This is a genomic window from Pseudomonas asplenii, from assembly GCF_900105475.1.
GTDB classification, from domain to species: Bacteria; Pseudomonadota; Gammaproteobacteria; order Pseudomonadales; family Pseudomonadaceae; genus Aquipseudomonas; species Aquipseudomonas asplenii.
In genome coordinates this window covers 226696-283059 of record NZ_LT629777.1, presented here as the reverse complement: position 1 = coordinate 283059, position 56364 = coordinate 226696, and the positions used below count along the sequence as shown (strand labels likewise).

Annotated in this window: 53 protein-coding genes (2 of these 53 cut by a window edge); 26 read left to right on the top strand and 27 right to left on the bottom strand. The window is 61.3% G+C overall.

Annotation, left to right across the window (positions count from 1 at the left end; genetic code table 11):
- The 3 genes from BLU37_RS01325 to BLU37_RS01315 form a co-directional block, all read right to left on the bottom strand.
- On the bottom strand, window positions 1-457 hold the 5' portion of the coding sequence (locus BLU37_RS01325; RefSeq protein ID WP_090202002.1) for an OmpA family protein. It extends 335 nt beyond the left edge of the window; 457 of the gene's 792 nt are visible here — the first part of the coding sequence; it begins with the start codon at window positions 455-457; the stop codon falls past the left edge of the window.
- Between the two features lie 48 nt (window positions 458-505).
- On the bottom strand, window positions 506-931 hold the full coding sequence (locus tag BLU37_RS01320) for a DUF4398 domain-containing protein (protein ID WP_010448615.1): 426 nt from the start codon (window positions 929-931) through the stop codon (window positions 506-508).
- Between the two features lie 284 nt (window positions 932-1215).
- Window positions 1216-1560 carry a pilin assembly protein gene (locus BLU37_RS01315; RefSeq protein ID WP_090210884.1) on the bottom strand — a complete coding sequence of 115 codons (345 nt, stop codon included), beginning with the start codon at window positions 1558-1560 and terminating at the stop codon, window positions 1216-1218.
- Between the two features lie 237 nt (window positions 1561-1797).
- Between BLU37_RS01315 and ppc the strand changes: the two genes are divergently transcribed.
- The 6 genes from ppc to BLU37_RS01285 all read left to right on the top strand — a co-directional run bounded on the left by ppc (window position 1798) and on the right by BLU37_RS01285 (window position 8388).
- Complete coding sequence (gene ppc, locus BLU37_RS01310) at window positions 1798-4428, top strand: phosphoenolpyruvate carboxylase (protein ID WP_010448612.1); 2631 nt, start codon at window positions 1798-1800, stop codon at window positions 4426-4428.
- Window positions 4429-4715: 287 nt separating this feature from the next.
- Window positions 4716-5363: an adenylate kinase gene (gene adk / locus BLU37_RS01305; protein ID WP_010448610.1), complete on the top strand. Its 648-nt coding sequence runs from the start codon at window positions 4716-4718 to the stop codon at window positions 5361-5363.
- A gap of 91 nt (window positions 5364-5454) precedes the next feature.
- On the top strand, window positions 5455-6129 hold the full coding sequence (tsaB, locus tag BLU37_RS01300; protein WP_019362231.1) for a tRNA (adenosine(37)-N6)-threonylcarbamoyltransferase complex dimerization subunit type 1 TsaB: 675 nt from the start codon (window positions 5455-5457) through the stop codon (window positions 6127-6129).
- 215 nt (window positions 6130-6344) lie between these two features.
- A complete protein-coding gene (locus tag BLU37_RS01295; RefSeq protein WP_010444797.1) occupies window positions 6345-6644 on the top strand; it encodes a hypothetical protein in 300 nt (99 codons plus the stop codon).
- Window positions 6645-6657: 13 nt separating this feature from the next.
- Window positions 6658-7527, top strand: coding sequence for a DUF72 domain-containing protein (locus BLU37_RS01290; RefSeq protein WP_010444795.1), 870 nt, complete (start codon window positions 6658-6660; stop codon window positions 7525-7527).
- A 33-nt stretch (window positions 7528-7560) separates the two neighbouring features.
- Entirely contained in the window at window positions 7561-8388 is an 828-nt protein-coding gene (locus BLU37_RS01285) for an isocitrate lyase/PEP mutase family protein (protein ID WP_010444793.1), read from the top strand.
- A gap of 16 nt (window positions 8389-8404) precedes the next feature.
- Here BLU37_RS01285 and BLU37_RS01280 read toward each other — a convergent pair whose 3' ends face one another.
- Window positions 8405-9019 carry an energy transducer TonB gene (locus tag BLU37_RS01280; protein WP_090202001.1) on the bottom strand — a complete coding sequence of 205 codons (615 nt, stop codon included), beginning with the start codon at window positions 9017-9019 and terminating at the stop codon, window positions 8405-8407.
- Between the two features lie 93 nt (window positions 9020-9112).
- On the opposite strand from BLU37_RS01280, the gene BLU37_RS01275 reads away from it, so the two are divergent.
- Entirely contained in the window at window positions 9113-9895 is a 783-nt protein-coding gene (locus BLU37_RS01275; protein WP_010444789.1) for a class I SAM-dependent methyltransferase, read from the top strand.
- Between the two features lie 54 nt (window positions 9896-9949).
- Here the strand turns inward: BLU37_RS01275 and BLU37_RS01270 are convergent, their stop codons facing one another.
- Window positions 9950-10585 (bottom strand): TetR/AcrR family transcriptional regulator, encoded by a 636-nt coding sequence (locus BLU37_RS01270; RefSeq protein WP_010444787.1) that lies wholly within the window; start codon window positions 10583-10585, stop codon window positions 9950-9952.
- Between the two features lie 92 nt (window positions 10586-10677).
- Between BLU37_RS01270 and BLU37_RS01265 the strand changes: the two genes are divergently transcribed.
- Entirely contained in the window at window positions 10678-11778 is a 1101-nt protein-coding gene (locus BLU37_RS01265; protein ID WP_090202000.1) for an efflux RND transporter periplasmic adaptor subunit, read from the top strand.
- Between the two features lie 6 nt (window positions 11779-11784).
- A complete protein-coding gene (locus BLU37_RS01260; RefSeq protein WP_090201999.1) occupies window positions 11785-14856 on the top strand; it encodes an efflux RND transporter permease subunit in 3072 nt (1023 codons plus the stop codon).
- Between the two features lie 42 nt (window positions 14857-14898).
- Here BLU37_RS01260 and BLU37_RS01255 read toward each other — a convergent pair whose 3' ends face one another.
- The 7 genes from BLU37_RS01255 to BLU37_RS01225 all read right to left on the bottom strand — a co-directional run bounded on the left by BLU37_RS01255 (window position 14899) and on the right by BLU37_RS01225 (window position 24627).
- The gene (locus tag BLU37_RS01255) at window positions 14899-15588 is read right to left on the bottom strand and encodes a DUF4197 domain-containing protein (protein WP_010444782.1); all 690 of its coding nucleotides are present in this window, start codon (window positions 15586-15588) and stop codon (window positions 14899-14901) included.
- A 169-nt stretch (window positions 15589-15757) separates the two neighbouring features.
- A complete protein-coding gene (locus tag BLU37_RS01250) occupies window positions 15758-16378 on the bottom strand; it encodes a hypothetical protein (RefSeq protein ID WP_090201998.1) in 621 nt (206 codons plus the stop codon).
- A gap of 135 nt (window positions 16379-16513) precedes the next feature.
- Window positions 16514-19015 carry a glycerol-3-phosphate 1-O-acyltransferase PlsB gene (gene plsB / locus BLU37_RS01245; protein WP_090201997.1) on the bottom strand — a complete coding sequence of 834 codons (2502 nt, stop codon included), beginning with the start codon at window positions 19013-19015 and terminating at the stop codon, window positions 16514-16516.
- Window positions 19016-19352: 337 nt separating this feature from the next.
- Window positions 19353-19730 carry a hypothetical protein gene (locus tag BLU37_RS01240; RefSeq protein WP_029532336.1) on the bottom strand — a complete coding sequence of 126 codons (378 nt, stop codon included), beginning with the start codon at window positions 19728-19730 and terminating at the stop codon, window positions 19353-19355.
- A gap of 84 nt (window positions 19731-19814) precedes the next feature.
- Window positions 19815-20624, bottom strand: a complete 810-nt coding sequence (locus BLU37_RS01235; RefSeq protein WP_090201996.1) for a putative RNA methyltransferase — start codon at window positions 20622-20624, stop codon at window positions 19815-19817.
- The gene (gene dapE / locus BLU37_RS01230) at window positions 20624-21775 is read right to left on the bottom strand and encodes a succinyl-diaminopimelate desuccinylase (RefSeq protein ID WP_010444777.1); all 1152 of its coding nucleotides are present in this window, start codon (window positions 21773-21775) and stop codon (window positions 20624-20626) included. The genes BLU37_RS01235 and dapE overlap by 1 nt, the downstream gene beginning before the upstream one ends.
- A 260-nt stretch (window positions 21776-22035) precedes the next feature.
- The gene (locus BLU37_RS01225) at window positions 22036-24627 is read right to left on the bottom strand and encodes a glycosyltransferase (RefSeq protein WP_029379339.1); all 2592 of its coding nucleotides are present in this window, start codon (window positions 24625-24627) and stop codon (window positions 22036-22038) included.
- A gap of 244 nt (window positions 24628-24871) precedes the next feature.
- Here BLU37_RS01225 and tcdA point away from each other — a divergent pair, with 244 nt between their 5' ends.
- Window positions 24872-25681, top strand: coding sequence for a tRNA cyclic N6-threonylcarbamoyladenosine(37) synthase TcdA (tcdA, locus tag BLU37_RS01220; RefSeq protein WP_010444775.1), 810 nt, complete (start codon window positions 24872-24874; stop codon window positions 25679-25681).
- Window positions 25682-25703: 22 nt separating this feature from the next.
- Here the strand turns inward: tcdA and BLU37_RS01215 are convergent, their stop codons facing one another.
- The 4 genes from BLU37_RS01215 to BLU37_RS01195 all read right to left on the bottom strand — a co-directional run bounded on the left by BLU37_RS01215 (window position 25704) and on the right by BLU37_RS01195 (window position 28976).
- Window positions 25704-26114 carry a SufE family protein gene (locus BLU37_RS01215; protein WP_090201995.1) on the bottom strand — a complete coding sequence of 137 codons (411 nt, stop codon included), beginning with the start codon at window positions 26112-26114 and terminating at the stop codon, window positions 25704-25706.
- Window positions 26111-27316, bottom strand: a complete 1206-nt coding sequence (locus BLU37_RS01210; RefSeq protein WP_090210883.1) for an aminotransferase class V-fold PLP-dependent enzyme — start codon at window positions 27314-27316, stop codon at window positions 26111-26113. Before BLU37_RS01210 ends, BLU37_RS01215 begins: the two co-directional genes overlap by 4 nt.
- Before the next feature lie 217 nt (window positions 27317-27533).
- Entirely contained in the window at window positions 27534-28568 is a 1035-nt protein-coding gene (gene dapD, locus BLU37_RS01200) for a 2,3,4,5-tetrahydropyridine-2,6-dicarboxylate N-succinyltransferase (RefSeq protein WP_090201994.1), read from the bottom strand.
- Window positions 28569-28613: 45 nt separating this feature from the next.
- Window positions 28614-28976 (bottom strand): ArsC family reductase, encoded by a 363-nt coding sequence (locus BLU37_RS01195; protein ID WP_090201993.1) that lies wholly within the window; start codon window positions 28974-28976, stop codon window positions 28614-28616.
- Between the two features lie 216 nt (window positions 28977-29192).
- Between BLU37_RS01195 and BLU37_RS01190 the strand changes: the two genes are divergently transcribed.
- A complete protein-coding gene (locus tag BLU37_RS01190) occupies window positions 29193-30839 on the top strand; it encodes a Na+/H+ antiporter (protein ID WP_090201992.1) in 1647 nt (548 codons plus the stop codon).
- A 75-nt stretch (window positions 30840-30914) separates the two neighbouring features.
- Here BLU37_RS01190 and BLU37_RS01185 read toward each other — a convergent pair whose 3' ends face one another.
- The 7 genes from BLU37_RS01185 to BLU37_RS01155 all read right to left on the bottom strand — a co-directional run bounded on the left by BLU37_RS01185 (window position 30915) and on the right by BLU37_RS01155 (window position 36448).
- Window positions 30915-31334 carry a hypothetical protein gene (locus BLU37_RS01185; protein ID WP_090201991.1) on the bottom strand — a complete coding sequence of 140 codons (420 nt, stop codon included), beginning with the start codon at window positions 31332-31334 and terminating at the stop codon, window positions 30915-30917.
- Window positions 31335-31358: 24 nt separating this feature from the next.
- Window positions 31359-32351 carry a threo-3-hydroxy-L-aspartate ammonia-lyase gene (locus BLU37_RS01180; protein WP_090201990.1) on the bottom strand — a complete coding sequence of 331 codons (993 nt, stop codon included), beginning with the start codon at window positions 32349-32351 and terminating at the stop codon, window positions 31359-31361.
- Between the two features lie 75 nt (window positions 32352-32426).
- The gene (locus BLU37_RS01175; RefSeq protein ID WP_090201989.1) at window positions 32427-33692 is read right to left on the bottom strand and encodes an aminotransferase class I/II-fold pyridoxal phosphate-dependent enzyme; all 1266 of its coding nucleotides are present in this window, start codon (window positions 33690-33692) and stop codon (window positions 32427-32429) included.
- A 4-nt stretch (window positions 33693-33696) separates the two neighbouring features.
- Window positions 33697-34041 carry an AzlD domain-containing protein gene (locus tag BLU37_RS01170; RefSeq protein ID WP_010444762.1) on the bottom strand — a complete coding sequence of 115 codons (345 nt, stop codon included), beginning with the start codon at window positions 34039-34041 and terminating at the stop codon, window positions 33697-33699.
- Window positions 34038-34772 (bottom strand): AzlC family ABC transporter permease, encoded by a 735-nt coding sequence (locus tag BLU37_RS01165; protein WP_090201988.1) that lies wholly within the window; start codon window positions 34770-34772, stop codon window positions 34038-34040. Before BLU37_RS01165 ends, BLU37_RS01170 begins: the two co-directional genes overlap by 4 nt.
- Before the next feature lie 52 nt (window positions 34773-34824).
- Window positions 34825-35706, bottom strand: coding sequence for a sugar phosphate isomerase/epimerase family protein (locus tag BLU37_RS01160; RefSeq protein ID WP_010444757.1), 882 nt, complete (start codon window positions 35704-35706; stop codon window positions 34825-34827).
- A 133-nt stretch (window positions 35707-35839) separates the two neighbouring features.
- The gene (locus BLU37_RS01155; RefSeq protein ID WP_269457976.1) at window positions 35840-36448 is read right to left on the bottom strand and encodes an acyl-homoserine-lactone synthase; all 609 of its coding nucleotides are present in this window, start codon (window positions 36446-36448) and stop codon (window positions 35840-35842) included.
- A 117-nt stretch (window positions 36449-36565) separates the two neighbouring features.
- On the opposite strand from BLU37_RS01155, the gene BLU37_RS29770 reads away from it, so the two are divergent.
- Window positions 36566-36811 (top strand): hypothetical protein, encoded by a 246-nt coding sequence (locus tag BLU37_RS29770; protein WP_090201986.1) that lies wholly within the window; start codon window positions 36566-36568, stop codon window positions 36809-36811.
- Here the strand turns inward: BLU37_RS29770 and BLU37_RS01145 are convergent.
- A complete protein-coding gene (locus tag BLU37_RS01145; protein ID WP_090201985.1) occupies window positions 36791-37510 on the bottom strand; it encodes an autoinducer binding domain-containing protein in 720 nt (239 codons plus the stop codon). The genes BLU37_RS29770 and BLU37_RS01145 overlap by 21 nt on opposite strands.
- 101 nt (window positions 37511-37611) lie before the next feature.
- Here BLU37_RS01145 and BLU37_RS01140 point away from each other — a divergent pair, with 101 nt between their 5' ends.
- Window positions 37612-38559 carry a PDR/VanB family oxidoreductase gene (locus BLU37_RS01140; protein WP_090201984.1) on the top strand — a complete coding sequence of 316 codons (948 nt, stop codon included), beginning with the start codon at window positions 37612-37614 and terminating at the stop codon, window positions 38557-38559.
- Window positions 38560-38620: 61 nt separating this feature from the next.
- Here BLU37_RS01140 and dapC read toward each other — a convergent pair whose 3' ends face one another.
- From dapC to map, 3 genes are read right to left on the bottom strand one after another with little or no spacing between them, the layout of a single operon-like run.
- Complete coding sequence (dapC, locus tag BLU37_RS01135) at window positions 38621-39823, bottom strand: succinyldiaminopimelate transaminase (protein ID WP_090201983.1); 1203 nt, start codon at window positions 39821-39823, stop codon at window positions 38621-38623.
- Window positions 39824-39864: 41 nt separating this feature from the next.
- On the bottom strand, window positions 39865-42567 hold the full coding sequence (locus BLU37_RS01130; RefSeq protein ID WP_010444748.1) for a [protein-PII] uridylyltransferase: 2703 nt from the start codon (window positions 42565-42567) through the stop codon (window positions 39865-39867).
- Between the two features lie 21 nt (window positions 42568-42588).
- Window positions 42589-43371, bottom strand: a complete 783-nt coding sequence (gene map, locus BLU37_RS01125; RefSeq protein WP_010444747.1) for a type I methionyl aminopeptidase — start codon at window positions 43369-43371, stop codon at window positions 42589-42591.
- Window positions 43372-43768: 397 nt separating this feature from the next.
- On the opposite strand from map, the gene rpsB reads away from it, so the two are divergent.
- From rpsB to lpxA, 13 genes are all read left to right on the top strand, one after another.
- Window positions 43769-44509, top strand: coding sequence for a 30S ribosomal protein S2 (rpsB, locus tag BLU37_RS01120; RefSeq protein WP_010444746.1), 741 nt, complete (start codon window positions 43769-43771; stop codon window positions 44507-44509).
- Between the two features lie 192 nt (window positions 44510-44701).
- Window positions 44702-45565: a translation elongation factor Ts gene (gene tsf, locus BLU37_RS01115; RefSeq protein WP_010444745.1), complete on the top strand. Its 864-nt coding sequence runs from the start codon at window positions 44702-44704 to the stop codon at window positions 45563-45565.
- Window positions 45566-45767: 202 nt separating this feature from the next.
- Window positions 45768-46511 carry a UMP kinase gene (gene pyrH, locus BLU37_RS01110; RefSeq protein ID WP_010444744.1) on the top strand — a complete coding sequence of 248 codons (744 nt, stop codon included), beginning with the start codon at window positions 45768-45770 and terminating at the stop codon, window positions 46509-46511.
- Complete coding sequence (gene frr, locus BLU37_RS01105; RefSeq protein ID WP_090201982.1) at window positions 46508-47065, top strand: ribosome recycling factor; 558 nt, start codon at window positions 46508-46510, stop codon at window positions 47063-47065. Before pyrH ends, frr begins: the two co-directional genes overlap by 4 nt.
- 17 nt (window positions 47066-47082) lie before the next feature.
- Window positions 47083-47838 carry a polyprenyl diphosphate synthase gene (uppS, locus tag BLU37_RS01100; protein ID WP_010444742.1) on the top strand — a complete coding sequence of 252 codons (756 nt, stop codon included), beginning with the start codon at window positions 47083-47085 and terminating at the stop codon, window positions 47836-47838.
- A complete protein-coding gene (locus BLU37_RS01095; protein ID WP_010444741.1) occupies window positions 47838-48650 on the top strand; it encodes a phosphatidate cytidylyltransferase in 813 nt (270 codons plus the stop codon). Before uppS ends, BLU37_RS01095 begins: the two co-directional genes overlap by 1 nt.
- Window positions 48647-49837 carry a 1-deoxy-D-xylulose-5-phosphate reductoisomerase gene (gene ispC, locus BLU37_RS01090; RefSeq protein ID WP_090201981.1) on the top strand — a complete coding sequence of 397 codons (1191 nt, stop codon included), beginning with the start codon at window positions 48647-48649 and terminating at the stop codon, window positions 49835-49837. The genes BLU37_RS01095 and ispC overlap by 4 nt, the downstream gene beginning before the upstream one ends.
- Before the next feature lie 53 nt (window positions 49838-49890).
- A complete protein-coding gene (rseP, locus tag BLU37_RS01085) occupies window positions 49891-51243 on the top strand; it encodes a sigma E protease regulator RseP (protein WP_090201980.1) in 1353 nt (450 codons plus the stop codon).
- 75 nt (window positions 51244-51318) lie between these two features.
- Complete coding sequence (bamA, locus tag BLU37_RS01080; protein WP_010444738.1) at window positions 51319-53706, top strand: outer membrane protein assembly factor BamA; 2388 nt, start codon at window positions 51319-51321, stop codon at window positions 53704-53706.
- A gap of 45 nt (window positions 53707-53751) precedes the next feature.
- Window positions 53752-54255, top strand: a complete 504-nt coding sequence (locus BLU37_RS01075; protein ID WP_010444737.1) for an OmpH family outer membrane protein — start codon at window positions 53752-53754, stop codon at window positions 54253-54255.
- Between the two features lie 3 nt (window positions 54256-54258).
- On the top strand, window positions 54259-55314 hold the full coding sequence (gene lpxD, locus BLU37_RS01070) for a UDP-3-O-(3-hydroxymyristoyl)glucosamine N-acyltransferase (protein WP_010444736.1): 1056 nt from the start codon (window positions 54259-54261) through the stop codon (window positions 55312-55314).
- A 105-nt stretch (window positions 55315-55419) separates the two neighbouring features.
- On the top strand, window positions 55420-55860 hold the full coding sequence (gene fabZ / locus BLU37_RS01065) for a 3-hydroxyacyl-ACP dehydratase FabZ (RefSeq protein ID WP_090201979.1): 441 nt from the start codon (window positions 55420-55422) through the stop codon (window positions 55858-55860).
- A protein-coding gene (gene lpxA, locus BLU37_RS01060; protein WP_010444734.1) for an acyl-ACP--UDP-N-acetylglucosamine O-acyltransferase crosses the window boundary here: on the top strand, window positions 55857-56364 show its 5' portion. The gene runs 269 nt beyond the window's last position; 508 of the gene's 777 nt are visible here — the first part of the coding sequence; its start codon is at window positions 55857-55859; the stop codon falls past the right edge of the window. The genes fabZ and lpxA overlap by 4 nt, the downstream gene beginning before the upstream one ends.

Below are 56364 nucleotides of genomic sequence, written 5' to 3'. Positions count from 1 at the left end.
GGTCGGCCTTGTTGGTGGCGAACAGCACGTCACCGAAGGTCACCAGGGTGCCGCGCTCGGTCTGCTTGGCGTTGAGGCTGTCCTGCAACTGCTTGATCTGCGCGTCGCGGGCATCCAGGCGGGCCTGTGCCCGTTGCGCTGCGGCGTTCTTCAGGTTGGCCTCGGCGGTGCGCAGGGCAATGGTCTGCTTGGCGACTTCAACACGCTGGTTGGTCAGGTAGGCCAACTGGTCGACGGTCTTTTCATCTTCACGGTTCTGGTAGGCCTTGTCCGCCTTGTCCAGATAGTCACTGGCGTCCTTGGTTTCCAGGGCCGCGACCTTGCTCGCCTGCGGGTCGGCCTGCAGGCCAGAGAAGTTGGTGCGCGCCTGTTCCAGGTTGGCATTGGGCTGCGACGAGCAGGCCGCCAGGCCAACGCTCAGAGCCAGGAGGGCGGGGATCATCAGTTGATTGCGCATAATGTTCGTCCTTTATCTGTCCGTTGAAACTTCAGGCTGCGGGAGGGCTTATTGCGCCGGCTGCACCACGGGGCGCTGGCTTTCCTGACGCAGTTCCTGAACACCTTTCTGGGCATCCTTCACGGCAAGCTCGGCCTTGGCAGCCTGGGCCTTGCGCTCGGCGACGCGGGCATCCCACTCGGCCTGTTCGGCCAGGCGACGGGCGTCGTCGTATTTCTTGTCATGCATGGCCAGCTCAGCTTGTTTGAGCTTGTCCTGCGCCGATTTCATTTCCACGGCGGCGTATTCGGTACCGCCAGCGCTGACTGCGCTGTTCACGGCAGACTGTGTCACCGCGTACTGCTCGCTCGGCGGGTTCCCGGCGCAACCGGCCAGAATGAAGCTGGTGCCCAGGGCCAGCGCGGCCAGTTTCAGCCCGCGCAGATGGTTAAACGAGGATGTGGCAATGCTGGTTTTCATGGTCTTCAACTCCATTGGATAGCTCCTGAAAAACATCAATCCCCATCACGGGCCCGAGGGCCTTCAGCGCAGATCACGCCGCTTCGTTCAGGCGTGTTTCGCAGCAGCTGTGCCAGTGATGGCTACTGGCTGTGACCCGAGGCTTTTTTGAATAGTTCAGCGCAGATGGCTAATCGCCCGAAAAAAATACTGACTGATCGGTCAATGCAAAAAGTCTGAACTTTCGCGACCCGCAGCGGTATTCCCGACTCGCTCGGGAGCCAGGAATACCGGAGATTTTCGGGACGCTGGCGGCCCGTTCAGTGCTTGGACTTGTCGGTCCCGCCAGACAGGTTATGCAGATGGCGACGTGACAGGGTGAGGAAGCGTGGGGTTGCGCCGACATCCTCGTACAGTGGATCACCTTCCTCGTCGGTGGCGACCACCTGCTGACCCTGGACGTAGGGCAAACTCGCCTCAAGCTCCTCCAGAGCGGCGCCGATCAGTTCGCCGAGCAGTTCCTCGGGGCTGCGCTTGGGGTACATTTCGCTGATTGCGGCAAGGCGGGCGGCGGCCTCCACGTCCAGATGAACGGCGTAACCGGTGTCGGTCAGGCGACCCTTGGCATTCTCTTCCCAGTGCTGGGCCAGCTCTCGGATTTTCATGATGACCTCAATTCCTACCCGTCGATGACGGGGATTGATGAATGGCCGGATCGGCATCGCTGCCAGCCCGCCATCAGCCTTCATGGGGCTGCTCAATTATCAGACTAGCTTCTGCCGGTGAGGTTCGGCGGGGAATTTTCCCTCTGCGCCCGTCGCTTGCCCGGCTTGTAAGCACGCGGCGCAGTGGTGCACTCTTGGCTTATGGAAACGTTCCAGAGCCTGCCGGAGAGCCTGCCGATGTCCGATATCGATGTGCGTTTGCGTGAAGACGTTCACTTGCTGGGTGAGTTGCTGGGCAATACCATCCGCGACCAGCATGGTGACGAATTCCTCGACAAGATCGAGCGGATTCGCAAGAGCGCCAAGGCCGATCGCAGCGATTCGGCCAGTACCGAACTGAGCGCCAGCCTCGATGATCTCGGCGATGACGAGTTGCTGCCGGTGGTCCGCGCGTTCAACCAGTTTCTCAACCTGGCGAACATCGCCGAGCAATATCAACTGATCCACCGGCGTGACGATTCGCAGCCGGCACCTTTCGAGGCGCGGGCGTTGCCGGAGTTGCTGGCCCGGTTGCGGGCCGAGGGCCATGGCGACGACTCCCTGGCCCGGCAACTGGGGCGTCTGGACATCGAACTGGTGCTTACTGCGCACCCGACCGAGGTGGCCCGGCGCACGCTGATCCAGAAGTACGACGCGATTGCCGCGCAACTGGCGTTGCAGGATCACCGTGACCTCACCGCCGCCGAACGGGAGCAGATCCGCCAGCGCCTGCAACGGCTGATTGCCGAAGCCTGGCACACCGAGGAGATCCGCCGCACCCGGCCGACCCCGGTGGACGAGGCCAAGTGGGGCTTCGCGGTGATCGAGCACTCGCTCTGGCAGGCCATTCCGAATTATCTGCGCAAGGCCGATGAAGCCCTGCATGCTGCCACCGGCCTGCACTTGCCGCTTGAGGCGGCGCCGATTCGCTTTGCTTCGTGGATGGGCGGCGACCGTGATGGCAACCCCAATGTGACGGCCAGGGTGACTCGCGAAGTGCTGCTGTTGGCACGCTGGATGGCGGCTGACCTGTACCTGCGCGATGTCGATCACCTGGCCGCCGAACTGTCGATGCAGCATGCCAGCGAAGCCTTGCGGGCCCGCGCCGGTAACAGCGCCGAGCCTTATCGGGCGGTGCTCAAGCAACTGCGCGAGCGGCTGCGGGCAACCCGCCAGTGGGCCCATGATTCGCTGGAGTCCACCCAACCGGCCACGGACCAGGTCCTGCGCGACAACCACGAGCTGCTGGAGCCCTTGCAGTTGTGTTATCAGTCCCTGCACGAATGCGGCATGGGCGTGATTGCCGACGGGCCGTTGCTCGATTGTCTGCGGCGGGCGGTGACCTTCGGGCTGTTTCTGGTGCGTCTGGATGTACGTCAGGATTCATCGCGCCATGCCTCGGCGATGAACGAGATCACCGACTATCTTGGGCTGGGCCGCTACGAGGACTGGGATGAAGATGCTCGGCTGACGTTCCTGATTCGCGAGTTGGGCAATCGTCGGCCACTGCTGCCGCCATATTTCAAGCCATCGGCAGATACCGCCGAGGTGTTGGCTACCTGTCGGGAAATCGCCGCGGCCCCGGCAGCGTCCCTGGGCTCGTATGTGATTTCCATGGCTGGAGCGGCTTCCGATGTGCTCGCTGTACAGCTGTTGCTCAAGGAATCCGGGGTGTTGCGGCCGATGCGCGTGGTGCCGCTGTTTGAAACCCTGGCCGACCTGGACAATGCCGGGCCGGTAATGGAGCGCCTGTTGCAGTTACCCGGTTATCGCTCGCGTTTGCAGGGCCCGCAAGAGGTGATGATCGGTTACTCCGACTCGGCCAAGGATGCCGGCACCACGGCTGCGGCCTGGGCCCAGTACCGCGCCCAGGAACGGCTGGTGGACATCTGTCGGGAGCAGCAGGTCGAGTTGCTGTTGTTCCATGGCCGTGGCGGCACCGTCGGTCGTGGCGGCGGCCCGGCCCATGCGGCGATTCTGTCGCAGCCGCCGGGGTCGGTGGCGGGGCGTTTCCGCACGACCGAGCAGGGCGAGATGATCCGTTTCAAGTTCGGCCTGCCGGACATCGCCGAACAGAACCTCAACCTGTACCTGGCGGCGGTGCTCGAGGCCACCTTGTTGCCGCCACCACCGCCACAACCGGCCTGGCGCAAGCTGATGGACGAGTTGGCGGCGGACGGCGTGCGCGCCTATCGCGCCGAGGTGCGCGACAATCCGCAGTTCGTCGAGTATTTCCGCCAGTCGACGCCGGAACAGGAACTCGGGCGCCTGCCGCTGGGCAGTCGTCCGGCCAAGCGTCGGGCTGGCGGTATAGAAAGCCTGCGGGCGATTCCCTGGATCTTCGGCTGGACCCAGACCCGCCTGATGCTGCCGGCCTGGCTCGGTTGGGAGACGGCCCTGCGGCATGCGCTGGAGCGTGGTCAGGGCCCACTGCTGGAGCAGATGCGCGAGCAATGGCCATTTTTCCGGACCCGTATCGACATGCTGGAAATGGTTCTGGCCAAGGCCGACAACGATATCGCCCGTTCCTACGACGAACGTCTGGTGGAAGCCGAACTGCTGCCGCTGGGTGTGCACTTACGCGACCTATTGTCGCAGGCGTGCGAGGTGGTACTGGGATTGACCGGCCAGTCGCAACTGTTGGCCCACAGCCCCGAAACCCTGGAATTCATTCGCCTGCGCAATACCTACCTCGATCCGCTGCACCTGCTGCAGGCCGAGTTGCTGGCGCGTACGCGGCGTCAGGAAAGCAACCAGAACAGCCCTCTGGAACAGGCTTTGCTGGTGTCCGTGGCCGGGATCGCCGCCGGCTTGCGCAATACCGGCTGAGGTCATGAAAAGCACGAGGCACGGGTAGCGGGGCAGGTACGAGCACAGGGTCAGATGCGGTCGTGCCTGTGTACGTGACACGGGGTGGTCGGGTTACGACCCGTGGTAGCAGGTTTGGGGTGTCGTGGCGGCTCGGGTCGATGCGACTTTGGGCGGCTTGTGTGGGGTCGGTCGGCTGTGTATCTTGATCAGCCCTTGGCCGTTTGGGCGGCTGTCACCCTATTGTTGAGATTGGCCCCACGAGGCGAATCCGAGCGTTTCTAAATAAAAAATTGAGGAGCACATCGATGCGCGTCATTCTGCTGGGAGCTCCCGGGGCCGGTAAAGGTACTCAGGCTAAGTTCATCACCGAGAAATTCGGCATCCCGCAAATCTCCACCGGCGACATGTTGCGTGCCGCGGTCAAGGCTGGCACCGAGCTGGGCGTCAAGGCCAAGGGCATCATGGATGCCGGTGGCCTGGTGTCCGATGACCTGATCATCGCACTGGTCAAGGACCGGATTGCCCAGGCCGATTGCGCCAACGGCTTCCTGTTCGACGGCTTCCCGCGCACTATTCCCCAGGCTGAAGCCCTGGTGCAGGCCGGTGTCGAGCTGGACCACGTGGTCGAGATCGCCGTCGACGACGAAGAGATCGTCCAGCGTATCGCCGGCCGCCGCGTTCACGAGGCCTCCGGTCGCGTTTACCACGTCGTCTACAACCCGCCGAAAGTCGAAGGCAAGGACGATGCGACGGGCGACGAGCTGGTTCAGCGCAAGGACGACACCGAAGAAACCGTTCGTCATCGCCTGTCGGTCTACCATTCCCAGACCAAGCCGCTGGTGGACTTCTACCAGAAGCTGTCGGCTGCCCAGGGCAAGCCGAAGTACAGCTACATCGCCGGCGTCGGCTCGGTCGAAGCGATCACCGGCAAGGTGCTTGAAGCACTGAACTGATCGTCGCGATTGCGTCTCTACAACAGCCCGCTTGCGGGCTGTTGTTGTTTATACTGTTGCACTTTTTCATTCTGACCTGACGGAAACATCGATGAGCACCTTGCTGGCCCTGGACACCGCGACTGAAGCTTGCTCCGTCGCCTTGCTGCATGACGGCAAGGTGACGAGCCACTATGAGGTGATCCCGCGCCTGCACGCGCAGAAGCTGCTGCCGATGATCCAGCAATTGCTGGCGGATGCCGGGATTGGCCTGTCTGCGGTCGATGCGATTGCCTTTGGCCGTGGGCCAGGTGCCTTTACTGGCGTGCGGATCGCGATTGGCGTGGTCCAGGGCCTGGCCTTTGCCCTGGAGCGCCCGGTATTGCCGGTGTCGAACCTGGCGGTGCTGGCTCAGCGAGCGTTGCGCGAGCATGGCGCCAGCCAGGTCGCGGCGGCCATCGATGCACGGATGGATGAGGTATATTGGGGCTGTTATCGCGAGGAGGCCGGGGAGATGCGTCTGGCTGGCAGCGAAGCGGTGCTGGCACCGGAAGTCGCGGCGCTGCCGGCAGCGGCCACCGGCGCCTGGTTTGGCGCGGGCACGGGCTGGGGGTATGGTGAGCGGATCAAGGTTGCGCTGAGCGGCCAGGATGCTGGCATGCTGCCCCACGCCGAGGACCTGCTGAGCCTGGCGCGATTCGCCTGGGCGCGTGGCGAAGCCATCGTTGCCGACGAAGCGCAGCCGGTCTACCTGCGTGACAAGGTCGCCACGCCCAAGGCTCGCTGAACCCCGGGTGAATTTCGAAGCTCCACTGAGGGTTAAGCCGAACGCTTAGAATGTCGTCTGAAGCAGTCAAAAATGTGCCGTCCGTCATGTTTTTCCCACGCTGGCAGCGCTATGTGAAAACCTTTTTCCAGTTCTGTGGTCTGGTTATCACTTGGGCAATAGCCAAGTACGGCGCGTACTGCTAAATTGCCATCATCGACACCGAGCATGCCCCAATGCGTATAGACGGCGTTTCATCACAGTCTTATTCCATCAAGCGCAAGCCCCGCAAGGGCGGCGTTGTGCTGGACGCTGATGGTGAACTGCTGAGCAACGATAGTGAGGATCTCTCCGAAGTCGCTGCCCGTGCCGAAGCCGCAGGTGAACGCCTGGCCAACCTGCCGGCCCGTCCGCAAGACATGATCTTCCATCGCTCCATGAGCAAAAGTGTCGCCACGGCCCTTGCCAGCTACCTGACCACTGCCGGTTTCGTCGAGTGGGACATGGAAGTGTTGGGGCTCGACCTGCATATCTGATCTAATCGGTACCATGACCGATTCAGTGCTCCCTTATTACCTGGGTTGTCCGTCCTGGAGTGAAAACGCCTGGCGCGAATTCCTGTACCCGGAAAACGCTCGTCCAGCGGATTTTCTCGACCTCTACAGCCAGGTCTTCAACGCCGTCGAAGGCAACACCACGTTCTACGCGCGACCCGCCGCGAGCACCGTCGAGCGTTGGGCGCAGACCATGCCCGAGCATTTTCGCTTCACCGCCAAGTTCCCCCGCGATATCAGTCACGGTGGAGACCTGCGTGATCAGGTGCTGGCGGCCGAGGCGTTCCTGCAACTGCTAAAACCGCTGGGCGCGCGGGTGTCGCCATTGTGGCTGCAACTGCCGGCGAGTTTCGCGCCGCATCGCTTGGGCGAACTGGCTGGATTCATCGACAGCCTACAGCAGCCGCTGGCTATCGAGGTCCGGCATCCCGAATTCTTCGCCAAGGGCGATGCCGAGCGGATGCTCAATCGATTGCTGCTCGATCGGGGCGTTGAGCGCATCTGTCTCGATCCACGGGCGTTGTTCAGTTGTACCTCGACCACCCCTGCGGTGCTGCATGCCCAGTCGAAAAAGCCCAAGGTGCCGCCGCGACCGGCAGCCTTTACCCAGTTTCCGCAGGTTCGTTTCATCGGCCACCCGGAGTTGGCGGCGAATGAGTCATTCCTGACACCCTGGGTCGAGAAGGTGGCGGTGTGGATCGAAGAGGGGCGCACGCCGTATATCTTCCTGCATACCTCGGACAATCTGCTGGCACCAAAGCTGGCGCAACGCTTTCACCAGCGGCTGATGGCACGTTTGCCTGGCCTGCCCGCGTTGCCTGAGCTATACAGAGAGCCCGCTGCGGAGCAACTCGGCTTGCTCTGACGGCGCCTGTTCTTACTGCCAGGAGTCGCTCATATGGATGCGCAAACCCTTCGAGCCCAAGCCTTCAAGGCCCTGCACGAACGTGCGGGGGCTTTTGTGATCCCCAATCCCTGGGATGCCGGCTCGGCGAAAATGCTCGCGGCGCTGGGCTTCGAAGCCCTGGCCACCACCAGCGCGGGGTTGGCGTTTTCCCTGGGGCGTCCGGATGCGGAAGGTGCGGTCAGCCGTGCCGATGCCTTGGAGAACGCTCATGTCATTGCCAGGGCCACGCCGCTGCCGGTGGCGGCGGACCTGGAAAACGGTTATGCCGACAGCCCTGAAGGGTGCGCCCAGACCATCCTGATGGCTGCCGAAGTCGGTTTGGTCGGAGGCTCCATCGAGGATGCCACGGGCAATCCCGAAGAACCGATCTATCCCTTTGCATTGGCTGTCGAACGGGTTGAAGCGGCGGTGGCAGCAGCACGTAGCCTGCCGTTCACGTTCACCCTGACGGCACGGGCGGAGAATTTTCTGGTCGGGCGACGGGATCTTGCTGACACCATCCGCCGCCTGCAGGCTTATGCCGAAGCCGGGGCCGATGTGCTCTACGCGCCGGACTTGAGCACCGCCGAGGAGATCAGTGCAATCGTCAAGGCGGTGGCCCCAAAGCCGGTGAACGTGCTGATGTCCGGTGGTGTGCCACTGTCGGTGGCTGACTTGAGCGCGCTGGGCGTCAAGCGCATCAGTGTCGGTTCGGCGCTGGCGCGTGCGGCGTATGGGGCTTTTTACCAGGCGGCGCAGGAGATCTGCGGGCCGGGCACCTTCGATTTCACCGAGCAGGCGATACCGTTCGGCAAGATCAACCAGATGTTCAAGGGGTGAAGCGGATGCTGGCGGCTCAGGCCGCCAGACGCAGGTTGTGCGCCACCAGCGGGCGTGCCCAATTCTGGTCGTAGTCCAGGGCCTGCTGTTGCTTGACCAGGGTCGGTTCGTCGTACGGAATGGCCGGTTTCGGTAGCAGGTCGAGTTCGAACTCGGCAATCGGCAGGTGCAATGGACGTGGTTGCGGTGCAGGGCCGGGCTGCGCTTGTGCTTGGCCGGCCGTCAGTACGATGGGACGAACCCATTCACTTTCGAAATCCTGTTGGCGCTGCTGGGCGATGATCTCGTCTTCCGGGTAAGGCGGTGCCGGTTTTTTCAGCAGGTCGAGTTCGAACTCGGCGATCGGCAGGAACAGCGGTTCTGGCGGGCGGACCGGATTGTCGGTGACTTCGCAGTGCAACTGGTCGACGATCTGGGCCAGGGTCTCGGCACCGGCGGTCGGTTCGACCGGGCCATCAATCGGCAGTTCGGCCACTGCCTGCTTCGGTGCATCACCCACCTGCTCGGCCATCGCCCGTGCGAAGAAATCCTGCCACAGGTGGCTGACGCCACTCAGTGCCTGGGAGTTTCGCAGGCCGTAATCGCCGACGGGCGATAGATAACCTATGGATGTGCGCTGAATGTCTGACATGGCTCTTGGCGGTGACCCAAGCTCTGGCAAAATGACGGATAATTCTTTTATCGGCCGTTTTTGCCGATCATTAAATTTTTGAGCGTTTTTTTCATGAGTGAGCAGCAAGCAGCCGTACGCATCAGGGTCGAGGCGCTGGCCGAAGGGTTTCAATCCCAGGCGCAGGAGTGGGCCCGACGGCTGGCGCTACCCTTGCAGGAGCCCGAGGCCGAGTTTGCCCTGCAGGTGTCCGAACACGGATTGCAGTTGCAGCAACTGGGGCCGGATGCACCGGGGCCGGTACGGGTCGATTTCGTCGAGGGTGGTGCGGCGCATCGGCGCCTGTTCGGTGGCGGCAGCGGCCAGATGATCGCCAAGGCGGTCGGCATCCAGCAGGGCGTGCGTCCTCGGGTACTGGATGCCACCGCAGGGCTGGGCAAGGATGCCTTCGTGCTGGCGAGCCTGGGCTGTGAGATGAGCCTGATCGAGCGCCAGCCACTGATCGGTGCGTTGCTGGAGGATGGCCTGGCCCGGGGCCTGGAGGATCTGGAGGTGGCGCCGATCATTTCCCGCATGCGCCTGCTCAAGGGCAACTCCATCGAAGTAATGCGCAACTGGGAGGGTGAACCGCCGCAGGTCATCTACCTGGACCCGATGTTTCCCCATCGGGAGAAAACTGCGCTGGTGAAGAAGGAAATGCGCCTGTTCCGGCCGCTGGTGGGGGATGATCCGGATGCGCCGGCGCTGCTTGAGGCCGCCCTGGCCCTGGCGACCCACCGGGTGGTGGTCAAGCGCCCGCGCAAGGCACCCTGCATCGACGGCCCCAAGCCCAGTCATGGGCTGGAGGGCAAGTCGAGCCGCTACGATATCTATCCGAAAAAAGCGCTCAAGCCCTGAGCGCTTCCTGTGACGAGCCCGCTCGCCAGACTATGTGCACTGCGCGGGCTTGGCTCAGGGCCGATAGGCCCGCATGAACAGGCCCACCACCTCGCGCACATGGGCTTCACTGTCCTCGGCATTCAAGCGCTGGCCGCAGCCATACAGCAGGCGGAAGTTCGCCGCGCCCTTGAGCAGGCAGAAGAAGTGTTCGGCAGCGTTGTGCGGCTTGTCGATATTCAGCGCACCGCTCTGATGAATCCGGCTCAGCAGCCGTTCCATCTCGGTCAGCATCCGTTGCGGGCCAGCCTCGAAGAAAATCTGCGACAGCCTGGGGTCCTGGCTCCCCAGCGCCACAATCAGGCGATGCAGGTTCACCGACTCGTCACTGTTGATCAGCACGTGAAAGCCCCGAGCGATGTTGAGCAGCACCGTTTCGACCGGCACACCTTCGGGCAAGGCGAATAGCAGGTCGGGTAGCTGCGCCTCGCACTTGGACACCACCGCAGCGGAGAACAGCGTCTCCTTGTCGTTGAAATGGCTGTAGACCGTCAGCTTCGAAACACCTGCCGCTGCTGCTACCGCGTCCATGCTGGTGCTGGCGTATCCATTACTCAGGAACAGATCTTCCGCTGCTTCAAGAATGGCCTGGCGTTTTGCCGGGTCCTTGGGGCGGCCGGGGCCGCTGGGCACAGAAAGATTGTCGGACATTTTTCACTTTAATACTGGACTGGTCAGTTTGGTATAAATACCATACTGATCAGTATAATTATTTCAAGCACTCTTGGCGAAGGGTACACACCATGTTCCGCTATGTCCTGCCTCTGGCGTTGCCCGCCAGTCTAGCCTTTTTCCTCGTGGGCTGTGGTCACGAAGAGTCCGCCCAGGTCACTGTACGTCCGGCCATGGTGGTGCAGCCCCAGTTGGCGGCCCAGGGCATGGACAGTTATCCCGGTGAGGTGCGTGCCCGTTTCGAGCCTGAACTGGCGTTTCGCATTGCTGGCAAGGTCGCTCGACGCCTGGTCGAGGAGGGCCAGCGGGTCAAGGCCAACCAGCCACTGGCGGAGCTCGACCCGCAGGACGTGCGTCTTCAACTGGAGGCCACCCGGGCCCAGGTAGCGGCTGCGGAAGCGAACCTGAGTCTGGTGCGTTCCGAGCGCGACCGTTACAAGACCTTGCTGGATCGGCAGATGGTCAGCCGCTCACAGTACGACAACGCGGAAAATGCCTACCGCGCCGGTGAGGCCAGGCTGAAGCAGATCAAGGCTGAATTCGATGTCTCCAGCAACCAGGCGGGCTACGCGGTGTTGCGTGCGCCGCAGGACGGCGTGATCGCCAAGCGTCAGATCGAGGTCGGCCAGGTGGTGGCTGCCGGCCAGACGGTATTCACGCTGGCGGCCGATGGTGAGCGTGAAGTGCTGATCAGTTTCCCGGAACAGGCGTTCGGGCGCTTCAAGGTTGGCCAGGATGTCGCGGTCGAACTCTGGTCGCAGCCGGGCCAGCGCTTCAACGGGCATATCCGCGAGTTGTCGCCGGCAGCCGATCCGAAATCCCGGACCTTTGCCGCTCGCATCGCGTTCAGCGCCGGGAAGGTGCCTGCCGAACTGGGGCAGAGCGCCAGGGTCTTCGTCCAGGCTGCTGGAGACGTACCGTTGTCGGTGCCGTTATCGGCGCTGACCGCCGAAAATGGTGCCGCCTATGTCTGGAAAGTCCAGGCGGACAATACGCTCAAGCGCACCCCGGTGCGGGTCGGTGCCTTCGGCGAGAAAAGTGTGCCGGTGCTCGAAGGGCTCAACGCCAGCGATTGGGTGGTGGCGGCCGGTGTGCATGTGCTTCATGAGGGGGAACAGGTGCGTCCGGTGGACCGCTCCAACCGTGTCGTCAACCTGGCGGCCAAGGAGTAGTCCCCGATGGGTTTCAACCTTTCCGAATGGGCATTGCGTAATCGCCAGATCGTACTGTTTCTGATGCTTTTGCTGGCGATGGTTGGGGCTATGTCCTACACCAAGCTGGGGCAGAGCGAAGACCCGCCGTTCACCTTCAAGGCCATGGTGATCCAGACCAACTGGCCCGGGGCGACGGCCCAGGAAGTGTCGCGGCAGGTCACCGAACGTATTGAAAAGAAACTGATGGAAACCGGCGAGTACGAGCGGATCACCTCGTTCTCGCGGCCAGGCGAGTCTCAGGTGATCTTCATGGCCCGCGACTCGTTGCATTCGGCGCAGATCCCCGAACTCTGGTATCAGGTGCGCAAGAAGCTCAGCGACATCCGCCAGACTCTGCCGCCGGATATTCAGGGACCGTTCTTCAATGACGAGTTCGGTACCACCTTTGGCAATATCTATGCGCTGACCGGCGACGGTTTCGACTACGCGGTACTCAAGGACTACGCCGACCGCATCCAGATCCAACTGCAACGGGTCAAGGATGTCGGCAAGGTCGATCTGTTGGGGCTCCAGGACGAAAAGGTCTGGATCGAGTTGTCGAACGTCAAGCTGGCCACGCTCGGTGTACCGATGGCGGCCGTGCAGCAGGCGTTGCAGGAGCAGAACGCGGTTTCGACCTCGGGTTTCTTCGAAACCCCGACGGAGCGTGTGCAACTGCGCGTCAGCGGCAACTTCAAGAGCGTCGACGAGATTCGCAATTTCCCGATCCGGGTGGGCGACCGGACCTTGCGCATCGGTGATATCGCCGAGGTCCGTCGTGGTTTCAACGATCCACCGGCGCCGCGCATGCGTTTCATGGGCGAAGACGCCATCGGCCTGGCCGTGGCGATGAATGACGGTGGCGACATCCTGGTGCTGGGCAAGGCGCTGGAAACCGAGTTCGCCCGAATCCAGAAAAGCCTGCCGGCGGGCATGCGCCTGAGCAAGGTGTCCGACCAGCCGGCGGCGGTCAAGACTGGTGTCGGCGAGTTTGTCCAGGTCCTGGTGGAGGCGCTGGCGATCGTGCTGCTGGTGAGTTTCTTCTCCCTCGGTGTGCGCACCGGCATGGTGGTGGCGCTGGCGATCCCGCTGGTACTGGCGATGACCTTCGCCACCATGTATTACCTGGGTATCGGCCTGCACAAGATTTCCCTTGGCGCCCTGGTGTTGGCGCTGGGACTGCTGGTGGACGACGCGATCATTGCCGTGGAAATGATGGCGATCAAGATGGAGCAGGGCTTCGACCGATTCAAGGCGGCGAGTTATGCCTGGACCAGCACGGCGTTTCCGATGCTGACCGGCACGCTGATCACCGCCGCTGGCTTCTTGCCGATCGCCACCGCTCAATCGGCGACCGGCGAGTACACCCGTTCGATTTTCCAGGTGGTGACCATCGCCCTGTTGGCATCGTGGATCGCCGCCGTGATGTTCGTGCCGTATCTGGGGGAGAAGCTGCTTCCCGACCTGGCGAAGCTTCACGCCGCCAAGCATGGTGCCGATCAGCCGGATCCGTATGCCACCCCGTTCTATCAGCGGGTGCGGCGAGCTGTGGAGTGGTGCGTGCGGCGGCGCAAGACGGTGATCGTGTTGACCGTCCTGTTGTTCGTAGGGTCGGTGGCGCTGTTCCGCTTCGTGCCCCAGCAGTTTTTCCCAGCCTCTGGACGGCTGGAATTGATGGTCGACCTCAAGCTGGCCGAAGGCGCATCGCTGAATAACACCACCGAACAGGTCAAGCGCCTGGAAGCGCTGCTCAAGGGCCATGATGGCATCGACAACTATGTGGCCTATGTCGGTACCGGTTCACCGCGTTTCTACCTGCCGTTGGACCAGCAGTTGCCAGCGACCAGTTTTGCCCAGTTTGTGGTGCTGGCCAAATCCATCGAGGACCGCGAAAAATTGCGGACCTGGTTGATCGACACCCTCAATGAGCAGTTCCCGGAACTGCGGGCGCGGGTCACGCGTCTGGAGAACGGCCCGCCCGTGGGCTATCCGGTACAGTTCCGTGTCACCGGTGAGCATATCGAGGTGGTCCGGGCCCTGGCCCGCAAGGTGGCGGCCAAGGTGCGCGAGAACCCCCATGTGGCCAACGTGCATCTGGACTGGGAAGAGCCGAGCAAGGTGGTCTACCTGAATGTCGATCAGGATCGCGCCCGGGCGCTGGGGGTGAGCACGGCCAACTTGTCGCGCTTCCTGCAGAGTTCGCTGACCGGTTCGACCGTCAGCCAGTACCGCGAAGACAATGAGCTGATCGAGATTCTGCTGCGTGGCACCGTGCAGGAGCGCACCGAGTTGTCGGCGCTGTCGAGCCTGGCAGTGCCCACCGACAACGGCACCAGCGTGGCGCTGTCGCAAATCGCCACGCTGGAATACGGTTTCGAGGAGGGCGTTATCTGGCACCGCAATCGCCTGCCCAACGTGACCATCCGCGCCGATATCTACGGGCAGGAGCAGCCGTTGACTCTGGTCAAGCAGATCATGCCGACCCTGGATTCGATCCGGGCCGAATTGCCGGACGGTTATCTGCTGGAGGTGGGCGGTACCGTGGAGGACTCGGAGCGCGGCCAGGCTTCGGTGAACGCCGGCGTGCCGCTGTTCATCGTGGTAGTGCTGACCTTGCTGATGTTGCAGTTGCGCAGTTTCTCGCGGGTGGCGATGGTGTTCCTCACTGCACCGCTGGGGTTGATCGGTGTGACGCTGTTCCTGTTGGTGTTCCGTCAGCCGTTCGGTTTCGTGGCGATGCTCGGGACGATTGCGTTGTCGGGGATGATCATGCGCAACTCGGTGATACTGGTGGACCAGATCGAACAGGATATCCGCGCTGGCATGTCGCAGTGGCAGGCTATCATCGAGGCGACGGTGCGGCGCTTCCGGCCGATCGTATTGACCGCGCTGGCGGCGGTGTTGGCGATGATCCCACTGTCGCGCAGCGTGTTCTACGGACCGATGGCGGTGGCGATCATGGGCGGTCTGGTCGTGGCGACGGCCTTGACCCTGTTGTTCCTGCCGGCGCTGTATGCCGGTTGGTTCCGGGTGAAGAAAACCGTGGTCGAGGGATAAAACCTGATGGGGAGAGCCAGCTCGCTGGCTCTCCCTGGCACATTACAGTGCGCCAAACACCTTTTTCGCCAGGCTGGTGGCCGCTTCCGCCGGATTGGCGCGGATGCCTTCCTCCTTCTGGGCGATCATCTTGAACAGGCCGTCCAGGGCCTTTTCGGTCACGTAGCTTTCAATGTTGGCACTTTTGGCATCAAGCACGCCGAGGCTCGCGGCCTGCCCGGCGAACGAGTTGTACTGCTGGGCCAGGCCCACCTGATCGGTGGCCTGCTTGACGATCGGCAGGAACTTGGCGCGGATCTGCTCGCGGCTGGTCTTGTCCAGGTACTGGGTTGCCGAGTCCTTGCCGCCGGTGAGAATGCCCTTGGCGTCGCTCACGGTCATCTTTTTCACTGCATCCACCAGCAGCGCCTGAGCCTGCGGCACGGCCGCCTCGGCCGCCTTGTTCATACTCGTTTCCAACTGATCGACCTGGGCGCCCATGCCGAACTGCTTCATCTTGCTGGCGACCTTGCCCAGTTTGCCGGGCAGTTCGATCTTCACCTCTGGGTTGTTGCTGAAACCACCCGGCTTGCCGAGCGTGGTGACGGCCGCTACGGCACCCTGGGCCAGGGCGTCCTTGAGTCCACCCGAGGCTTCGCCCTGGGACAGGCTGCCCAGGGACAGGGCCAGCGCGTTGGCGGAGATCAGCAGGCCGGCACAAAGGCCGACCAGGCGTAGGGAGGGACGGAGCATGGAAAGCTTCCTTATTCGAAAAATGAAGAGATGACCGGGCGAAGCCGGCACGCCGGTGCAAGCGCTGTGGAACCAGCGGCTCCAATCGGTGGCGTGCGCTTCGCTGATGATAACAGTAGCTGGCCGGCGTGCTCGAAGCGAGCATTGATCGAATAGATTCAGGGCGCCACTAGGCCCTGAGGGTCAGGCTCTGGGGTTTCTCTTTCTGCAGCACGACGGTTCTGGGGATGGGTTTGAGGGTGAATTTGCGTCGGCTGCCGAAGGTGCCCTGGGTTTCGTAAATCTGTCCGGGTTTGACGCGATTGGTGTCATAGCGCAGGTAGCGGGGGATTGCGCCCTTGAGCAGGGTGATTTCCTCGCAGAGGATGTAGGGCGGCAGGCCCGAGTCGTTCAGGGCCACCAGTTTCAGGTTGGCCAGGGTGTTTTCCTCGGTGCCGATCATGGGCACCAGCGCGGCGCTCAGATACAGGTAGCCGGGGGGACTCAGGTGAAAGACTTCTTCCTGTTTGTCCTTGCGCCACCTGAAGCTGTAGCGGATGTCGGCCAGCAGCGAGACGTCATCGACGCTCATGTCGAACTCGATCTCGATCCTGCTGTTGTAGCGCAGGTCCAGCGGCAGTTCGAAGACGAAGCTCCAGGGGCTCCTGGGCGGCAGGTTGGTGCTGGTCCAGGTGCCAAGAGCGGCATGGGTATCGCGGTTGCGCAGGGTGATCCGGGTTTTTGCCCGGGCGGCAATGGCGTAGTCCGGGGGGAAGTGGAAAATAGCGGTCACGACGTTTTTCGCAGTCATCTCGATGTCCTTATCGAACGCGTCAAAGGCGACGCAATATCCAGTCTATACGAGTGTTTGCCGAGGAAATTCGACAGAGAAACATCCGTGTTTCTTTGCCGAATCGTCTGTCATGAGGCTGCCGGTTATCCGATATCAGTCGGCGCTGGGGCTGTCGTCGGTGTTCTGTTCCGGGCCGGTGTCGTGCAGCGCCACCTGGCGGATCGACAAGCGGATTTCCGCTGGCAGGACCCGCTTGGCCGCGCCCTCGGCCAGTTCGCCGAGCAGGTCGTGATAGCTCAGCTTGCCGGCTTCGTCGCGACGCAGGACGTCGAGGTCGAGCAGGGTCTGGATGAAGTGGCGGAACAGACTCTTGTCGAAGAATTCCGGCGCATTGAGCCCGTGCAGGATCGACAGGCGCTGGGCCATGATCGTGCACAGGTCTTCCAACTCCTCGGCGCTGATACTGTGCTGGCCGCTGTTGAGCAGCAGCGAGATCGCCATGTAGAAGCGTTGCAGGGTCTGGGCGATGCTTCTGGACAGCAGGGTAAGCAGCACGAAATGCCGCGAACTCGGCGCCGGGCGCAGGTAGACCTCATTCTCGAAGCGCAGCAGGCCCTGTTCGACGAAGGCCTCGAGCCATTGATCGACCACCGCGTCGAGTTCCTCCAGTGACCAGCGGATGAACAGTTCCGACTGCAGGTACGGGTACAACGCCCGGGTGTAGCGCAGCAGTTGTTCGCGGCTCATGCGGGACGAGCTCTGGAAGAAGCTGGCGAGCAACGCCGGCAGGGCGAAGATGTGCAGGACGTTGTTACGGTAGTAGGTCATCAGGACCGCGTTCTGCTCGTCCAGGTAGAGAATCTTGCCCAGCGCATCGCTTTGTTCGGCGAGCAGGTCCATGTCCTTGACGTGCTGGATCAGTGCCCGGCCATCGCCTTCGGGCAGGGTGGTGTGGGGCGAATAGGGGACGCGACGCAGCAGCACGAGGTACAGATCGAGTACCCGCGCCATGGCACGCTCGTCCAGGGCCAGTCGGCTGGTGGACAACAATGCCAGAGCCACCAGGTTGACCGGGTTGATCGCAGCGGCTTCGTTGAGGTGGCGTGCCACGCGTTCGCCGAGGCGGTTGGTGGTTGCGCTCAGCCAGTCCGGCTTGAATTGCGAGCCCAACTCCTGGGCACGCCAGTCCGGTTGTTCCTGGTCGAGGAATTCTGCCAGTTTGATCGGTTCGCCGAAGTTGACCGCAACCTGGCCGAAACGCTGCTTGAGGGCCCCGATGACCTTGAAAATGTCGAAGATCGACTCTTTTTTCTTGCTGGCGCCACGCAGTTCGCCGAGGTAGGTCCGGCCTTCCAGTACCCGCTCGTAGCCGATGTAGACCGGCACGAAGACGATCGGCATACGCGATGAGCGCAGGAAACTGCGCAGGGTAATGGCCAGCATGCCGGTCTTGGGTTGCAGCATGCGTCCGGTGCGCGAGCGCCCGCCTTCGACGAAGTACTCCACCGGAAAACCCTTGGTGAACAGTGTGTGCAGGTACTCGTTGAACACGGCGGTATACAGCGGGTTGCCCTTGAAGGTACGGCGCATGAAGAACGCGCCGCCACGGCGCAGCAGGCTGCCGATTACCGGCATGTTGAGGTTGATCCCGGCGGCGATGTGCGGTGGGGTCAGACCGTTGCGGAACAACAGGTAGGACAGCAGCAGGTAGTCGATGTGGCTGCGATGGCAGGGCACGTAGATCACCTCGTGTCCCTGAGCCACGGCTTGTACGCCTTCGATGTGATTGACCCGGATGCCGTTGTAGATCTTGTTCCAGAACCAGCTCAGCACCACTTCCAGGAAGCGGATGGCGGTGTAGGTGTAATCCGAAGCGATTTCGTTGCCGTAGCGCAGCGCCTGGGTCTTGGCTTTCTCCGCCGGGATGTTCTCGCGCTGGGCGTGTTCGAGGATTGCCTGGCGGACCTGTGGCTCGTTGACCAGGCCCTTGACCAGGTTGCGACGGTGGGACAGGTCGGGACCGATCACTGCGGTCTTCAGGTTGCGAAAGTGCACCCGCAGGATGCGTTGGGCCATGCGTACGGTGCGTTCGTGGCCCTTGTTGTGTTCCACCAGTTCGCGCAGGTTGATCGGCGCGGAGAACTGCACGCGGGTCTTGCGGCCCAGGATCAGGATGCTCAGCAGGCGCCGCAGCCGGCCGGTGACCGCCCAGCTGTCGGCGAACAGCAGTTTCCATGGGCTCGACTCGCTGTCCGGCGATTGTCCCCAGAACACGCTGACCGGGATCACTTGAGCATCTTCGGCGGCATTCTGGCTCAGGGCGTCGACCAGGCGGGTCAGGGTCGGCGGAGCGCCGCGCTTGTCCTGGCGGCCGAGCCAGTCGGGCTCCGGCGTCAGGTAGAAAAACGCCGCCGGCTCCAACAGCGGACCCACCGAGACCGGCAACACCGGACGCGGCAGGCCGGCCCGGGTACATTCGCGGTCGACCACCGCCAGATCGCTCAGCGACGGCGACTGGAGTACGTAGAACACCGGGCGGCTACGGTCCAGGTTGAGGGCCAGAGACGATTGGTTGATCGTCTCCGAGCGCACCCACAGGTACAGGAGGCGGCGCAGGGTGCCAAACACAAGACGGCGCAAAGGCGAACGGGTCATACGGTTTCTGCTTCAGATGGAATGAACCGAGCGTTTGCTCGGGCGGGCGTAGTGTGCCGTATCTGGCGAAAATCGGCAAAAATGCGACGAAGCAATATCGATCGCGCGTTTTGCGGGCTGTCCTGGGCTCCGAGATTCGCACTGAGTGCTATGACCTACGAATGTCATCCCAAGTTCTGGCGATCAGGCGGGAAGAATCCTCAGGCCGAGGATGGGGTTGGTGGTTTAGGGCTAGGGTGGGGCATGGCAGGGCCTCACAGCGCAGAGCTGGCCAGTGCAAGGCTGGCCATGGCAGGAGCGGCCCGTGCAAGTCCTGCCAGGTCAGGCTCGGATGGGATCAGGCCGTACGCCAGGTAATCTCTTCTTCGCCGTCGGCACTGATACGAATCCAGCGGTCGGCGCTTTCTTCGCCTTCCTCCTCGACCCAACTGCCAGGTGCGCAACGCACTTCCACCTGTAGCGCAGCGAAGGCGGCGCGGGCACAGGCAATGTCGTCGTCCCAAGGGGTCTGGTCGCTCTCCAGGTACAGGCTGTTCCACTTGCCCACGGCCTTGGGCAACCAGGTCACCGGCACGCCGGCGGCCTCGCATTTCCAGGTCTGGCCTTTCTGCGTCCACTCGGTGCAGGGGCCAAGCGCCGTATTCAACCAGGCGGTAATTGCCTTGTGGTCGACGTCGGCGTCTTTCAGGTAAATCTCTATGTCAGGCTGGCGCATGGATGTCCTCGCTGCGGCTGCTGAAAAATCCATTCGCGGATTCTGGCGGTCGCCAACCGGGGTTGGCGAGGTTTGTCATGGGGATCATTGCAGAACGAAGTAATCGTAGCGCATCGACACACTGACCTCGAACGGCTCGACCTGATCGATCACCCGGGCGCGACGCTCGGCGCTGGCGCGCCAGCCGTGCGGGGTCATGGCCAGCAGGTTGGCGCGATCGACGGGCTGTTCCAGGCGCAGCGTGAAGTCGAGGACTTCACTGTGCTCTAGCCGCATGCCGTCCGGCACCAGGGCCAGGTGCTTGTCGTCGGTATATTCACGCACTTCGTCATAGAGCCGTTCGCGCAGTTCCATCAGGTGGCCGCTGGTCGGGCCGACTTTCATCAGGCCGCCACCGGGGCTGAGCAGGCGCTTGGCCTCTTGCCAGTCCAGCGGGCTGAAGACGCTGGCGAGAAACTGGCAACTGGCGTCCTGCAGCGGAATACGCGCCATGCTGGCAATCAACCAGGTCAGTTGCGGGTTACGACGGCAGGCCCGCTTCACCGCTTCACGCGAGATGTCCAGGGCATAGCCGTCGGCTGCTGGCAGCGCCTGGGCGATCTGGGCGGTGTAGTAGCCCTCGCCACAGCCGATATCGACCCAGCGTTGCGGGGGCCGCTCGGCCGCCAGTTCGGCCAGGCGACGGGCGACCGGGGCATAGTGCCCGGCATTGAGGAAATCGCGCCGGGCTTCGACCATGGCCTGGTTGTCGCCCGGGTCTCGGCTGTTCTTGTGTTGCACCGGCAGCAGGTTCAGGTAGCCCTGGCGTGCGCGGTCGAAACGGTGCCCGGCCGGGCAGGCCACACCGTTGTCGACTGCGCTCAGCGCTGCGCTGCAGAGAGGGCAGGTGAGCATCAGGCGAGCAACTTGATCAGGGTCTGGTAGTAGATTTCGGTCAGCACATCGAGGTCGCTGGCCAGGACTCGCTCGTTGACCTGGTGAATGGTCGCGTTGACCGGGCCGAGTTCCACTACCTGGCTGCCTAGGGTGGCGATGAAGCGTCCGTCGGAGGTGCCGCCGCTGGTCGAGGCCTGGGTTTCGCGGCCGGTGATGTCCTTGATGCTGGACGATACCGCGTCGAGCAGCGCGCCCGGCTCGGTCAGGAACGGCAGGCCGGACAGCGCCCAGTCCACGTGCCAGTCCAGTTGGTGTTTGTCGAGGATTGCCGCGACCCGATGTTGCAGGCCTTCGACGGTCGATTCGGTGGAGAAGCGGAAGTTGATCAGGGCCACCAGGTCGCCGGGGATCACGTTGGTCGCGCCGGTGCCGGAGTTGAGGTTGGAGATCTGGAAGCTGGTCGGTGGGAAGAAGGCATTGCCGTCGTCCCAGTGCTCGGCGGCCAGCTCGGCGAGGGCAGGGGCGGCCAGGTGGATCGGGTTCTTCGCCAGGTGCGGGTAGGCCACATGACCTTGCACGCCGCGGATGGTCAGCTTGGCGCCGAGCGAGCCGCGCCGGCCGTTCTTCACCACGTCGCCGACCAGCGAGGTGCTCGACGGTTCGCCGACGATGCACCAGTCCAGGCGCTCCTTGCGCGCGGCCAGACGTTCGACCACCGCCTTGGTGCCGTGGTGGGCCGGGCCTTCTTCATCGCTGGTGATCAGGAACGCCACTTTGCCCTTGTGGTCCGGGTAGTCAGCGACAAATCGCTCGGTCGCGACCAGCATCGCCGCGAGGCTGCCCTTCATGTCGGCGGCACCGCGACCGCAGAGCATGCCGTGCTCGTCGATCAGCGCATCGAACGGATCGTTCTGCCAGGCCTGGAGCGGACCGGTCGGAACCACGTCGGTATGGCCGGCGAAGCACAGCACCGGGCCTTCATGGCGACCATGGGTGGCCCAGAAGTTATCCACATCCTCGATACGCATCGGCTCCAGGTTGAAGCCGGCATCGCCCAGACGCTGCATCATCAGTTTCTGGCAGTCGGCGTCGACCGGTGTCACCGATGGGCGGCGGATCAGATCGCAGGCAAGTTGCAGGGTCGGCGAAAGCTCGGCGTGGGCCGTCATGAAAAACTCCGGATGCAGGGGCAAGGTCGGGTAATACGTGTGGGCGCCAGGCTTGCCTGCCAAAGCGCCCTCAAGGGCGCCAGAGCTTCGCTGGCAAGCCAGGCTCCTACAGTCATCGGGTTTGGCCGTGGAAGCGTACTTGACCAAGGCGCGGAAAGTGGCGGATATCTTAAAGCAAAATGGCCAACAGAGGCTGTAGGAGCAGGATTTATCCGCGAAGCTTTCAGGGCTTCTGTCGGGTAAATCCTGCCCCCGTTCGTTTACGCCACGGGCACCTGTTCAGGTTCTTCGGCCGGCTTGGGCAGCGAAGAGACGAAGGCCATGATCAGGGCCGCCAAGTACGGCAGCGACTGCACCAGCAGCATGGTCACCCAGAAGCGCATGTCGTTGCTCGGCAGGCCCTGTACCAGGAAGATCCCCAGCGCCGCGCCCCACAACAGCAGCATGATGAACAGCTCTTCGCGGGCTTCCGAGATCGCCACCCAGAGGCCGTGTTTATCGGCGTTCTTCGGCGTGCGGAAGAACGGAATGCTGCTGGTGAAGAAACCGTACAGCACCGCCTTGGCGATCGTGTGCGAGAGTGCCAGGCCGGCCAGCGCGGCAGCGAAGGCATCCTTCATGTTCACACCGACTGCGCGCCGGTAGAGGAACAGGATCTTGCCGACCTTGAAGGCGAACAGCGCCAGTGGCGGGATCGCGAAAATCAGCAGCGGCGGGTCGACCCGTTGCGGCACGATGATCATCGCCGACGACCAGAGCAGGGCACCGACGGTGAAGAAAATATTCATGCCGTCCGCGACCCACGGCAGCCAGCCGGCGAGGAAGTGGTAGCGCTGGCCACGGGTCAGTTCGGTGTCCTTGCCGCGCAGCAGGCTCGCGGTGTGCCGCTTGATGATCTGAATCGCACCGTAGGCCCAGCGGAAACGCTGCTTCTTGAAGTCGATGAAGGTATCGGGCATCAACCCCTTGCCGTAGCTGTGGTGGTGATAGGCCGCCGACAGGCCTTTCTCGAACACCCGCAGGCCCAGCTCGGCGTCTTCGCAGATACACCAGTCGGCCCAGCCCAGTTCTTCCAGGACCGAACGACGGGTCATGGTCATGGTGCCGTGCTGGATGATCGCGTCACGGTCGTTGCGGGTGACCATGCCGATATGGAAGAAGCCCTTGTATTCGGAGTAGCAGAGCTTCTTGAAGGTGCTTTCGTTCTGGTCGCGATAGTCCTGTGGCGACTGCACGATGGCGATCTTCGGATCGGCGAAGTGCGGCACCATGTGCTTGAGCCAGTTGCGGTCGACGCAATAGTCCGAGTCGATCACCGCGATGACTTCGGCATCCTTGGCGGTATGCGGGATCAGGTAGTTCAGTGCCCCGCCCTTGAAGCCGGCCAGGGGCGCGACGTGGAAGAAGCGGAAGCGTGGGCCGAGGGTTTCGCAATAGGCCTGCACCGGCTCCCAGACTGCCGGGTCCTTGGTGTTGTTGTCGATGATCAGGACTTCGTAGTCCGGATAGTCGAGGGCGGCGAGGGCGTCGAGGGTCTGTTTGACCATTTCCGGCGGCTCGTTGTAGCACGGCACATGGATCGAGACTTTCGGTCGGTAGTCCGACTCACCTTCGACCGGCAGGAATTCACGTCGGCGCTTGTGGGTCCAGACTGCCTCGGCCAGTTCGTGGGCTTCGGTCAGCAGGACGATGAATACCCCCAATGCCCCGAGGGCGAGCAAAAAGCCCACGGTCAGGCTGAACCAGGTGCTGTATTGCTGGCTGTAGTCGTAGCCGATCCACACCAGCACCGAACCGCAGAGGAAGGCGATGAAGGTCAGGAACGTCCGGCCACGCTGGCGCAGCGCCGAGCCGTCGATCAGCAGGACCGCCAGGGACAGCATCGCCAGCACCACCGAGCCGATGGCCAGGACCCGCCATTGCGGAATGGCGACCACTGGGCCTTCGAAGTTGAATTTCTGCTGGCGCGCGGCGTTGTACACGCCCCAGTAGGCGCCCACGGAGCCTTCGTCGCTGGCTTTCCAAGGTTGGTCGAAGGCTTCGATCACGAAGTAGTTGAAGCCCTGGCGGTTCAGCTTGTTCACCAGCGTGCGCAGGTAGATCGCCTGGTCCGCCTGGGTAGCATCGGCACCGCCGCGCATGCGGCCGTTGCTCGGCCAGCCGACTTCCGACAGCAGCAGCGGCTTTTTCGGGAACATGCGCTTGAGTTCACGGGCACGGTCGAGCACGAACTGGCCGGATTTCTCCATCGGGATGAATTCCCAGTACGGCAGGATGTGCGCGGCGATCAGGTCGACATGCTTGGCCAGTTCCGGGTTGTGCTCCCAGATATGCCATTGTTCGGAGGTGGTGACCGGGACCTTGACTGCGGCTCGCACACGATCGAGCAGCACGCCCAGTTCCTTGGCGGTGATTTCCTTGCGGAAGATCGCCTCGTTACCGACCACGACCCGAACCACGCTGCGCGAGGTATTGGCCAGTTCGATGGCGCGGGTGATTTCCCGTTCGTTGCGCTCCTGGTCCGGGCTGATCCAGATCCCCAGGGTCACCCGCAAACCGAATTCCTCGGCGAGCTTGGGAATGTCCTGCAACGTACCGTCAACCGAATAGATCCGGATGTTGTCGGTCAGCTTGCTGATGATCTCCAGATCGCGACGCATCTCATCGTCGGTCGGGTACTGATCCTTCTGTGGGAACTGGCCCTGCTGGAAGGGTGAGTAGGAGAAGCCGGAAATATGTTCAGGCCAGTTGGGGGCCGAGACCGGACGGTTGATCAGCGCCCAGAAACCGGTGAACAGCGCGGCGATTGCCAGCACCACCACCAGATTGAGTCCAAGTTTACGCGATGACATAGATATTTCGGGTTCCGAAGTAGAACGTTGAACAGCGCGGCGCGCATCCTACACGTGCGACTCGTGCTAGAACACAGCCGAGCTTAGGCAATCGGCATGGGTTTAAGTTCTTTCCTGAGTCTTTGTAGTCGGTTTCTTGTGAAGATGTTGTCATTTTCACTCTAGCAGCCACCATTCGTAGGCTAAAGGTGCCTGTGCCCTGCGATCAGCCTATAATACGCGCCGATTTTTCCGGTGATTGGTCATGAGTGCAGAAGATCCACGATTTGCCGGCGTTGCCCGGTTGTATGGCGTTGACGGGCTGGAGCGGCTCAAGGCTGCTCACGTGGCCATTGTCGGCGTGGGCGGCGTGGGGTCCTGGGCGGCGGAGGCCATGGCCCGCTGTGGCGTGGGCGAGATTTCCCTGTTCGATCTGGACGATGTCTGCGTCAGCAACAGCAATCGCCAGTTGCATGCCCTGGACAGCACCGTGGGGCGGGCCAAGGTCGAGGTCATGGCCGAGCGGCTCAAGGGCATCAACCCGGAGTGTCGCGTGCACGCGGTGACGGATTTCGTCACCCGCGAGACCATGGCCGAGTACATCACCGCGCAGATCGACTGTGTGATCGACTGCATCGACAGTGTCAATGCCAAGGCGGCCCTGATTGCCTGGTGCAAGCGCCGCAAGATTCAGATCATCACCACCGGTGGCGCGGGCGGGCAGATCGATCCGACGCAGATCCAGGTCTGTGACCTGAACCGTACCTTCAACGACCCACTGGCCTCCAAGGTGCGTTCGACCCTGCGTCGTGACTATGGCTTCTCGCGGACGGTCACTCGCCATTACAGCGTACCGTGTGTGTTTTCTTCCGAGCAGTTGCGCTATCCGAAACCGGACGGTGGTATCTGCCTGCAGAAGAGTTTTGTGGGTGACGGCGTGAAGCTGGACTGTGCGGGTGGATTCGGTGCGGTGATGATGGTGACGGCGACCTTCGGCATGGTCGCGGCGACCAAGGCCATCGACAAGCTGGTCGCCGGTGTGCGACGGCCAGCGGAGCGTGCCAAGCCGCAATGACCCCCTCGCCACAGGGGGCCGTTCAGGCCTGTTGAGTCAATTCCCGCATCCGTTGCAGGACCGCGTTCAAACCGTTGCTGCGCGACGGCGACAACTGCCGGGACAGCCCGAGCTGGTTGAACCAGTCCGGCAGGTCGATCGTCGATAGCTCCTCGGCATTCAGGCCATTGACCCGTACCAGCAGCAACGCCACCAGCCCACGAATCATCCGCGCATCGCTGCCGGCGACAAATTGCCAGTGGCCGTCCTGCAAGGCGCCGGTCAGCCAGACCTGGCTTTCACAGCCATGTACCCGGTTGACCTCGATTTTCTCGGCCTCGGCCAATGGCGGCAGGCGTTCGCCCCATTGCATCAGCAGGCGTGCCCGCTGTTCCCAGCCGGCTGCCGCCTGAAAACTCTCCAGGGCATTCTGCGCTTCGCTCGGCCAAGTCATCGCAGCAGCTCCAGGGCCTGATCCAGTGCGTCGAAAAAACGCTCAAGGTCTTCGGCGTCGTTGTACAGCCCCAGCGACACGCGGATTGCCCCGGTCAGTCCGAGCCGTTTCATCAAGGGCATTGCGCAGTGATGGCCGGCACGCACGGCGATGCCCTGCTCGGTCAGCAGGTGAGCGAGGTCGGCGTTATGCACACCGTCGACGGTGAAGCTGGCCAGGGCCAGTTGAGGTTCGCCCAGCAGGCGGATGCCGTTGCGCACCTTGAGGCCTTGCAGCAGGTGGTCGTGCAGCGCCGCTTCGTGGGCGAACACTGCGGCCTGGTCCAGTCCCGCCAGATAGTCGAGGGTTGCGCCGAGGCCGATCACACTGGCAATCGGCGGTGTTCCGGCCTCGAAACCCAGCGGTGCAGGGCGGAAGCTGGCGTGCTGGTAGTCGGCGTCCTGGACCATCTCGCCGCCGAACTGCCAGTGGCGCAACTGCCGCAACGCGTCGACGCGGCCGTAGAGCACGCCCAGCCCATCGGGGCCGTACAGCTTGTGGCTGGAGAAGACATAGAAGTCGCATCCCAGTGCCTGCACGTCATGCCGTCCATGCACGACGCCTTGTGCGCCGTCGACGATCGTCAGGGCGCCGCAGGCTTTCGCGCGGGCCAACAGTTGGGGCAGCGGCTGCCAGGCGCCGAGCACGTTGGACAACTGGCTGACAGCCAGCAGGCGGGTCCGCTCGCCGATCAGGTCGAGCGCGGCCTCGAGGTCGATCAGTCCGGCGGCATCGATGGGCAGGACCACCAGCTTGAGTCCGCGTCGCTGTGCCAGCTGTTGCCATGGCAACAGGTTGGCGTGGTGCTCCAGGGCGCTGATGACCAGCTCGTCGCCCGGTTCGAATACGTGTTCCAGGCCATAGGCCAGGAGGTTCAGAGCCGAGGTGGCGCCGTGGGTGAAGATGATTTGCCCGGGGTTGCTGGCCCCCAGCCACTGGCCGATCTTGTGCCGGCTGTCTTCGAAAGCCTGGGTCGCATGGGCTCCCGGCAGGTGTTGGGCACGGTGCACGTTGGCCGCGCCATTGGCGTAGTAGTGCGCCAGGGCATCGAGCAGGGCTTGTGGCTTTTGTGTGGTGGCGGCGCTGTCCAGGTAGGTCTGGTCCTGCCGTTGCAGGGCGGCGATGGCCGGGAAGTCGGCGCGCCAGGGGGAGGGTATCGGCATGGTGTTGGCCCTGGTGGTGGGATCGCGGTTTGCCAGCGGAGGTTGGGGTTGGCTCAATGGCCTCTTCGCGGGCAAGCCCTGCTCCTACAGGTACGGCTTTGAGCGGTTCCTTGCAGGAGCAGGGCTTGCTGGAGAAAGCAGCCTGGCTGTCGGCATCTCCGTGGTCCGGGACACCGCTATCGCCAGCAAGCCGGCTCCCACAGGGGAGTGGGCGCTATCAGTTATGTGCGTGCAGCGCTTCGTTCAGCTCGATGGCCGATTTGTGGGTCTTGCACTCCACTGCGCCGGTTTCCGAGTTGCGACGGAACAGCAGGTCCGTTTGGCCGGCCAGATCACGGGCCTTGACCACCTTGACCAACTGATTGTTTTCGTCGAGCAGCGCGACCTTGGTGCCAGCGGTCACGTACAGGCCCGACTCGACGGTGTTGCGGTCGCCCAACGGGATACCGATACCGGCGTTGGCGCCGATCAGGCAGCCTTCACCGACCTTGATCACGATGTTGCCGCCACCCGACAGAGTGCCCATGGTCGAGCAGCCGCCGCCCAGGTCCGAGCCCTTGCCGACGAACACGCCGGCCGAGACACGGCCTTCGATCATGCCCGGGCCTTCGGTACCGGCGTTGAAGTTGACGAAGCCTTCGTGCATCACGGTGGTGCCTTCGCCGATGTAGGCGCCCAGGCGGATACGTGCACTGTCAGCGATACGCACGCCGCTCGGCACCACGTAGTCGGTCATTTTCGGGAACTTGTCCACCGAGAACACTTCCAGCAGCTCGCCGCGCAGACGCGCTTCCAGCTGGTGCTCGGCCAGTTCGGCCAGGTCGATTGCGCCCTGGCTGGTCCAGGCCACGTTCGGCAGCAGCGGGAATATGCCCGCCAGGCTCAGACCATGCGGCTTGGCCAGGCGGTGGGACAGCAGGTGCAGCTTGAGGTAGGCCTCGGGGGTGGAACTCAGTTGCGCGTCTTCGGCCAGCAGGGTAGCGACCAGCGGCTTGTGGCTTTCGGCCAGACGGGTCAGCAGGGCGGCTTGTGCGGCGTCGACGCCCTTGAGGGCTTCGGCCAGTTGCGCGGCCTGTGTCGGGGTGAAGCTGATGGCCTGGTTGCCACCGGTGTAGCCCAGGACCGGAGCGACTGCCTCGACCAATGCGGCCGATGGCTGGATCAGGGGCTGTGCGTAGAACACTTCCAGCCAGGCGCCTTGACGATTCTGGGTGCCGACACCGAAGCCCAGGCTGAACAGAGTAGTGGACATGCAGTTACCTCTTGCGAAATTAAGTGGGGCCTTGAACTCATGGGTTCAGGTGAGGGCCGCCGCGTAGATATCTGGCTTGAAGCCAATCAGGGTTCGGTTGCCGAGATCGAGCACCGGGCGCTTGATCATCGAAGGTTGAGCGAGCATCAGCTCGATCGCTTTCGCCTGGTCGAGATCGGCCTTGCTGGCGTCGTCGAGTTTGCGAAAGGTGGTGCCAGCACGGTTGAGCACCACTTCCCAGCCGTGCTCGTCGCACCAGCGGGTCAGGTGTTCACGGTCGATGCCAGCACTCTTGTAATCATGGAAATCGTAGGCTACGGCGTGTTCGTCCAGCCACGTGCGGGCCTTCTTCATGGTATCGCAGGCCTTGATTCCGAAAAGGTGCAATGTGTTGCTCGTATCGGTCACGGGAATTGCCCCCCTTTGCAGATGTGCGAGATGAACAATCGACAATTATGCCATGGCCGAGTCGGTTCGGGGCCAGCACCGTACCTGCCTATTGGGCTGGCGCAGATTTCCCCTGTGACCCGGGGCAACGTTCGCACGGCAGGTTAAGCGGTTAATATGGCACTTTGGCGGCTGGTTGCTGCCGGATAGATTGTCGAATGATTGGGAAGTCGCCTTATGCAAACCGCCTACACCGTCCTCATTTTGCTGATGCTGGTCGGCGTCTCGCGTTTGCTGGCACGGGTTATTCCGCTGCCCTTGCCTCTGGTGCAGATCGCTGCTGGCGCGGTACTGGCGTGGCCGACCCTGGGTTTGCATGTCGCGCTGGACCCTGAGCTGTTTCTCTTCCTGTTCCTGCCGCCGTTGCTGTTTTCCGATGGTTGGCGCATGCCCAAGCGCGAATTCTGGCGTTTGCGCGGACCGGTCCTGACCCTGGCGGTGGGGCTGGTGCTGTTCACCGTTGTGGGGGCCGGTTACTTCATCCACTGGCTGTTGCCGGACATTCCCTTGCCAGTGGCCTTTGCCCTGGCTGCGGTGCTGTCGCCGACGGACGCCGTAGCGGTTTCGGCGATTGCCCAGAACCGTCTGCCGACGCCGTTGATGCACATGCTGCAGGGCGAGGCATTGATGAACGATGCTTCGGGCCTGGTGACCTTCAAGTTCGCCCTGGCGGCCGCCATGACCGGCGTGTTTTCCCTGGCCAATGCCAGCCTGACGTTCCTGCTGGTGGCGGTCGGTGGGCTGGCCATCGGCGTGGTGCTGAGCTGGCTGGTCGGGCGTTTGCGTGCCTGGATGATCGCCCGCGGCTGGGACGACCCGGCGACCCATGTGGTGTTCATGTTGCTGTTGCCATTTGCTGCGTATGTCCTGGCCGAGCGTCTTGATGTTTCGGGCATCCTGTCGGCGGTGGCGGCGGGGATGATGCAGAGCTGGCTCGATCTGCTGCCCCGGCAGACCAGTACCCGGTTGCTCAATCGCAGCGTCTGGTCGTTGCTGGAATTTGCCTTCAACGGCCTGATCTTCCTGCTGCTGGGCCTGCAACTGCCAGATATCGTCAAGGCGGTCGCCAGCCATGAAACCTCGCTGTGGCCAACGCTTTTGTATCGTTGCCTGGAGGTGCTGGCGATTTTCCTGGTGCTGCTGGTGTTGCGTTATGTCTGGGTGCAGAGCATCTGGCGGTTGTCGGTGCTGTTGCGGCGCTGGCGTGGCCAGAGCGAGCTGGCGTCGATGCCCAAGGCGCGTTCCTGCTGGTTGCTGACGCTGGGTGGCGTGCGTGGCGCGGTGACGCTGGCGGGCGTGATGTCGGTGCCGTTGTTGATGGCACCGGGCGTGGCGTTTCCCGAGCGCGACCTGCTGATCTTCATTGCTGCCGGGGTGATCCTGCTCTCGCTGGTGACCGCGTGTATCGCCTTGCCGGTGTTGTTGCGCGATGTTGCGCCGAGCCCGGACGATGCCCGTCGCCATGAGGTGCTCGAGGCTTGGCGGCGCACGGCCGAGGCCGCGATCCGCGCACTGGAAGTCGAAGAGGCGGCCGAGTCCAACGCGGCGGCGGATGCGGCCCAGGCGGCGCTGGCGACTGAACTGAAGGCGCGGATCATGTCCGAGTACCGACATCAGTTGGAGGTGTTCAACGATTCTGCCGAGGCCCAGGCCCTGGCGTTCCAGATGGACCTGCTGGAGCGGCGCATGCGTCTGAAGGCGCTCCGGGCGCAGCGGTTGGAGCTTTACAGTCTGCGGCTTCACCACCAGATCGGTGATGAGGCGTTGCGGGAGGTACTGGGGGAGTTGGATCTGACTGAGGCCAACCTGGGGCAGGTGAAATAGCCGCGCACTGGGCATATGGCCCAGGAGGGTGCGGCTCTCGCGTCTACCGGTGGAGACCGGATCGCTCAGTGGGGCTCACCATCCCGGCTCTCGACCGTCGTTGGCATGCGGGGCATCCACCACCAGTGTCGGTTGAATCTTGCGGATCCGGCGTTCCACATGGTACGCACCGTCATCATTGTGGCGAAGGTAAAGGCGTCGGCAGTGACTGCAGCACCATACGGAACTCTGGTTATAGGGGTAGTAGAGCGGCGCAATGGGCGCCTGGGGTGACCAGTAGGTGGTGCCCTGAGGGTGGTACTCGTCGATCACCGCCTCTTCTGGAGGATACTTGGCCAGCGTGCCGATCTCGATGAAGGCTTCTTCCCGATAGCCTACCGGCCAACTGCTCCAGCCTTCCAGGCTACGTTGCAGGCATGTGCATTCGAGGGTGATGGCCGATGACTCGAGTGCCAGGCCGAGAAGGGTTTGGGCGTCGATGAGTCGCTGCGCCATGACGATAATCTCTCCGTGATTCGCTTACGGGGTCGCAACGTGCCTGGGCGGTTGGAGCAACAATTGCGCATAGTGCTCAAGGTCGACATTGCCGCCAGACAATATCACGCCAACCTGCTTGCCTCGAAGCTGTTCCCGCATCTTGAACGCGGCGGCGGCCGCCAGGCACCCGGTCGGCTCGACGACGAGATTCATCCGTTCGGCGAGGAATGCCATTGCCCCCAGCAACTCGTCGTCGGTCACTGTGACGATATCACTGACCCGCTCCCGGATGATCGGGAACGTGAGCTTGCCCAATGACTGGCTCTGCGCGCCGTCGGCTATGGTGATGGGGGTAGGGATGGTGACAAGCGAGCCCGTGCGCAACGAGCGCTGCGCATCATTTCCCGCTTCTGGTTCAACGCCGATGATCTGGCAATCCGGAGCCAGGGAGCTGGCGATCAGTGCCGTCCCGGCAATCAGTCCGCCACCACCGACCGGAACGAGCAGCACATCCAGCTGGCCAACCTCTTCGAACAGCTCCAGGGCGGCAGTGCCCTGTCCCGCAATGACATCGGGGTGATCGAACGGAGGGATAAAGGTGTAGTCATGTTCCTGCTGCAGCTGTCTGGCGATCGCCAGCCGGTCTTCGGTGTGGCGGTTGTACTCCACCACTGTCGCCCCGTAGCCTATTGTCGCGGCCTTCTTGGTCGCCGGTGCATCCGAAGGCATGACGATGACGGCCGGTATGCCCAGCTCCCGTGCGGCCAGGGCGATTCCTTGCGCGTGGTTACCCGAGGAGTAGGCCACTACGCCCCTTTGCCTGGCCGATGCATCGAGTCTCATCAGCGCGTTGAGTGCACCGCGTATCTTGAAGGCGCCCATGCGCTGAAATTGCTCGCACTTGAAGTGGATTCGGCTTTGCAGCCAGTTGTCGAGAGTGGACGAGGTGAACACGGGCGTTCGCCTGACCTGCCCTTTCAGACGGATAGCAGCGGCCTGCACATCCTGTGCGGTGGGCAATGACGGTTCGCTCATGGTGGCTCCAGGGAAGGATGCAAGGGGACGACACGAAAGGACTCGCCTTTGTGCCGTCCAGGCGTAGCAGTCTGTTCAGTTGCCGTGACCGCGCTCGGCACAGGCCAGCAAGACCGAGTTGGCAATGATTTCGGTCGCCTGGTCGATCTGTGCCAGGCTGAGATAGGACGGCGCAATGCGCAGGTGGCGCCCATGGGCGTCATGACCATGGCAGTGGGTCGCCCCGGCGGGTGTCATTTTCACCCCCGCTTCGGCGGCGATGGCAACCACGCGCCCGGCCAGCCCTTCGGGCACCAGCAGAGAGATGAAGTAGCCGCCGCTGGGGCGTGACCAACTGACCTGCGGCAGACCCGTCAGCGTCCGGCTGAAGACCTGCTGGACACGCTCGAACTTTGCTCCTAGCGATTGGCCATGATGTTTCATGTGCGCCAGCAGGTTCTCTTGGCTGCGGAAGAACATCAGGTGCCGGACCTGATTGACCTTGTCCGGGCCGATCGTCTTGTACTGGCGGCAGTCGAGCCACCAGCGAAGGGTCGCGAGGCTGCCGCCGATCATCGAGATGCCGGAGCTTGGAATGACCATCTTGGACGTCGAGGCAAACATGAGCAACCGGTCCGGGTTGCCGCTACGCACACAGGCTGCGTACGGATCAGGTGCTTGCCCTGGGGCTTCGTGGAAGTCATGAACCGCATAGGCATTATCCCAGAACAGCTTGAAGTCACTGGCCGCGGTTGGCATGCCGGCGAGCCGGTTGACCACTTCCTCGCTGTAGATCGCGCCATTGGGGTTGGCGTGCCGAGGCACGCACCACATGCCGCGAATGCTCGGGTCGGCCGCGACCAGACGTTCGACCGTCTCCATATCAGGCCCTTGCTCGTCCAGGGCAACGGGAATCATTTCGATGCCGTAATACTCGCAGATCGAAAAGTGCCGGTCGTAGCCGGGTTCCGGGCAGATGAAACGCACCTTCTCGGCCTTTCCCCAAGGCTGCATGCCCGCGAATCCCCTGATCCAGGCGTGACCAATGGCTTCGTGCATCAGGGCCAGGCTGGAGTTCTCGCCGATGGCGACCTGTTCGCCAGGAAGCCCCAGCATGGCCGGGCCAAACAGTTCACGAACCTCCTTGACACCTTGTAACCCCCCATAATTAAGCCAGTCCTGACCGTCTGCGGAAGAGAACTGATGGGTGCCGGGGAGGCTCAGAAAATCGTGCGACAGCGAGATCTGTTCTGGCGATGGCAAGCCGCGGGTCATATTGATCGACTCACGGCGTTCGCAGAATCCGGCGTGCCGTTCACGCAGTTTTTCCAGTTCTGGCATGGGTGGGCGAGAATCAGGCATTGCATCAAGCTCCTACGAAGAACGTCATGGCGATGAAAAAACCGAGGCAGATAAAGAGGGTCTTGAATACGCCTCTGAAGCGCGCGGCGATGAATACGGCGAGGCACAGGGTTGCCAGTTTCAGCAGGGCCAGATGATTGTCGAAATGGCCCATCCAGTCGTTGTAGTAATGCTCGCCCAGCAGGGCGGAGTAGATGATTCCACCCATGACGCCAAAGGCTGCGTAGTTCAGGAAGCGATAGATCAAGCCATCGGAGGCGATCTGAAACTTGTGGAACACCAGGATGGGAATGGCTCGCAAGGAATAAGAGGCGAGTGAGGCGACGAGAATCAGTGTCCAGTTGTTCATTTGTTCTTCCCTTCAAACAATGCGTCCCAGATCAGCAGGGCGCCGCCGATCGCGAAAGGCACCACGAAGATCTGGTACTCGTGCAGGTAGCGACCAACGATCGGCGTCAAGACGAAACCGGCGCCGGTGGCGATCATCGGCTTGAGTTTCGGCCATGCCAGTGAGGCGAGCACGGTGAAGTGGATGGGTAGAATCACACTGATGGTCGATTGCAGGAGAGGGTTCTGCTCGGCGCTGACCCAGTAGCCCAGACCCGTGGCGAGAATGGCGATGGCCAGGGTGCTGATGCCACAACCCAGGTAGTAGTTGTAGACATTGGCGATCATGCCCTTCCTGGCATTGGACAGCGTGAAGGTGGAGATCGACAGAAGTTGGGCCGACAGCAGCGATTTCCACAACGGCACACCCTTGAAGTGCTCGGTGAGCACCGAGGACATGATCAGGAAGCGAAAGTTGACCACCAGTGTGGTGAACAGGATCGACATCACGGTCAGGTTCTCCCCATGCTGGGCGAGGAATACCTGCAACGGTGCTGCGTGCACAGTGAAGGTCATCAGCAACGCCTGGAGCCCGGTGAAGCCCGCGCCCCGGCTGGCCGCACCAATGGAAAAGAACAGGAACATGAAGGTCAGGCAGACGGGGAGTGAATCGATGCAACCTTCCGTGAAGGAACTGCGTCCGGTCAGGCGCTGCCCTGCGGGCGATTCAGTGACCGATGCTGGGTTTCCCATGGTAAAGCCTCCGGCGCTGACGGCGAGGCGAGCCCGCCGTCAGCGCAACAGATTATCGAGCGCTGGACGCTACGAGTTGGTTGAGAAAGTCGACACTGCCGCGCAGGGTGCCGCCGCGGGTTTCGAAGCCGACCATGCCTTTCCAGCCGGTGTACTGGACGGCCTCGATCAGGCCGGGGAAGTTGAGGTTGCCCTGGCCCAGGGGGAAATGCGAATCCCGGTCGCCGTTGTTGTCACTGAAAGACATGCCAACCACACGGTTGCTGAACTTCCAGAAGAAGGACAGCGGGTCGCCTTCGTTGACGTAGGCGTGGGACACGTCCAGGAACATGTGTAGGCCCGGCACGGATTCCAGCACGTGTCCTACTTCGTCTTCGGTGGTGCAGATGTAGTAGAAGGGGTGGAAGCGGGTGTAGTTGCACAGGTTTTCCAGCCAGATCTGCACGCCACGGGCCTCCCCATAGGCGACCAGTTCCTGAAGATTGCCGATGAGGCGCTCCAGGCCCTTCTGGCGAGCCTCCTTGACCAGGCGTGGTTCGACCACGCCACCGCCGTGCACGATCAGCGGTGCGCCGCCCAGTGCTGCACAGATGTCGACCTCTTTTTTCACATAGTCCAGTGCGGCGCTGGCCAGGTCTTCCACATCGCTGCCCAGGGGAGCCTTGAAATTACCGTGAAAAATGGGTTTTACCCCAGTGCTGGCGATCATTTCGTTCAGCGCCGCAATGCGTTGCCCAGTGAAATCGCTTGGACGCTCGCCTTCGAGACTGCCGTCGATGTACCAGTGGCTGTAACCCTGTTCGAAGGCCCGTTGCAGGCCGGCCTCCGCTGCCAGATAGTCCTGTTGAGCCGTGGCGGTGATGAACGCGGGCCAGGTTTCCCGGCTGGCGAACTCGGCGCTGTTGTGTTCTGGCAAGTCAATCACGGTGTCCATTTGTCATCTCCACAATCCGGTTATATTTATGATGAAAGCGTGATGTCTGCATGTCAGCGCAGGGCAGCGTGCGTTGGCCGCAGCCCTGCGATGCGGTAGGAATCATCCGTCAATCTGTTGGCGGGGCAACCTATCAATTTGACAGGTCGGGCTCGGACTCTCGGAGTGGCAAGGCATCCAGGGTCTTCTGATTGAGGGCGATGGACAGTGCTACGGCGCGTTCGACGCCAATGTTTCTGGCCGGGCCGAGCCGGCGAACATCCAGGCCAAGCCTGGTCAACAGTTTCTCGACACCGACGGTGGTGACGGTGACGAAGTGCTTCAAGCCCCGTTCGACCCCGAAGTAGACGACCGCCCTGATGGCGATCAGCGATTGATCGGAAAAGGCATAGGGGCGTCCGCTCTGATGGCAGATCGCAAAGCGGCTGAGCTCCCAGGTATCTTCGGCGCAGGGAACCGGCGCACCTGCCAGCAGTTCGGGGAAAGTATCGGCCAGCATGTTTGGGCCTGTGGTCGGCAAGAGTCGCCAGCAACCACAGACACTTTCATTGAGGTCCGGGTCCTGCAAAATCATGTAATAGGGATTCAAGGCATCGTAGCCATCGATCTCCATTCCGCCGATCACACTGACATCCCAGTCTTTCTTGTCGCGAAATATCTGTGCTCGCAGGATATGCATCTTTTGCAGGCAGTTCTGATCAAAGTTATTTCTTGTATTAATAGCTATGTTCACGGAAGTCACCTCGGAAAGATGACTTATTTGTATATCCAATCTGGATAATTGACAGCCTATCAATCTGGTAGGTGGTGGCCGATACGACAGTCGAATATCGTCTGGGTTTGCTGATGGGGCACCGAGATGAGGGTTGAGCGAAGTTTGATCAGGCAGGCTGTTGCGTTACGCCTACAACTGGGCAAGAGCCAGGGTGCGTTCTGGAGAATGTTCGGTTTGAGTCAGCCGGCGGCTAGCCGGCTGGAATGCACTGGCAGGGGGACGGCAAGTCTTTGCGTCCTGCTCGGTCTGTATGTGGCCGGGCGGATCGACGACGGCGACCTTCTCTCCCTACCTGATCAGGAGGTGACCTCAGGGACTGATGAGGTCTAGTTGGATGGCTCTTGCCACGGCGAGCCGTCTGGAGGTGACTTTCAACTTTCGGCGAATGTTCTTGAAGTGAAACTCTACGGTGGGCTCCGACAGACTGAGAATCTTGCCAATTTCCCAGGTGGTTTTTTCAGCCCAGGCCCAGTGCAGAATTTCCAGCTCGCGAGGTGTGAGGTGAGGTGCGGTGTAACCGGAGCCTTGTTGAAAATGATTGAAGCTGCTGGTCACGGCATAGTCTCGCAACAGGGTCGCTGCCCCGAGGCTGTTTTTCAGCGTTTTCTGATACTCGGGCTCCGACATCGGGTCGCAGCTGAGGCTGAGCATGCCCACCTGGCCTTGCGGTCCATGGATGGGGAGGGTCATGCCATGGCTGAGTCCTGCCCACCTGGCTTCTTCGGCAAACTCTTTTTCTTTTTGGGTCTTATAGAGTTTGTCTTCCCAGGGAATGGGAAGCGAAGACGAGAAACTATGAAATACGGTTGGGTCGACAATGGAATAATTCTCATTGTCGTAACGGCGGCGCCAGTCGTCTGGAAAATTGCTCATGATTTCGGCGGCGTTGTTCTGTGCCTCTTTATTGGGTTTGAGTGCGTACAGGACCTTGCTGTAGCCGAGTTTCCGGGCGGAGAAAACCAGTGACTCGAACCAGGTGCGTGCATCTATGGCACTTAACAGCTCTACACATTCATCCATGAATAGCATCGAGATATCCGCTTGTGGTTAATCATTGTTTTTAGAAAACAGGGTGCCCGGCGATCAGCCCTCGGCAATCCCGTTACCTGATATATACAAGGAAAGTACATATGAGCGCCAGCCTGCAGACTGTTCGTGTCAGAAGTATTACCCGAGAGACCCACAGCATCCTGTCGATCGACCTCACGCCTGTCGGGCCGCACCCGCTATCTGCGTTCGAAGCCGGAGCGCATATCGATCTGCACCTGCCAAACGGCCTGGTGCGCAGCTACTCGTTGATGAACTCGCCGTCGGACTTGAGCCATTACCGTCTCGGCGTGCTGCATGATCGCAGAAGCCGTGGTGGTTCGGCGTTCATCCACAAGCACTTGCGGGTGGGAGGACTGCTCAAGGCTTCGGCGCCGCGTAACAATTTCCCGGTGAGCCATGCGCAGAGGGCCGTTTTTATCGCCGGTGGTATTGGTATTACACCCCTTTTGAGCATGGCCCGGCATCTGGCGGGGAGTGGTGCTGTCGTGGAATTATTGTACTGCGCACGCTCAGAGACCGACGTGGCGTTTCGTGACGAGCTTGCCAGCTTGCCAGGGGCGGTGACCTACCATTTCGATGATCAGCACGGTGGCGCGCCTGATCTGGAAAACCTGCTGCGAGGCTATCCTCGCGATACGCATTTCTACTGTTGTGGTCCTGTGCCAATGCTGGAGGCATTCGAACGGGCCTGCAATGTGCTGGGTATCGAACACAGCCACACCGAGCGCTTCTGCGGCGCCGGGCCGAGCGAGAATCAAGGAATCGGGTTTGAGGTTGTGCTCTCGCGCTCTGGCAAGCAGCTTTACCATGATGGTAAAGGCAGTTTGCTGGATACCCTGATCGCCTCGGGGCAAAACCTTTCCTACAGTTGCCGGGAAGGTGTGTGCGGTGCTTGCGAGACCAAGGTTCTGGAAGGCACCCCCGAGCACCGTGACTTTGTCCTGAGTGCTTCCGAGCGTGCTGCGGGGAAAACCATGATGCTCTGTGTTTCAGGGTGCAAATCCAGTCGTCTGGTGCTGGATCTCTGACGTAGTCTTCGTCTAACCGAGGGCCCTGGCAGCAGCGAGCACCACCGCCAGGGTCCGGAGTTTACGACTTGCGACGCTCGATAAAGGCACGGATCCGCTGTGCTGCCTCGACACACTCGGCCAGCGGGGCAACCAGGGCCATGCGCACCCGGCCAGCGCCTGGATTGACGCCATCGACCTCGCGGGACAGGTAGGAGCCCGGCACCACGGTCACGTGTTCTTCGGCGAACAGGTCGCGGCAGAACTCGGCGTCGTCGCCCTCTACATTGGGCCACAGGTAGAAGCTGCCATCCGGCCGCTGAACATCCAGCACGGGCGTGAGGATCTCCAGCACCGCGTCGAACTTCTCCCGGTACAGCGCACGGTTGGCCCGTACATGGACCTCGTCGTTCCAGGCTGCGATGCTGGCCAGTTGGGTCTGAACCGGCATCGCGCAGCCGTGATAGGTGCGGTACAGCAGGAAGGCCTTGAGGATCTCGGCGTCGCCAGCGACGAAGCCGGAGCGCAGGCCTGGCAGGTTGGAGCGCTTGGACAGGCTGTGGAACACCACGCAACGCTTGAAGTCCTTGCGACCCAAGGCTGCGCAGGCGCTGAGCAGGCCAGGTGACGGAGTCTGCTCGTCGAAATACAGCTCGCTATAGCACTCGTCGGCGGCGATCACGAAGTCGTGTTCGTCGGCCAGGGCGATCAGCTTTTCCAGGGTGGCCTGGGGAATCAGCGCGCCGGTCGGATTGCCTGGCGAGCAGAGGAAAAGGATCTGGCAGCGTTGCCAGATTTCCACGGGAACGGCGTCAAAGTCCGGGTTGAAACCATTGGCGGTCAGGCACGGCAGGTAGTGTGGCTTGGCCCCGGCCAGGAACGCGGCGCCTTCGTAGATCTGGTAGAAGGGGTTGGGGCTGACCACCAGCGCATCATCGCCACGATTGACCACGGTCTGGGTGAAGGCGAACAAGGCTTCGCGGGTACCATTGACCGGCAACACGTTGCGCGCCGGGTCGATCCAGCCGTCTGGGACGTTGAAACGGCGTTCGCACCACGCACCGATCGCTTCGCGTAGCGCGGGGATGCCCAGGGTGGTGGGGTACACCGCCATCTGATCGAGGTTACTCGCCAGGGCCTCGGCGACGAAGCTGGGCGAGCGGTGCTTGGGTTCGCCGATGGACAGCGCGATCGGACGCTTGTCCGCATCGGGCTTGACGCTGCCGAGCAGGGCGCGCAGTTTCTCGAACGGATAGGGTTGCAACTGGTTCAACGCGTTGTTCATCGGGTGCGGCTCTCAATCAAAATCAGGTTCATGGCCCGCTGCTAGATACTCAGGCGGGTCATCTCGAGGGTCGGTTCGGAGTTGACGCTCAGTTGTTCGACGATGGCATCCTGCAGACGACTGCACAACTGCGGATCGGATAGCGGTTGGTTCTGCGCATCGGTGACGAAGAACACGTCTTCCACCCGTTCGCCCAGAGTGGCGATCTTCGCGTTCTGCAGCGACAGGTCGAACTCCAGGAAAATCTTTCCAATGCGCGCCAGCAGGCCAGGACGATCCGGGGCGCTCAGTTCGAGCACGGTCACCGGGCGCTGGGCATCATTGTGGATGGTCACCTGCGGGGCAAAGGCGAAGTGCTTGAGCTGGCGCGGTACCCGGCGCTGGATGATGGTCGGGTAGTCGTCGGGGTTGCGCAGGGCTTCGGTCAGGCCGTCGCGGATCTGCTTGACCCGCTTGGGGTTGTCGCCGATGGAGTCGCCGTCGGTGTCCAGCACGATATAGGTGTCGAGGGTGAACTGGCTGCTGGAGGTGATGATCCGGGCGTCGTGGATGTTCAGGTTGAGCTGATCCATCACGGCCACGGTCACAGCGAAGAAATCGTGCTGGTCCGGGGCATAGATGAAGATCTGCGTCCCCCCCTCGAACTCGCGCTGGGTGGTTTCCTTGATCAGCACCAGTGGGCCGCCATCGGCTGGCTGCTGCAGGATCGCATCGCTATGCCAGGCCACGTCAGCGGCGGTGTGGCGCAGGAAGTAGTCGTCGCCCAGTTGCGACCAGAGCTGCTCGACATCGTCGGGGTCGGTGCCGGTACGGACCAGGATGTCCAGTGCCGCGCTCTGGGTCTGGCGAATCTGCTCCTCGCGGTCCACCGGGTTCTCCAGGCCACGGCGCAGAGCGCGCTTGGTCTCGGTGTAGAGCTGGCGCAGCAGGCTGGCGCGCCAGGAGTTCCAGAGGGTCGGGTTGGTGGCATTGATATCGGCCACGGTCAGAACGTAGAGATAGTCCAGATAGGCGTTGTCACCGACGATCTGCGCGAAATCGTGGATCACCTGTGGGTCGGAGAGGTCCTTGCGCTGGGCGGTCGTGGACATGACCAGGTGGTTCTGCACCAGCCAGACGATCAGGCGGCTGTCCCAGGCCGGCAAGTGGTGACGCTTGCAGAAAGCTTCTGCGTCGACCGCGCCGAGTTCCGAATGGTCGCCGTGGCGGCCCTTGCCGATGTCGTGGTAGAGCCCGGCCATGTAGATCAGTTCGGGCTTGGGCAGCTTGGCCATCAGCTTGGCGGCCAGCGGGAATTTCTCGGAGACCTGGGTGTACTGCAGTTTGCGCAGGTGCTTGATCAGGTTCAGGGTGTGCGCATCGACTGTATAGATGTGGAACAGGTCGTGCTGCATCTGTCCGACGATGTCGCCAAACTCCGGCAGGTAGCGGCCGAGTATGCCGTAGCGGTTCATCCGGCGCAGGTTGCGGTGGATACCGATCTTGCACTTGAACAGTTCGATGAACAGGCTGGTGTTGCGGATATCCTTGCGGAAATCGTCGTCGATCAGGTAGCGATGTTCGCGCAGCAGGCGGATGGTGTCGGCACGTACGCCCTTGATTTCCGGCTGCTGGGCCATCAACACGAAGATTTCCAGCATGGCGAACGGCGTACGCTTGAAGACGTTCGGGTTGCTCGCCTCGATATAACCGTCGTGCAGTTGGAAGCGCGAATTCAATGGTTGCGGCGGCGCTTCGTCTTCCGGGGCGAGGATGACCTCTTCGAAGTGCTGGATGATCAGGTCGCTGAGCTGGGCAATGCTCATGACCACCCGGTAATACTGCTGCATGAAGTTTTCGATCGCCTGCTTGGCGTCATCGCCCTGGAAACCCAGCAGCCCGGCAATGGTGCGCTGGTGGTCGAACAGCAGGCGGTCCTCGGAACGTCCGGCGAGCATGTGCAGGGCGTAGCGGACCTTCCAGAGAAACTCCTGGGAGGAGGCCAGCAAGGCGTTTTCGCTTTCCACCAGGAAGCCTTCGCCGGCCAGGGCGCGCAGGTTCAGGGTGCCGTACTGGCGACGGGCGACCCAGAGAATCGTCTGGATATCCCGCAGGCCGCCGGGCGAGCCCTTGACGTTGGGCTCCAGGTTGTATTCGGTGTCGTTGTACTTGTGGTGACGGGCCTTCTGCTCGGCGCGCTTGGCCAGGAAGAAGTCCTTGCTCGGCCACATGTGGGCGGTGCTGGTGACGTCGAGCATGCGCAGGCGCAGGCGTTCGGGGCCGGCGATGGTGCGGCTTTCCATCAGGTTGGTGATGACGGTCAGGTCGGCCCGCGCCTCTTCGGCGCACTCTTCCACCGAACGAACACTCTGGCCGACTTCCAGGCCGATATCCCACAAAAGAGTCAGAAAACGCTCGATGGAATCACGAAAGATCTCATGATCGGCGCTGTCCAGCAGAATCAGCAGGTCGATGTCCGAGTAGGGATGCAGTTCACCCCGACCGTAGCCGCCGACCGCCACCAGGGCGATATCGGCGTCTTCGCTCCAGTCGAACTGGTCCCAGGCCTGTTCCAGGATATTGTCGACGAACCAGGCGCGGTCCTCGATCAGCCGACGGATGTCGCGCCCTTTGCGAAAGCGCGCGTCAAGGACCTCATGGGCCTGGCGGATGACTTTCTTGAATGCCGCTATGGGGCTGGATTTCAGCGCCAGTTCCGCCTGGAACTGGCCGCGGTCGAAAAGTTCGGGGTCCACCTGCGGCATCGTTCGGGTTTCCTTCAGGGATCAGGCGGAAGTGCGCGCGATGGTATCGTCGCTGCGCAGGGTGAAGATCTCGTAGCCGGTTTCAGTGACCAGCAGGGTGTGTTCCCACTGTGCCGAGAGCTTGCGATCCTTGGTGATCGCGGTCCAGCCGTCGCCCAGCACCTTGGTGTCGGCCTTGCCCTGGTTGATCATCGGCTCGATGGTGAAAGTCATGCCGGCCTTGAGTTCCATGCCGGTGCCGGCACGGCCATAGTGCAGGATCTGCGGCTCTTCGTGGAAAACCTTGCCGATGCCATGGCCGCAGAATTCACGTACCACGGAGAAACCGTTCTTTTCCGCATGCTTCTGGATGATTTCGCCGATATCGCCCAGGCGGCAGCCAGGCTTGACGATCTCGATCGCCTTGTACATGCATTCCTGGGTCACCTGGGACAGGCGTTCGGCCCAGACCGGCACGGTGCCGACGTGGAACATCTTGCTGGTGTCGCCGTGGTAGCCGTCCTTGATCACCGTGACGTCGATGTTCAGCGTATCGCCGTCCTTGAGTGGTTTGTCGCCAGGGATGCCGTGGCAGACCACATGGTTGACCGAGGTACAGATCGACTTGGGGAAGCCCTTGTAGTTGAGCGGGGCGGGAATGGCCTGCTGCACATTGACGATATAGTCGTGGCAGATGCGGTCCAGTTCCTCGGTGGTGACGCCGGGCTTGACGTATTCACCGATCATTTCCAGTACATCGGCGGCCAGTTTCCCGGCGACGCGCATTTTTGCGATGTCCTCGGGAGTTTTGAGGGTGACGGTCATACAGGCTCTCTATGCGCTCGATCGCGCGGATAAACACGGAAAAAGGTCGAAGGTCGCAACATCCGGTCATGGAGTATTGCGTCCGCGAACCCTGAAAAATGCGATTCTAACAGACGGACAGAGCAAATCATGACGTCTGGGCATCGCTTCTCTCTATCAAGGATGGGGCATTCTGGCGTGAAACCAAGGGCCACGCAAAAGCGACAGGTGGGATATGCGAATCCGGGTTCCGTTTTCAGCGTCCTTGTGGTATAAAATGCGCCGCTTTCCGGGGATGCCCCGAAAAGCTTAAATCCACACACGTGTCGACACGATGACCTGGGTGCCTTCGGCTTGATGCCGATCGGTTGGTCATTGGGATACGTGGAGGCCAAACCCGACTTATCAAGGAACTATCATGTCCCAAGTCAACATGCGCGATATGCTGAAGGCCGGTGTGCACTTCGGTCACCAAACCCGTTACTGGAATCCGAAAATGGGCAAGTACATTTTCGGCGCGCGCAACAAGATCCACATCATCAACCTTGAAAAAACCCTGCCAATGTTCAACGACGCTCTGTCGTTCGTAGAACGCCTGGCCCAGGGCAAAAACAAGATCCTGTTCGTCGGCACCAAGCGTTCCGCTGGCAAGATCGTTGCTGAAGAAGCAGCACGTTGCGGTTCGCCGTACGTCGATCACCGCTGGTTGGGCGGCATGCTGACCAACTTCAAAACCATCCGTGCTTCCATCAAGCGTCTGCGTGACCTTGAAGTGCAAGCCGAAGACGGTACCTTCGCCAAGCTGACCAAGAAAGAGGCGCTGATGCGCACTCGCGATCTGGAAAAGCTGGATCGTTCCCTGGGTGGTATCAAGGACATGGGCGGTCTGCCTGACGCACTGTTCGTTATCGACGTTGATCACGAGCGCATCGCGATCACCGAAGCCAACAAGCTGGGCATCCCGGTCATCGGCGTAGTCGATACCAACAGCAGCCCGGAAGGCGTTGACTACATCATCCCAGGCAACGATGACGCCATTCGCGCCATCCAGCTGTACATGGGTTCGATGGCTGACGCTGTGATCCGTGGCCGCAACAACGTTGCTGGCGGCACCGTAGAGTTCGCTGCTGAAGAAGCACCGGTCGCTGCTGCTGAGTAATTGACGCCCTGGCGTTGACTCAGTAAGCAAAAAGGGGGCTTGGCCCCCTTTTTGCCACCTCGAAAACCATTTGTCTGGCGCGCCGCTACAGCGTCTGTAATGTGCAGCTGCTAACAAGGGTGGTTCGGGAAGAATTGAACGCCCGTTCGGTCGGGTGGAATGGTTGATAACCTATCCAAGAGGAATTTTGAAATGGCAGAGATTACTGCAGCGCTGGTCAAAGAACTGCGCGAGCGTACCGGCGAAGGCATGATGGACTGCAAGAAAGCCTTGACCAAGGCTGGCGGCGACATCGAAAAAGCGATCGACGACATGCGCGCATCGGGCGCCATCAAGGCTGCCAAGAAAGCTGGCAACGTTGCTGCTGAAGGCGCTATCGCCATCAAGGGCGACGGCAAATCCGCCGTGATCATCGAAGTCAACTCGCAGACCGATTTCCTGGCTCTGCAGGACGACTTCAAGAACTTCGTCACCGAAAGCGTCGAGAAAGCCTTCGCAGAAAAACTGACCGACGCCGCTCCGCTGATCGCTTCCCAGGAAGCCGCTCGCGAAGCCCTGGTTGCCAAGGTTGGTGAGAACGTCAACATCCGTCGCCTGGCTCGTATCGAAGGTGATGTTGTGGGTGCCTACCTGCACGGCAACAAGATCGGTGTGGTCGTTTCCCTGAAAGGCGGCACCGAAGAGCTGGCCAAGGACGTTGCCATGCACGTCGCTGCAACCAACCCTGAGTTCCTGCTGCCATCGCAGGTTTCCGCTGAGGCCATCGAACGCGAAAAAGGCGTTTTCCTGACCCTCAACGAAGAAAAAATCAAGGGCAAGCCTGAGAACATCGTTGAAAACATGGTCAAAGGCCGTATCAGCAAGTTCCTGGCTGAAGCCAGCCTGGTTGAGCAGGCTTTCGTCAAGAACCCAGAAGTCACCGTCGGTGCGCTGGTCAAGAAAGAAGGCGCTGAAATCGTTTCCTTCACTTACTTCAAGGTAGGTGACGGCATCGAGAAGCCAGTCGACAACTTCGCTGAAGAAGTTGCTGCTCAAGTGGCTGCCAGCAAGCAATAAGACGGTTTTCAACTGTCGACCCGAGAGGCTGCCCGCTTACGCGCGCAGCCTCTTTTCAAATGGGAAGCAGGTTTCCCCTCGTTTCCCTCGGAACTGGCTTACAAAGTTGTGTTCCGATGGCGCTGTAGCAGCGCCAAGCTAGAGTTAGCGCAGGCTGCAAACAGCTCGCAAGATTTTTTAAACGCCGCAGGAGAGATTCGCAATGGCTCAGCAGGGCAGTGGTTATCAAGCTCGCTATAAACGCATTCTACTCAAGCTTAGCGGCGAGGCCCTGATGGGCTCGGAAGAGTTCGGGATCGACCCGAAAGTCCTGGATCGCATGGCGCTGGAAGTCGGTCAACTGGTAGGAATCGGTGTGCAAGTCGGTCTGGTGATCGGCGGTGGCAACCTGTTCCGCGGTTCCGCGCTCAGTGCTGCCGGCATGGACCGCGTTACTGGCGACCATATGGGCATGCTCGCGACCGTGATGAACGCGCTGGCGATGCGCGATGCGCTGGAACGTGCGAATATCTCCGCCATCGTGATGTCGGCCATTTCCATGGTTGGCGTGACCGATCACTATGATCGCCGCAAGGCCATGCGTCACCTCAATGCCAAGGAGGTGGTGATTTTCGCGGCGGGTACCGGTAATCCGTTCTTTACCACGGATTCGGCGGCCTGCCTGCGTGCGATCGAAATCGATGCCGACGTGGTGCTCAAGGCGACCAAGGTCGATGGCGTCTATACCGCAGATCCGTTCAAGGACCCGCATGCCGAGAAGTTCGATCATCTGACCTATGACGAGGTGCTGGATCGCAAGCTGGGTGTCATGGATCTGACCGCTATCTGCCTGTGCCGCGATCACAAGATGCCGCTGCGCGTATTTAACATGAACAAGCCTGGCGCCCTGCTGAATATCGTACATGGCGGCGCTGAAGGAACCCTGGTCGAGGAAGGCGTACAATGATCAACGAACTCAAGAAAGACGCTCAGGTGCGCATGCAGAAGTCCCTGGAGTCCCTGGCCCACGCATTTGGCCAGATTCGCACCGGCAAGGCGCACCCCAGTATTCTGGGGAGCGTGATGGTGCCTTACTACGGTACCGATACGCCGCTGAGCGGCGTCGCCAACGTGACGGTGAAAGACAACCAGACCCTGCAGGTCGTGCCATTCGAGCGCAACATGCTGGGCGCTATCGACAAGGCCATCGGCAGTGCCGGCCTGAACTTCAACCCGACCAACCTGGGCGAGTTGCTGCTGATCAAGATGGCGCCGCTGACCGAGGAAACCCGCAAGGGCTTCACCAAGCAGGCGCGTGCCGCGGCCGAAGATGCACGGGTTGCCGTGCGCAACATTCGTCGCGATGTGCTGGGTGATCTGAAGAAGCTGGCCAAGGACAAGGAAATCAGCGAAGACGAAGAGCGCCGTGCCAGTGCCGAGATCGACAAGCTGATCAAGGAATTCGAAGCCCAGATCGCCAAGGCCACCGAAGAAAAAGAAAAGGACCTGATGGCCGTATAAGGGTCAGGATGCCTTCAATGGAAAAGACCAAGCAGGCTGTGCCATCTGCGGTGCCGCGCCATGTGGCGATCATCATGGATGGCAACAATCGCTGGGCCAAGAAGCGTTTCTTGCCTGGCGTCGCCGGCCACAAGGCCGGTGTCGATGCGGTGCGGGCGGTGATCGAGGTGTGTGCCGAGGCCAAGGTCGAGGTGCTCACCCTGTTTGCCTTCTCCAGTGAGAACTGGCAGCGCCCCGCCGATGAAGTCAGCGCCTTGATGGACCTGTTCTTCAAGGCGTTGCGTCGCGAGGCCAAGCGCCTCAACGACAACAACATCAGTCTGCGGATCATTGGTGACCGCTCGCGCTTCCATCCTGAATTGCAGGCGGCGATGCGCGAGGCGGAAGCCGCGACGGCGGGCAGCAATCGTTTTATTCTGCAGATCGCGGCCAACTACGGCGGGCAATGGGATATCGCCCAGGCTGCCCAGCGCCTGGCCCGTGAAGTGCAGGCTGGACACCTGCGTCCGGATGACATCACGCCGGACCTGTTGCAAACCTGCCTGGCAACCGGTGACCTGCCGTTGCCGGACCTGTGTATCCGCACCGGCGGTGAGCATCGGATCAGCAACTTCCTGTTGTGGCAGCTGGCGTATGCCGAGCTGTATTTCTCCGACCTGTTCTGGCCGGACTTCAAACACGATGCCATGCGCAATGCGCTGGCTGATTTCGCTTCCCGCCAGCGTCGTTTCGGTAAAACGAGCGAGCAGGTCGAAGCCGGGGCCCGGGTTTAATGCTCAAGCAACGCATCATCACGGCACTTATTCTCCTGCCTATCGCCTTGTGCGGTTTTTTCCTGCTCTCCGGGTCCGGTTTTGCGCTGTTCATCGGCCTGGTCGTGACCCTGGGGGCCTGGGAGTGGGCGCGGCTGGCCGGTTTCGACGCGCAGCCGGCCCGGGTGGGCTATGCCGCGCTGGTCGCGGTTCTGCTGTTCTTCATGTACATCCTGCCGAACCTGGCGCCCTGGGTGCTGGGTGCATCGGTGTTGTGGTGGGGGCTGGCGACCTATCTGGTGCTGACCTATCCGCAGTCCAGTGCCCGGTGGTCGAGCGCGGCGAGCAAGCTGGTGATCGGTTTCCTGATCCTGTTGCCGGCCTGGCAGGGCCTGATCGAGATCAAGCAGCATGCGTCAGGCAAGGGCAACTGGCTGATCATGGCCGTGATGATTCTGGTGTGGGGCGCCGACATTGGTGCCTATTTCTCCGGCAAGGCCTTCGGCAAGCGCAAGCTGGCGCCGTCGGTGAGCCCGGGCAAGAGCTGGGAGGGCGTGTATGGCGGCCTGTCGCTGAGCCTGGCGATCACTGCGGTGTTCGGTCTGGTGTCCGGCTGGGGCTTTGGGCAGATCCTTGCCAGCCTGATGGGCGCGGCAATCATTGTCTTCGTTTCGGTGGTCGGTGACCTGACTGAAAGCATGTTCAAGCGTCAGTCGGGGATCAAGGACAGCAGCAACCTGTTGCCCGGTCACGGTGGTGTGCTCGACCGTATCGACAGCCTGACCGCCGCGATCCCGATGTTCGCGGTGTTGCTGTGGATCGCCGCATCGTGAGCCGGCCACAACAGATCACCGTCCTGGGGGCTACCGGCTCGATCGGTTTGAGCACCCTGGACGTGATTGCCCGGCATCCGGAACGTTACCAGGCGTTTGCCCTGAGTGGTTTCAGTCGCCTGGCCGAACTGCTTGCCTTGTGCGTGCGCCACCGTCCGCGTTTTGCGGTGGTGCCGGATGCGGCCGCTGCCCTCAGCCTGCAAGAGGGTTTGCGTGCAGCAGGCCTGCCCACCGAGGTATTGGTGGGGGAGGAGGGGTTGTGCCAGGTTGCCTCCCATTCCGAGGTCGATGCGGTAATGGCGGCAATCGTCGGTGCTGCCGGCTTGCGCCCGACCCTGGCGGCGGTCGAGGAGGGCAAGAAGATTCTGCTGGCGAACAAGGAAGCACTGGTGATGACCGGCGCCTTGTTCATGCAGGCCGTGCGCAAGAGCGGCTCGGTGCTGTTGCCGATCGATAGCGAGCACAATGCGATCTTCCAGTGCCTGCCGGGGGATTTCGCGCGGGGGCTTGGCCCGGTGGGCGTGCGTCGGATACTGCTGACCGCTTCCGGTGGTCCGTTCCGGCAAACGCCTCTGGCCGACCTCGAACATGTGACTCCCGACCAGGCCTGTGCCCATCCCAACTGGTCGATGGGGCGCAAGATTTCGGTCGATTCGGCCAGCATGATGAACAAGGGCCTGGAACTGATCGAGGCCTGCTGGCTGTTTGATGCCCGGCCTGAGCAGGTCGAGGTGGTGATTCATTCGCAGAGTGTGATTCACTCTCTGGTCGATTATGTCGACGGCTCGGTATTGGCCCAGTTGGGCAATCCCGATATGCGCACGCCAATCGCCAATGCCTTGGCCTGGCCGGAGCGTATTGACTCCGGTGTAGCGCCGCTGGACCTGTTTTCCGTGGCGCGCCTGGACTTCCAGGCACCGGATGAGCAGCGTTTTCCGTGCCTGCGCCTTGCGCGAGCGGCTGCGGAGGCGGGTGGCAGTGCGCCAGCGATGCTGAATGCGGCGAATGAGGTGGCGGTGGCGGCGTTTCTCGAACGGCGCATCCGTTACCCCGAGATCGCGAGTATCATCGAGCAGGTGTTGAATCTGGAACCTGTTGTTGCGGTCGATGAACTCGACGCGGTATTCGCGGCAGATGCCAAGGCACGGGCATTGACCGAACAGTGGCTGAGTCGCAACGGACGTTGAGTCGGCTTGGCGTTCGAGCGATGCGGCACTTGATAGGATTGCGGAGAAAGTAGATGAGCGCACTCTATATGATTGTCGGCACCCTGGTGGCACTGGGGGTGCTGGTCACTTTCCATGAATTCGGTCACTTCTGGGTGGCGCGCCGTTGCGGCGTCAAGGTGCTGCGTTTTTCCGTGGGCTTTGGTACGCCGCTGTTGCGCTGGCATGATCGCCAGGGCACCGAATTCGTGGTGGCGGCGATTCCGCTGGGCGGCTACGTGAAAATGCTCGACGAGCGCGAGGCGCCTGTCGCACCGGATGAATTGGACCAGGCGTTCAATCGCAAGTCGGTGCGTCAGCGTATCGCTATCGTTGCCGCCGGTCCGATTGCCAACTTCCTTCTGGCGATTACTTTCTTTTGGGTGCTGGCGATGCTTGGCAGCCAGCAGGTCCGCCCGGTCATCGGTGCAGTCGAAAGTGGCAGTATCGCTGCCAAGGCCGGTTTGGTCGCGGGTCAGGAAATCGTTTCGATAGATGGCGAACCAACCACCGGTTGGTCTGCCGTGAACCTGCAACTCGTACGCCGCCTGGGTGAGAGTGGTACGCTCCGGTTCCAGGTGCGCGAAGCCGGTTCGAGCGTCGACTCTCCACGCGAACTGGTTCTGGATCGCTGGCTGCAAGGTGCCGATGAGCCGGATCCGATCAAGTCCCTGGGTATTCGCCCTTGGCGTCCGGCCGTACCGCCGTTGCTGGCTGAACTCGATTCGAAAGGGCCGGCCCAGGCCGCTGGTCTTAAAACCGGCGACCGTTTGGTGTCGTTGAACGGCGAGGCGGTGGGCGACTGGCAGCAGGTGGTGGACTGGGTGCGTGTGCGCCCTGATACCAAAATTGTGCTGCAAGTCGAACGTGATGGTGCTCAAATTGACGTCCCGGTGACCCTGGCGTCCCGTGGCGAAGGCAAGTCCGCCACCGGTTACCTGGGGGCTGGGGTCAAGGCGGCGGATTGGCCACCACAGATGCTTCGCGAGGTCAGCTACGGGCCTGTTGCGGCGATCGGAGAGGGTGCCAGGCGCACCTGGACCATGAGTGTCCTGACCCTGGATTCCCTGAAGAAAATGCTGTTCGGCGAGCTCTCGGTAAAAAACTTGAGCGGACCGATAACCATTGCTAAAGTGGCGGGCGCTTCGGCCCAGTCGGGCGTTGCTGATTTCCTGAATTTCCTGGCTTATCTGAGCATCAGCCTGGGGGTTCTGAATTTGTTGCCCATCCCCGTACTGGATGGGGGGCATTTGCTGTTTTATATGATCGAGTGGGCACGTGGTCGCCCCTTGTCGGAACGAGTACAAGGTTGGGGGATACAGATCGGTATCAGTTTGGTGGTCGGGGTCATGCTGCTTGCCCTTGTCAACGATCTGGGTCGACTGTAACGCGTCGCTAAAATTGCGAATCTGCCGCATTTTTCGGCAGTTTGTTTATTGCCAGTTGGAATAAGAAAGGACTTCATGAAACGTCTGCTGCTAACTGCGGTTCTCACCGTATTGATGATCGCCGAAGTTCACGCCGAGTCCTTCACTATCTCCGATATCCGTGTCAACGGCCTCCAGCGGGTGTCCGCTGGTAGCGTGTTCGGTGCGTTACCGTTGAACGTCGGGGATCAAGCTGATGACCGTCGCCTGGTGGAATCCACCCGTGCGCTGTTCAAAACCGGTTTCTTCCAGGATATCCAGCTGGGGCGCGACGGTAACGTCCTGGTCATCTCGGTCGTCGAGCGGCCGTCGGTGGCCAGTATCGATATCGAAGGCAACAAGGCGATTTCGACTGACGACCTGATGAAAGGTCTGAAACAGTCCGGCCTGGCCGAAGGCGAGATCTTCCAGCGGGCAACCCTCGAGGGTGTGCGTAACGAACTGCAGCGCCAGTACGTTGCCCAGGGCCGCTACTCGGCCGAGGTCGACACCGAAGTGGTGCCGCAGCCACGTAACCGCGTCGCCCTGAAGATCAAGATCAACGAAGGCACCGTTGCCGCTATCCAGCACATCAACGTGGTGGGTAACACGGTATTCCCTGACGACGACCTGACCGATCTGTTCGAACTCAAGACCACCAACTGGTTGTCGTTCTTCAAGAACGACGACAAGTACGCCCGTGAAAAACTGTCCGGTGACCTGGAACGCCTGCGTTCCTACTACCTCGACCGCGGCTATATCAACATGGATATCGCCTCGACCCAGGTGTCGATCACCCCGGACAAGAAAAACGTCTATATCACCGTCAACATCACCGAAGGCCAGAAGTACAAGGTCCGCGACGTCAAGCTCAGCGGCGACCTGAAAGTGCCTGAAGACCAGGTCAAGTCGCTGTTGCTGGTCGAGCCGGGCCAGGTGTTCTCGCGCAAGCTGATGACCACCACTTCCGAGCTGATCACCCGCCGCCTGGGTAACGACGGCTACACCTTTGCCAACGTCAATGGCGTGCCGACGCCGCACGACGACGACCACACGGTCGATATCACTTTTGTGGTCGATCCGGGCAAGCGTGCCTACGTCAACCGTATCAACTTCCGTGGAAACACCAAGTCCGAGGACGAAGTGCTGCGTCGTGAAATGCGTCAGATGGAAGGTGGCTGGGCTTCGACCTACCTGATCGACCAGTCCAAGACCCGTCTGGAGCGCCTGGGCTTCTTCAAGGAAGTGAACGTCGAAACGCCGGCCGTGCCGGGTGTCGATGACCAGGTCGACGTCAACTACGCCGTGGAAGAGCAGGCTTCCGGTTCGATCACCGCCAGCGTCGGTTTCGCCCAGAGCGCCGGTCTGATCCTCGGTGGCTCGATCACCCAGAACAACTTCCTCGGTACCGGTAACAAGGTCAGCATCGGCCTGACCCGCAGCCAATACCAGAGCCGCTACAACTTCGGCTACGTTGACCCCTACTGGACTGCCGATGGCGTCAGCCTGGGCTACAACGTGTTCTACCGCACCACCGACTACAAGGACCTCGATGTCGACGTAGCCAGCTATGCGGTGGACAGCCTGGGTGCCGGCGTGAGCGTGGGTTACCCGATCAGCGAGACTTCTCGTCTGACCTTCGGTCTGACCGCCCAGCAGGACAAGATCAAGACCGGCCTGTACACCGTCGACGAGATCTTCAACTTCGTCAACGATAACGGTAGCAGCTACCTGAACTTCAAGGCATCTGCCGGCTGGTCGGAGTCGACGCTGAACAAGGGCGTGCTGGCAACCCGTGGTCACTCCCAGAGCCTGACCCTGGAAACCACCACGCCGGGTAGCGACCTGTCGTTCTTCAAGCTCGATTACCGCGGCCAGGTGTTCGCACCGCTGACCGATACCTACACCATGCGCTTCCATACCGAACTGGGTTATGGCGATGGTTATGGTTCCACTAACGGTCTGCCGTTCTACGAGAACTACTATGCAGGTGGTTTCAACTCGGTCCGTGGCTTCAAGGACAGTACCCTCGGTCCACGTGGTACGCCGAGTCGTGGCGTGGGTGTGACTGGCAACGTCGGTACTGTTGCCGACACGGATACCAGCGCGCTGCCGTTCGGTGGCAACGTGCTGATCCAGGGCGGTGCCGAACTGATGTTCCCGCTGCCGTTCGTCAAGGATCAGCGCTCTCTGCGTACCTCGCTGTTCTGGGACGTGGGTAACGTGTTCGACTCCAAGTGCGAGCAGGTCAAGAACACCAACGGCACGCTGTCGCAGACACAGTGCAACGACGTCAGTTTCAGCAACCTGGCCAGCTCCGTGGGCGTTGGGGTGACCTGGGTGACGGCGCTGGGTCCATTGAGTTTTGCCCTGGCGATGCCGGTCAAGAAGCCAGACAATGCCGAAACTCAGGTGTTCCAGTTCTCCCTTGGTCAGACCTTCTAAGGTTCTGCCCTCAGCTAATGACAATGGATTTTGTAGGAGTTTATCGTGCGTAAGTTGACCCAACTGGTACTGCTGGCAACCGTTCTGGTAGCGACCCCGGCCTTTGCCGAAATGAAAATCGCAGTACTGAACTATCAGATGGCTCTGCTGGAGTCCGACGCCGCCAAGAAGTATGCCGTCGATGCCGAGAAGAAATTCGGCCCGCAACTGACCAAGCTCAAGACCCTGGAAAGCAGCGCCAAGGGTATTCAGGATCGCCTGGTAGCCGGTGGCGACAAGATGCAACAGGGCGAGCGTGAGCGTCTGGAGCTTGAATTCAAGCAAAAGGCCCGTGACTTCCAGTTCCAATCCAAGGAACTGAACGAAGCCAAGGCTGTTGCCGACCGTGAAATGCTCAAGCAATTGAAGCCGAAGCTGGACAGCGCGGTTGAGGAAGTCATCAAGAAAGGTGCCTTCGACCTGGTGTTCGAGCGCGGTGCGGTGATTGATGTCAAACCTCAGTACGACATCACCCGTCAGGTTATCGAGCGTATGAACCAGCTGAAGTAATCCATGACTGCGACTATCAAGCTCGGCCAGTTGGCCGAGGTCCTCGGCGCCACCCTGCGTGGCTCCGCGGAGAAGGAAATCACTGGGCTGGCCACCTTGCAGGAGGCCGGCCCAGCTCAATTGAGCTTCCTGGCAAATCCCCAGTACCGCAAGTTCCTGGTGGATAGTCAGGCCGGAGCCGTTCTGCTCAAGGCTGCCGATGCCGAAGGCTATGCCGGCGATGCGCTGGTGGTGCCTGATCCCTATCTGGCCTATGCACGCATCTCGCATCTGTTCGATCCCAAGCCCAAGGCTGCTGCGGGTATTCACCCGAGCGCCGTGGTGGCAGCGGATGCTTCGGTCGATCCGACGGCAAGCATCGGCCCCTTCGTGGTGATCGAGAGCGGTGCGCGTATTGGTGCAGGTGTCACCCTCGGAGCCCACTGCTTTATCGGTGCGCGTTGCGAAATCGGTGAGGGTGGCTGGTTGGCCCCCCGCGTGACGCTGTACCACGATGTTCGTATCGGCAAGCGGGTGGTCATTCAGTCGGGCGCCGTGCTCGGGGGTGAGGGCTTCGGTTTCGCCAACGAAAAAGGTGTCTGGAACAAGATCGCCCAGATCGGCGGCGTGCTGGTGGGTGACGATGTGGAGATCGGTGTGAATACCGCCATCGATCGCGGCGCGTTGGCCGATACGATTCTCGGGAACGGTGTCAAACTCGATAACCAGATCCAGATCGCCCATAACGTCCAGGTGGGCGATCACACGGCCATGGCTGCGTGCTGTGGTATTTCCGGCAGCACCAAGATCGGCAAGCACTGCATGCTCGCCGGCGGTGTCGGGCTGGTGGGGCATATCGAGATCTGCGATAACGTTTTCCTGACCGGGATGACCATGGTGACCCACTCGATTACCGAGCCAGGCGCCTATTCCTCCGGTACGGCGATGCAGCCAGCAGCCGAATGGCGCAAGAGCGCAGCACGTATTCGCCAGCTCGACGACATGGCGCGGCGGCTGCGACAGTTGGAAAAACGTGTCGGGGACGTGACCCCGGACGCGCATGCTTCATCTGAAGGCTGATACCATTTCCATATCAAGTAGTCGTTAGACTGCCTCCTTGATTTGCTAGAGGAGTTCGCCCTGTCGGGGCGTGCTCCCCATCTTTACTACAGGCTTCCCCACGAAATGATGGACATCAACGAGATTCGCGAATACCTGCCTCACCGTTACCCGTTCCTGCTGGTGGATCGGGTGGTGGACCTGGATGTCGAGGCCAAGCGCATTCGTGCCTACAAGAATGTCAGCATCAACGAGCCTTTCTTCAATGGTCACTTCCCGGCGCATCCGATCATGCCGGGTGTGTTGATCATTGAAGCCATGGCCCAGGCTGCCGGCATCCTCGGTTTCAAGATCCTGGACGTGAAGCCCGCTGATGGCACCCTTTACTATTTCGTCGGTTCCGACAAGCTGCGCTTCCGTCAGCCGGTCAAACCGGGTGATCAACTGATCCTCGAAGCGACCTTCATCAGTTGCAAGCGCAAGCTCTGGAAGTTCGAGTGCCAGGCTTCGGTCGATGGCAAGCCTGTATGCTCTGCCGAGATCATCTGCGCGGAACAGGAAGTATGAGTCTGATTGACCCTCGTGCAATCATCGATCCGACGGCCGTGCTGGCCGAGGGTGTCGAGGTCGGCCCCTGGTCGATCATCGGCGCAGGTGTGGAAATCGGCGAGGGAACAGTGATCGGGCCGCATGTGATCCTCAAGGGCCCGACCCGGATCGGCAAGCATAATCGTATCTACCAGTTTTCCTCGGTAGGTGAGGATACGCCCGATCTGAAATACAAGGGCGAGGAGACTCGCCTGGTGATCGGTGACCATAACGTCATCCGTGAAGGTGTGACGATTCACCGTGGCACCATCCAGGATCGTTCGGAGACCACGCTGGGCGACCATAACCTGATCATGGCCTATGCCCATATCGGTCATGACAGCGTAATCGGCAACCACTGCATCCTGGTCAACAACACTGCGTTGGCCGGGCATGTACACGTCGACGATTGGGCGATTCTCTCCGGCTATACCCTGGTGCACCAGTTCTGCCATATCGGTGCCCACAGTTTTTCCGGTATGG

Bases quoted from the DNA above. Each gene is read 5' to 3' on its own strand.
- BLU37_RS01320 (WP_010448615.1), bottom strand. From the start codon at position 931: ATGGAGTTGAAGACCATGAAAACCAGCATTGCCACATCCTCGTTTAAC.
- BLU37_RS01315 (WP_090210884.1), bottom strand. From the start codon at position 1,560: ATGAAAATCCGAGAGCTGGCCCAGCACTGGGAAGAGAATGCCAAGGGT.
- ppc (WP_010448612.1), top strand. From the start codon at position 1,798: ATGTCCGATATCGATGTGCGTTTGCGTGAAGACGTTCACTTGCTGGGT.
- adk (WP_010448610.1), top strand. From the start codon at position 4,716: ATGCGCGTCATTCTGCTGGGAGCTCCCGGGGCCGGTAAAGGTACTCAG.
- tsaB (WP_019362231.1), top strand. From the start codon at position 5,455: ATGAGCACCTTGCTGGCCCTGGACACCGCGACTGAAGCTTGCTCCGTC.
- BLU37_RS01295 (WP_010444797.1), top strand. From the start codon at position 6,345: ATGCGTATAGACGGCGTTTCATCACAGTCTTATTCCATCAAGCGCAAG.
- BLU37_RS01290 (WP_010444795.1), top strand. From the start codon at position 6,658: ATGACCGATTCAGTGCTCCCTTATTACCTGGGTTGTCCGTCCTGGAGT.
- BLU37_RS01285 (WP_010444793.1), top strand. From the start codon at position 7,561: ATGGATGCGCAAACCCTTCGAGCCCAAGCCTTCAAGGCCCTGCACGAA.
- BLU37_RS01280 (WP_090202001.1), bottom strand. From the start codon at position 9,019: ATGTCAGACATTCAGCGCACATCCATAGGTTATCTATCGCCCGTCGGC.
- BLU37_RS01275 (WP_010444789.1), top strand. From the start codon at position 9,113: ATGAGTGAGCAGCAAGCAGCCGTACGCATCAGGGTCGAGGCGCTGGCC.
- BLU37_RS01270 (WP_010444787.1), bottom strand. From the start codon at position 10,585: ATGTCCGACAATCTTTCTGTGCCCAGCGGCCCCGGCCGCCCCAAGGAC.
- BLU37_RS01265 (WP_090202000.1), top strand. From the start codon at position 10,678: ATGTTCCGCTATGTCCTGCCTCTGGCGTTGCCCGCCAGTCTAGCCTTT.
- BLU37_RS01260 (WP_090201999.1), top strand. From the start codon at position 11,785: ATGGGTTTCAACCTTTCCGAATGGGCATTGCGTAATCGCCAGATCGTA.
- BLU37_RS01255 (WP_010444782.1), bottom strand. From the start codon at position 15,588: ATGCTCCGTCCCTCCCTACGCCTGGTCGGCCTTTGTGCCGGCCTGCTG.
- BLU37_RS01250 (WP_090201998.1), bottom strand. From the start codon at position 16,378: ATGACTGCGAAAAACGTCGTGACCGCTATTTTCCACTTCCCCCCGGAC.
- plsB (WP_090201997.1), bottom strand. From the start codon at position 19,015: ATGACCCGTTCGCCTTTGCGCCGTCTTGTGTTTGGCACCCTGCGCCGC.
- BLU37_RS01240 (WP_029532336.1), bottom strand. From the start codon at position 19,730: ATGCGCCAGCCTGACATAGAGATTTACCTGAAAGACGCCGACGTCGAC.
- BLU37_RS01235 (WP_090201996.1), bottom strand. From the start codon at position 20,624: ATGCTCACCTGCCCTCTCTGCAGCGCAGCGCTGAGCGCAGTCGACAAC.
- dapE (WP_010444777.1), bottom strand. From the start codon at position 21,775: ATGACGGCCCACGCCGAGCTTTCGCCGACCCTGCAACTTGCCTGCGAT.
- BLU37_RS01225 (WP_029379339.1), bottom strand. From the start codon at position 24,627: ATGTCATCGCGTAAACTTGGACTCAATCTGGTGGTGGTGCTGGCAATC.
- tcdA (WP_010444775.1), top strand. From the start codon at position 24,872: ATGAGTGCAGAAGATCCACGATTTGCCGGCGTTGCCCGGTTGTATGGC.
- BLU37_RS01215 (WP_090201995.1), bottom strand. From the start codon at position 26,114: ATGACTTGGCCGAGCGAAGCGCAGAATGCCCTGGAGAGTTTTCAGGCG.
- BLU37_RS01210 (WP_090210883.1), bottom strand. From the start codon at position 27,316: ATGCCGATACCCTCCCCCTGGCGCGCCGACTTCCCGGCCATCGCCGCC.
- dapD (WP_090201994.1), bottom strand. From the start codon at position 28,568: ATGTCCACTACTCTGTTCAGCCTGGGCTTCGGTGTCGGCACCCAGAAT.
- BLU37_RS01190 (WP_090201992.1), top strand. From the start codon at position 29,193: ATGCAAACCGCCTACACCGTCCTCATTTTGCTGATGCTGGTCGGCGTC.
- BLU37_RS01185 (WP_090201991.1), bottom strand. From the start codon at position 31,334: ATGGCGCAGCGACTCATCGACGCCCAAACCCTTCTCGGCCTGGCACTC.
- BLU37_RS01180 (WP_090201990.1), bottom strand. From the start codon at position 32,351: ATGAGCGAACCGTCATTGCCCACCGCACAGGATGTGCAGGCCGCTGCT.
- BLU37_RS01175 (WP_090201989.1), bottom strand. From the start codon at position 33,692: ATGCCTGATTCTCGCCCACCCATGCCAGAACTGGAAAAACTGCGTGAA.
- BLU37_RS01170 (WP_010444762.1), bottom strand. From the start codon at position 34,041: ATGAACAACTGGACACTGATTCTCGTCGCCTCACTCGCCTCTTATTCC.
- BLU37_RS01165 (WP_090201988.1), bottom strand. From the start codon at position 34,772: ATGGGAAACCCAGCATCGGTCACTGAATCGCCCGCAGGGCAGCGCCTG.
- BLU37_RS01160 (WP_010444757.1), bottom strand. From the start codon at position 35,706: ATGGACACCGTGATTGACTTGCCAGAACACAACAGCGCCGAGTTCGCC.
- BLU37_RS29770 (WP_090201986.1), top strand. From the start codon at position 36,566: ATGAGGGTTGAGCGAAGTTTGATCAGGCAGGCTGTTGCGTTACGCCTA.
- BLU37_RS01145 (WP_090201985.1), bottom strand. From the start codon at position 37,510: ATGCTATTCATGGATGAATGTGTAGAGCTGTTAAGTGCCATAGATGCA.
- BLU37_RS01140 (WP_090201984.1), top strand. From the start codon at position 37,612: ATGAGCGCCAGCCTGCAGACTGTTCGTGTCAGAAGTATTACCCGAGAG.
- dapC (WP_090201983.1), bottom strand. From the start codon at position 39,823: ATGAACAACGCGTTGAACCAGTTGCAACCCTATCCGTTCGAGAAACTG.
- BLU37_RS01130 (WP_010444748.1), bottom strand. From the start codon at position 42,567: ATGCCGCAGGTGGACCCCGAACTTTTCGACCGCGGCCAGTTCCAGGCG.
- map (WP_010444747.1), bottom strand. From the start codon at position 43,371: ATGACCGTCACCCTCAAAACTCCCGAGGACATCGCAAAAATGCGCGTC.
- rpsB (WP_010444746.1), top strand. From the start codon at position 43,769: ATGTCCCAAGTCAACATGCGCGATATGCTGAAGGCCGGTGTGCACTTC.
- tsf (WP_010444745.1), top strand. From the start codon at position 44,702: ATGGCAGAGATTACTGCAGCGCTGGTCAAAGAACTGCGCGAGCGTACC.
- pyrH (WP_010444744.1), top strand. From the start codon at position 45,768: ATGGCTCAGCAGGGCAGTGGTTATCAAGCTCGCTATAAACGCATTCTA.
- frr (WP_090201982.1), top strand. From the start codon at position 46,508: ATGATCAACGAACTCAAGAAAGACGCTCAGGTGCGCATGCAGAAGTCC.
- uppS (WP_010444742.1), top strand. From the start codon at position 47,083: ATGGAAAAGACCAAGCAGGCTGTGCCATCTGCGGTGCCGCGCCATGTG.
- BLU37_RS01095 (WP_010444741.1), top strand. From the start codon at position 47,838: ATGCTCAAGCAACGCATCATCACGGCACTTATTCTCCTGCCTATCGCC.
- rseP (WP_090201980.1), top strand. From the start codon at position 49,891: ATGAGCGCACTCTATATGATTGTCGGCACCCTGGTGGCACTGGGGGTG.
- bamA (WP_010444738.1), top strand. From the start codon at position 51,319: ATGAAACGTCTGCTGCTAACTGCGGTTCTCACCGTATTGATGATCGCC.
- lpxD (WP_010444736.1), top strand. From the start codon at position 54,259: ATGACTGCGACTATCAAGCTCGGCCAGTTGGCCGAGGTCCTCGGCGCC.
- fabZ (WP_090201979.1), top strand. From the start codon at position 55,420: ATGATGGACATCAACGAGATTCGCGAATACCTGCCTCACCGTTACCCG.